The organism is Caballeronia sp. dw_276 (assembly GCF_018449635.1).
Lineage (GTDB): Bacteria > Pseudomonadota > Gammaproteobacteria > Burkholderiales > Burkholderiaceae > Caballeronia.
Genome location: NZ_JAAVUV010000019.1, coordinates 1 through 57671, shown reverse-complemented (window position 1 = coordinate 57671; position 57671 = coordinate 1). Strand labels below are relative to the sequence as shown.

Genomic DNA, 57671 nt, shown 5'->3' with positions numbered 1-57671 from the left:
GTAGTCAGAAAAGAGGAATAACACATCGTGAACATGCATAAGTCTCACCGTTCCGTCCGATCGATCGAGTCACTGCTCGCGGACTTCGAGCCCGATTTCCAGTTCGCCGCTCCGTTGCCACTCCCGCCTGAAGAGTTCGCGGAACGAGTGCGCCGTATCCGGCGTGAGGCTGTACAAGGCGGGCACGACGCGTTGATCGTCCATACCGGGACAGTGGGCTGGTTTCATACGTCGAACGCATATCTTCGCTACATCTGCGACTGGATGCGAGAAGGCTTGCTGATCATTCCCGCAGATAGCGACAAGGAAATGATCCTGCTGTCCTTCTTTACCCAATCGGTCATTCTTCCGCCTGGCGGTGAGCCGGTCGGTGTTGAGCGGATCTGGCAGATCGGCGCAATTGGCCGGGAATATGCAGACCGTCCGGGTTCGTCGATCGACAAAACGGCCGAAGCGGCGGCAAAAATCCTGTCGGAGATCGGGTTGTCGGCCAGCCAGATCGTCCGTCTCGGCGATCGCACCAGCGTATCGCTCTTCGGCTCGCTTAAAGAGCTCATGCCCAAGGCGAAATTCGTCGACGACAATGGGATTATCGATCGCATGCAGCGAGTGCGCTCTCCGCGCGAGATCGACATGTTCCGGGGCGCCGCACAGCTAATTTCCATCGGCACCCAGGCTGCTTATCACGTCACGCGCCCCGGCGTGACGGACGCGGAGATTTACGCTGCGTTCACCTTCGCCCAGCTTGCCCGCGGCGGAGAAACCGGCGACGGTTATCAGATCGGTATCAACCAGTACGGTACGCATTGCGGCAAGCCATACGGCCACGTCGTACGCCCGGGCGACCTTATCAACCTGTACATATCGAACGTGACGTATCAGGGATATACGGCACAGACCGCACGGATGATCGCAGTGGGCGAGATCACCGAACGGCAGGAGAAGGTCCTGGATGCCTGTACCGAAGGCGTCAAGCGTGCAGAAAAGCTGATTCGCCCCGGCGTGCTCATCAGTGAAGTCAACAACGCGGCGTTCAGTTCCTACATCGAACACGGTCTGCTTACGTCGCCACATGCCCGCACCATGCCCTACAACTGGGAGCCGGCTGAGGACGGCGGTCCGCGACTCGTGCCGATGCAGTATGTGCCGGATGCCGATTGGGAAGCGCTCGGGCGCAAGCTGATGCACGTCTATCCTGCCACTTATGGACCTCACAATCCGAATCTCGGGCATTCGGTTGGAATGGCGGGCGGCCAGAATAGCTTTAATGTGTCTTCGCATAATTACGACCGGCTGGAAGAAGGCATGGTGTTCGTGCTCCACACGCAATGGCTGGAAGCACAATCGGCTGGTTGCAACATCGGCGACTGCTATGTCGTAACGGCGGACGGCTTCGAAAATCTTAGTCGCCACACGCCGTTGGAGACATATCGTGTGCCGGGGGAGCAGTGAGCATGCGGGAAAAGTCCGGACATACGTATTTCGACTGCTCGAAGCTAACCGCGCGTGAGCGTTACAAGTTGCTGATCGGAACCGTGATCCCGAGACCGGTCGCGTTGGTTACCACGCTCAGCCGTGACGGGCGTCCCAACGCCGGGCCGTTCAGTTTCTTCAACGTTCTGACCCACGATCCCGCGATTGTTGCTATCGGCGTCGAAAACCATGACGACATGAGTTTCAAGGACACCGCTCGCAACATTCGCGAAACGGGCGAGTTCACGGTGCATATCTGCGACACGGCGCTCACCGATCAGATGGAGATATGCGCGATCAAGTTCGGGTCCGACATCGACGAGCTAGCTGAAGCTCGCCTCGCGACTGTGCCGGGAATGATGGTACGTAGCCCACGGATCGTGGCCGCACCGGCGGCTCTGGAGTGCCGCCGATACATGACGCTCCAGGTTAGCTCGGCACGGGAAATCATCCTCGGTGAGGTGGTGGGGGCATTCGTGCGCAGCGATACGATCGACCCGGAGACTCTCCACATCGATCAGCAAAGGATGGACGCCGTCGGACGATTAGGCGGGCGCAGCTACACCCGCACGCAGGATCAGTTCGAGGTCAGAACATTGACTCCGGATGAGTTTTTCCGGAGCCGGAAGTAACGCGCGTTGGCCGGCCACTGGCCGGCCATGAGAAGGAACATTGAACCATCGGAGCGGGAAGGTTCGATGTTTGTCTTATGGAAGATCAACAGGTTTTTGGGGCATTAACCGATAGCCATTGTTTTTTGGAAATTAGTCCAACTTTTACTTAGGTATCCATATTTACGCCATGACCATGAAGATCACCAGAATGACCTCAATTGCGTCAATCTCGTTCGCGTTTGCTGCGTCCGCTCATGCCCAGAGTTCCGTTACCCTTTACGGAACCCTGGACGACGGCATCGCTTACATTCATAACAGCGGCGGACAAAGCTCGCAATGGAAAATGAATCCAGGAGGCATGTCTGGGAACTCATGGGGAATGACTGGCAGGGAGGATCTCGCGGGCAGCGTCGCCGCGATCTTTAAGCTTGAGAGCAACGACAACCCGAACAACGGCACACTGGGAAACAACGGTCGCATGTTTGGAGCGAAAGCATACGTCGGTCTGACGTCGCCGACGTTGGGCGCGGTGATGCTTGGGCGACAGAATGACCCGCTGTCGATGCTCGTGTCGAACGTTACGGCCGATTCATACTTTGGTACGTTTGCAACACCGGGCGATGTCGACAACTACGACGGCAGCATGAATTTTGACAATGCAGTGGAGTGGGCAAGTCCAAACTGGGGCGGCGTAACGATGCAGTTGATGTACTGTCTGGGCGGCGTCGCTGGAGCAACTGGTTCAGGACAAAGTTACGCTGCAGCAGCCAGATATTCCAATGAGCATTTGAATCTTGCGACCGGATTCATGCACGTGGACAACGGAAACGCGGTGTACTCCGAGCGGGGTACGACCACGGCGGATTCAGTCTTCAACAGCGCGGTCAATTCGGCCTACGAGTCCGCGAGATCGATCAACATTGCTCGCGTAGCCGGCAATTATCTGTTTGGTTCGTTGACGTTGGGTGCCGCATTCAGCTACTCGCAGTATGTACCGGACGCATCGTCGACGTTCTCGGATACTGAGAAATATGCTAATGGTTCGGTATTTGCATCATGGCAGGTAAAGCCTGACTTTTACACCATCGTTGGATACAACTATACGAAATCGAGTGGCGACTCGTCAGCAAAGTACTCGCAGGTCAATGTCGGCATCGACTATCTGTTGAGCAAACGCACGGACGTCTACGCAACCAGCGGCTATCAGCACGCAAGTGGGCAGAATGGCCTGGGGCAAGCGCAGGCCGTAGTTGGCTCGTACGCAGTGAACTCCGGCGCAAGCTCGCAGATTGTGGCGATCGTCGGAATGCGGCACCACTTCTGATACGCTGGTCCGGAGGTGATGAGCGCTTCTCCGATGTAGAGGTCGCGGGAGAAGCGCTAATGATCTCTGCAGGGGGTAATTCGCCACGTGGGTGAAGGTTGACGTTGTTGCGCAATGGACAGGGAATCGTGCAATGTCGACCTTCCAAGAGCGATGAGCAAATGCGCCCGAGGCGTAAAGTTCAATTCGACCGCTCGACGCGACACCTTATAGTGGCCAGAAACGGCGAGAAGCGTTGCATTGAAACCTCGATTGTGTACCCCGAATAGTCGTGGATGCACAGACCGTGCAATGCGCAAGGGTTAGCGATAATGTGTGAACTTGTCAGGTATCGGCCTGCTACCTTCACTAACGGCCTCCTGATAAACGCCGAAGCAGCCAGACAGGTCACCGAGCAACGTTCCCAGTGATCTGCCTGACTGCCTCGATCCTCGTACCGATCTCCCGCAAAAGACCCGCCCGGTCAAATCTACTGCGCTGCGGCTCAGAAGCGTCGCTTGTGCCCGGGCTCGCTAGGCAAACCTGGCCTCTACAGCAGACGGTACGAGCGCAATCCCCCGTGCCTTGCAAATGCTCTCGACGTGGCGAGCAGAGTCCTTGATAAACGACACTGCCTCCGGATATCCGAAAGACTGCTGCTCGTATGTAGGATACCCATACTGGCTCCGTTCATATTCTTCCCAATCCCGGATGCTTCCAGTCGCGACGCGCGCTTCATAGGCGTCGATCATCGCAAAATAGGCGTCCAGTTCAGTGGCCGTCAGATCCGGGTGTCCGGCGCGCCAGACTGGATCGTCGATCTGAATGCACTGGCGCGGGTGGGGCTGGCGCCGGTTATCATGCGTCGACTGGGCGACTTCGAGCGACAGATTCAATGCAGGGTTCGCGGCGGCAAGGATCGGAATGATCGTCTCGAAGTCAACGATCCCTTCGCCGCAGCGACGGGTCTGAAAGTCGAGGCCGCCCGGCGCGCGAGCTACGTAGGCATCCTTAATATGAGTCTGACGAACATAGGGTGCCAGGCGTCGGGCAGCAAAGACCGGGTGCTCTCCACGTTGCAGCACGTTTGCGGTATCGAACACGACGCCAATGCAATCCGCGCCAACTTTCTCGATCAGCCGGACAATTTCGAAAGACGTAATTTCGTCATGAGTCTCGATGTTCAGATGCGTACCGTGTGCGCGAGCGGCGGGGGCCAGCTTGTGCAAGACCTTTTCGATTGCAATTAACTGGTCTTCCCAGGTGACGTCCGTACGAAAGCGGTCAACCGCCAGCCGGCCTCGATAGGCAGGCTTGAAGTTGCCCGGCGAGATCCACAGTTCAAAGCAGCCAATTGCGGCGCTTGCCTCGATCATCCGGATGCATCCCGCGATGATGTCGCCATCGCCGATGCTTCGCAGTTCCGGCGCCTCGGCACTGCAATAGGGATTGATCTTGCCGATGCCAGCTTCAAGATAAAGATCGAGTGCATCCGCCTTCAACCGGATGTCTCTCAGCAGGCCAAGGTCGAGGTTTGGGCTCATATCGAGAATCGTGCTGAAAAATATGCCGCTCAGGTTAAGCTCCTTGACATGATCAAGGCTTCCCAACGGGCCGCGCTTTTTGGCTTCAGGGAGTTTCAATCCGTCGATTCCGAGTTTCATAAAGGATCCTGTTCTGATCAAAGCGCTTCGGTCGCGCTCTGACAATGGTGATTCCACGGGCGCCGTTTTAGGGCTACCGCAGAGGCTAGCGATACTTGGCAAGGAAAGTCTCGGTCCGCTCATGGACCGGAGAAGTCAAAAGCTGGTCCGGTGGCCCGGTTTCGACCACCTTCCCGTTGTCCATGAAAACAAGCGTGTCCGCGACATCGCGGGCAAAGGCAATTTCATGGGTCACGATGATCATCGTGCGCCCCTCCGATGCCAGGTCGTGCATGACTGACAAGACCTCGCCGGTCAGCTCGGGATCCAGAGCCGAGGTGGGCTCGTCAAACAGTAGAAGCTTCGGTTGCATCGCGAGGGTGCGTGCAATAGCGACCCGCTGTTGCTGGCCACCTGATAATTCCGATGGAAATGCATTGGCCTTGTGTCGCAAGCCCACTGTCTCGAGTAGTGAATAGGCGAGTTCATTGGCCTCGGATTTGCTGCATCGTCGATGCAGTAGAGGCGCGGCCGTGATGTTCTTTAGCACGCTAAGGTGCGGAAAAAGGTTGAAGCGCTGGAAGACCATGCCGATATGCTCGCGCTGGGCGGCGAGCGCTTTTGGCTTCAACGCGTACAGCTTGCTGTTCCGTTCAGCGTAACCGACGTAGTGATTATCGACCAGTAGCCGGCCACCATCGATGGTTTCCAGGTGATTGATGCACCTTAAGAAGGTCGACTTGCCCGAGCCCGACGTTCCGATTAGGCAAAACACTTTCCCCTGTGGAACAGTCAGATCGATCCCTCGCAGAACGGAGGTCTTCCCAAAGCTTTTTGTCACCGATTGCGCGACCAGCATAGGGATATTGTCCCGAGACACGCTCATTCTCCACTCCGCTCGACAGATTTGTTGGAGGAGCGGGCATGCCGTACGAGGCGCCGCTCAATGAAGTATTGACCAAGGGATGCCAGTGTCGTGACGGCGAGATACCAGATCGAGGCAACGATCAGCAATTCGATGACGAGGAAATTTTGTGCGTAGATGTGCTGTGCCTGCGTCAGCAGATCCTCCATGCCTATCACCGAGACGATCGCGCTTGCTTTCAGCATGCCGATGGCCTGATTTCCAGTCGGCGGAATAATGACCCGGGCGGCCTGGGGCAATACGATTACGCGTAGCGTTTGACTTCCTGTGAATCCGAGTGAGCGGCCAGCGTCTTGTTGACCTTGATCGACTGAGAGCAGTCCGCCCCGAATGATCTCCGCCATATTCGCCGCTTCATGAAGCGCAAGCGCCAGAAAACCAGCTAGTGAAGGCGTGATGATTTCGTTGATGGAGATCGTGGCGGTGCCAAACCTCAACTGCGGAATGAAAAGCGCAATGTTGAACCAGAAAAAGATCTGGACGATGAGAGGCACGCCACGGAATAACCAGACGAAAGCGGCCGACAGAACTTTGAGAACGAGGTTCCTGCTGATCGCCATGATTGCAACGGCACATCCGACGGCGATTCCGAATAGCATCGCAGCGGCAGTCAATTCGAGCGTCAACAGGACGCCACGGAGAATGGTTGGGTGGAAGAGATAGCGGCCGATTTGTGGCCACTGAATGCTCTGACTTCTGCCCACAACCAGAGCAACGGAAAAGAGAATGAGAATTGCCGCGGCGCCAATGGCTGTTTGTCCCCATTGGATCGGCTTGGCGATGATTGGCGTCGATGTTGCGCCGGCGGTTTGAAAAATGGCTCGTGACATGGCTCAGTTCACCGAAATGTTCTGCGCGCCATTCAGTTTGACGGTGTTCACTGCAAGCGGTGCAAGGCCCCATTTCCTTAATATGGCATCGTACGCCCCGCTTTTCAGCATCTGTTGTAAGGCAGCGATGACTGTGTCGCGGAGCTGCGTATTGTCTTTGGCAATCAGGATGCCGAGATAGCCGACGGCGAGGCGAACGTCCGGTAGCGCCTGAAGTCCTTTGCCATTACCCGTCTGGTGCTGCGTCGTGTAGACGCTCGTCGCATAACCATTGACAGTCGCATTCGCGCGGCCGGTGCGTACCGCCTGAAGGACATCCGGCATTTTGGGAATTGCCATGATGCTGATCGGGGTGGAGCATCGTTTCGACGCCCCTTCGACCAGCCGCTCCTGGAATGTCCCGACGGGGACAGCGACCACTTTCCCGCAGAGGTTGTCCATACTCGTGATACCGAGTGGATTGCCGCTAATCGTCATGATGGTCGTCGCGTCGTACATATAGTCGACCACGTCGAGATGCTTTTCCAACTCCGGATCGTCGTTAATACCAGAGAGCGTCATGTCAAAGCGACGGGAAAGAATGGAAGGCACGATGGCAGCGCCTGCGCCGACATCCGTCATCTGCACATTGACTTGAAGGATGATGCCTAGTGCAGCAGCTATATCCGCATCAATGCCGATCAGTTTGCCTTCTTCGGAATGGAAACTGATGGGCGGTGTGAGATCAGTCGCTACTCGCAAGACTCCTGAAGCCTTGATCGCCGCCGGTAGCGCGTTCGCCAGCCCGGGTGTGGGGACAACACCCGGAAGTTTTGTGATGTCGATTTCAGATGTGGCGGGTCCCGTTTCATTTGCAGAAACGGATGTCGAACCGGCCAGCGCCGCGAGGGAGAAAAACGCACCCACGACGAGTGCTCTCGCCGTTGCCATTGGACAGCTCATCGAAATTTCCTCTTCCAGTTGCCATCGAATTGATTTCGCGAGAGCAGTGCAAGAGGTATGCCATGCGGGGGTGAATATTAACGTAGGCATCTGATTTTTATAGCTATAAAAATTAAGCGCCGATCTAAATCGCTATGTTTCGCATAAAGTTTCGTATAAATATTCGAAAGTAACGACGAAAATATCCGCATGTGGTGCTATTCCGAGCAAATTGGTGCAATTGCGGGTGATTTGCACTTCTTTGGCGCGGCCCGTTACAGTTGCAATCTCACCAATTCAAATCGGACGATCAGAACGCCTGCCGAATAGCAGGCAGTGCTTGGTAGGCCGTCTTTACGGGAGATGCAGGATGTTCGGGTCCCGCTCCTAATTGGCGCTCGTCACATCCTGTTGGCCCAGAGGAATTGGTAGACCAGCGACCAGCTAACGTGTGAGCAACAGATTGACCGCAACCGATATTGCACATGCCTCGTCGCGGTCGAACCTTAGGCCACTGCGCAACTCGTTGCTTGAGCTTCCTTGGCGAAGGGATCGGTTACTCGCCGTGACGGAGCCAGGGTTAATCACCAAGCTTGAGACGACACCTTGTTTGCCGCTTGCGGGATATCTCACTGCCTGGATGGGCTTGGCGACCTGTTCGCAACCGAAGCGACTTCAAGTGCGGTCCAATCGCGTCGCCCCAAATAAGGTTTGGGTTAGCGATGCCAGCAGTAAGGTGATTCGACTGACCTGGCTTGCAGAAGTCGCCAGACGGGCGAGTTCGCCTCAACGTTGGATGAATATATTGCGATAAAGCGAGGGAGTGGTTGGGGTTAAAGCGTGAGCACCGACGCAGCAAGCCCTTCGAAAAACTGTCAAGAGTGCCACGGTCAGCAATTCGCTGTATAGGGGACGCTCGGATGTCTGCATCAAACGCAGGTTCAAGGTCCGGAAATGGCCGGTCAGCGTCCAATTGCCGACCGGCCTCCCGTCGTTAAACGTCGGTCTGCTCGGCCATCTCGAGCGCGTCGTCAACCTCGATGCCGAGATATCGGACGGTACTTTCCAGCTTCGTATGACCAAGCAGCAGCTGAACGGCCCTCAGATTTTTCGTACGTCGGTAAATCAACGACGCTTTTGTGCGACGCATCGTGTGCGTCCCGTAGGCCGTGTCGTCAAGCCCGATCGATTTGATCCATCGATGGACGATGCGCGCGTACTGACGAGTCGAAAGATGCGGCGAAGCATGGATGCGGCCCGGAAACAGAAAATCGGATGGGCACAGGGCTGCCGTTTTGATCCAACTTTCCACGCTGTCGCGGGTCTGCTCGGTGATTTCAAATTGCACCGGTCGCTGAGTTTTTTGCTGCATGACTGTAGCCCGTGGCGCCACCCGGTTGCCCAAGCAGACATCACGCACGCGCAACTTGGTCAGATCGCATGCCCGCAACTTGCTGTCGATTGCGAGATTGAACATCGCAAGATCACGGGTCTTCGCTCCCAGTTGCAGCCGAATCCGAATGGCCCAAATTTCCTTCAGCTTCAGCGGCGCCTTCTGCCCAGTAAGCTTGTCCTTATTCCACGGGACGCGCGTCGGGGCGTTGCTGGCATTTGCTTCCATGACGACTCTCCTTTCAGGTGAAGGGAGAGTTAGTGTGCGCCGACTGTCTTAGGGCGAGACCCGACCCATAAGCGACGGCCGATTTTCCACGGAGCAGCCATTCGGTCCGCAGCGCGCGCTCGCGCGAGGAGCGCACTGACACCACGGAGATCATCCGACGCTATTCAACTGGGGTATGGCCGAGCGACCTCAAGCATCGCGAAGCCTCAGCGAGTGTCACGATCCGAAGCCCCCTAACGCCCGTTATCCAAGGGGCATGAGTGCGCCTGTTGAGGGCGAGACTGCCCTATGATAGGCAGATGGAAACAAATAACCTGCCATATGTCGTTGCAATAGGCGCCTCCGGTTCGGAGGGGCTGAACGACATCGTCGACCTTCTCGGCGCGTGGCCCGATAACCTCCAGGCGATCGTCATGGTCGTCCTGCATCGCTCTAGTGATGCAGTTAGCCATTTGCAGGAGATCCTGAGTCGCGGTGCAGCGCTGCCAGTGATCGTGGCAGTTAATGGGCAGTTACTTTTGCAGGATGTGTGTTACATCGGGGAGCCGGATCAGGCACTTACACTGTCCGCCGACGGTCGAGCGTTGCTCGTTGAGGGTATTGACAATCGCCTGAGGAATCGAACAGTGGACACGCTGTTCGAATCGATTGCTCTTCATGCCGGAAGGCGGTCCGTCGGGATTGTTCTTTCTGGAGCACTCGATGACGGGTCGCGCGGGTTGGCCGCCATTCATGCAGTCGGGGGTCTGACGATGGTGCTCGATCCTGCCCACAAACCAATTGGAATGCAGCAAAATGCCATCGACTTTGATGGCTCGATCGACTTCATTGGAAACGGCTTAGCGATCGCCGCAGCGCTCGAGCACGCCATCGCGCGTATCGGGTCCAGGCCACAAATTGCAGATGTATCGGCCAACGGGATCGCCCGGGAAATCAATGCGAAAGTGATGTGACCGTGAAGCGTCGCCTTGGAACGCTAGCTGACGCTGACGGCAAAGACCGACAAATGTCATGTATTTCGCGGCAGACTCCGCCCGATCGCGTCCAGCAAAGCGTTTAGTGTCACCGGCTTGCCAATGTGTGCGTTAAACCCCGCGTCCATGGCACGAGCAATGTCCTGCTCGCGCCCGAAACCAGTGAGCGCAACAGCTGGCAACCGCGCCGTGCGAGGAGCTTTGCGCAACTCCGCAATCAGTTCGTATCCGTTCATGGTCGGCATCCCAATGTCAGATAGGACAAGATCGAAATCACTTGTTGAGGCGGCCGCCAAGGCCAACTCGGCACTGTCGACCGCATGAACCTGCGCGCCCTCAAGCTCGAGAAGTGTCTGAAATGCTTCCAGCCCATCCAACGCATCATCAACGAGGAGTATCCGCAGTCCGTTCAATATGCGTGGATCGATCGGTTCACTGGAGCGTCTTTCGTAAAACGAGTAAAAATGCTCGGGTAGCCACAGCCGAAATTGCGCGCCCAGCCCGAGTCCAGCCGATTCGGCCTCGATACGGCCACCGTGCATTTCCGCCAATTGCTTGACCAGGGACAGTCCAATCCCAAGTCCGCCCCGGTCACGTCGTCCCCCGCCTTCGGCCTGGCTGAACATATCGAATACCTTTGGCAGAAATTCCGGAGCGATGCCGCGACCGGTGTCAGCGACTTCGACGCAGGCAAACCCATCTTCGCGTGAAAGCGAGACATCCACGCGCCCGCCGCGTGGCGTAAATTTCAGCGCGTTACGCACTACGTTCCACAGCATCTGTTCAAAACGCACTGCATCAGCCTGAACAACCAGCGAGGCGTCGATGCCAGATACCGACAGACTAATACCGTTTGACGTCGCATCTTCGAGACTTGCATCGACCACCGCGCGAAGTACGGCTGCGAGATCAACCGGTTCGAACTGCAGGGCTAGCTTGCCCGTACGCACGCGCGAAAGATCAAGTAGATCATCAATAATTTTCGCCTGCGAAATTACAGATCGCTGAATCGCCTCGGCCGCTTCCTGTACCGGAACGATCTCCTTCGCTATGGGCAGCCGTGTCAAGAGTTCAGCTTTGACGTGAATTAGGTTGAGAGGATTCTTGAGTTCGTGCGATAACACCGCAAAGAACTCATCTTTAAGCCGGTTGGACTCTTCCGCCTGTGTACGAATCGCGCGCTCCAGCGTCAGTTGCAACTGCTGCTGATTCTCTGCTCCCTTTTTGTCGGTATCGTCACGCGCGATCTTCGCGTAGCCTTTAAAGCTGTCGGTATCAATTGGCGTGACCACGCCCCTGCAATAAATTTGCATGCCGTCCTTACGCATGTGCCAGCGATCATCGTCCGCTCGCCCCGCAGCAGTGGCCTGCTGCCGCTCCATCAGTGGAATGCCCGCAGCCCGCTCGTCCGGAATAAAAATGAGATCGATCGGCTGACCGACGGCCTCACTCGCCGAGTACCCAAAAACACGCTCGGCACCTTGGTTCCACGTAACGATCACCCCTTCCGGGTCTTGGACAATAATCGCGTAATCGTTAGTGGCTTGGGCCGCCAACTTCAAGCGGTCCTCGCTTGCGCGTGCCTCGTTTTGGGCCTGCCGAAGGGCGGTAATATCGATGAGAGTCAGCACTGCGCCATCAATGCGGTCGTCAGCGGTCCTGTATGGCAACAGTCGAGCCAATAGCCAACGGCCCTCATTTGTTTGCACCTCCCGCTCAATGAGTTTCAGGTCCTCGAAGGAGCTTGTCGCGTCAGCGGTGAGTTGCGGATATTTGAGGTGGTGAGTCAGGTCTGAAAGCGGCCGCCCGATGTCTGAATCGATGATATTGAACAGCGAAACGACGGATGGCGAGTAGCGCTTGATGCGCATGTCGCGATCGAGAAATATGGTCGCGATCCCAGTGCCCGCAAGCAGATTTTCGAGATCGTCGTTCGCCTTGGTCGTCTCTTCCACTTTTGACAACAACTCACCGTTGACTGTCGTGAGCTCCTCGTTGACGGACTGAAGCTCTTCCTTGCCGGTCTCAAGTTCTTCGCTGGCCGAGCGCATCTCCTCGACGATCGCCTGCAACTCTTCATTGGACGCTTTAAGCTCCTCGTTCGACATACTCGACTGTTCGATGCTGGCCTGGAGTTGTTCCTTGGTCAGGTGTAACTCACCCTCTAGTCGCGTAACCAGAGGATCAAGCGAATCTACGCCGCCATCGGCCGAAGCGAGCGCAGCCGGCTGTTGCGATTCGGTGAGTGTAATGAGCACAACATCCATGTCGTCAGCATTGTTTTGGTAGGGGCGCACTGCAATGTCGACATAGGAATGGGTTTCGCCGCGAGAAAAACGTACGTGTCGGACGTCAACGTTCTGCCCCTGTCGAAGCGCTTGAAACATTGCGGCACGCAACTCGACGCGTAAATCCGGGTTGATTAGCGTAAGTAGGTGTTGCGTCGGTTCACCGCCAACATATCTGAGGAAACGACCCGCCTGATCGGACATGTGAACGATCTGCGCATCCCGATCGACGATTACATATGGCGGGGCGTGATGTTCCAGCACGCGTTGATGAAGCCCTGTTGTCGGTGACCGCGTACGCATGGGGGTAGGCGGTCCGACGCTTAATTGAGCAGTCGAACCAAACTGCGTGACGACGGGAGGCAAGGCCCGCATCGACTGCCTTGTTGTGAGTACCCTCGCTCGGTAGATGCGGTTTTTCTTGTCCACGGATGCAAACAAGTCATCGGCAATCTCAGCCGACTCCGCGCTGCCCAAGAACAGGTAGCCGCCAGGTCGTAGGGAAAAGTGAAACGTCTGCAAAATTTGGCGCTGCACAGTTCGATCGAGATAGATCAGAAGGTTTCGGCACGAGATCAGATCAAGCTGCGAGAACGGCGGATCGCGCAAAATATTGTGGGATGCAAAAAGCACTTTATCTCGCAACGCCTTGGCGATCACATACCGCCCGCGCGTTTTCGCGAAAAACCGATGAAGTCGTGTCGGCGGCACGTCTGTCAGTATCGCCTCCGGGTAAGCCGCTGATCGAGCAAACTGAATCGCTCTTTCATCGATGTCGGTCGCGAAAAGTTGTAGGCCTGGCGTGAACTGAGGGTCGGTAACGCCTTCGCTAAGTATCATGCCCAGGGAATAGACTTCTTCACCCGTTGAGCAGCCCACCACCCAGGCGCGAACTTTTTCTTCGACAGACCGGCTGGTTAGTAGCTTCGGCACGACTTCGCGCTCAAGCGCTTCAAATGCTTCGCGATCCCGAAAGAAATTGGTGACCCCAATCAAAAGATCTTTGAGCAACGCGGTGCTTTCGTCGCGTTGCGTGTCGAGAAAACGCAGATACGTTGGCAGGTCAGCGATTGCGTTGACCTGCAAACGCCGCTCGATACGTCGCAGAATGGTAGCGCGCTTGTAGTGGTGAAAATCGTGTCCGGTGCGGGCCTGCAGTGTTTTGAGAATGCCTGAAAGTGCTTTCTCTGCAGCTTCACTGTGCGCTTGTGCGACGCCAGAAGGTTGTCCATCCCGGGCCTTTGGAATCGCAATGACACTGGCGTTGCGCCAGAGTTCTATCAACTTTTGCGGCATATCAACTACCGGCAAGACGATATCCACCATGCCGGTCGCCAGTGCGCTTCGTGGCATCTCGTCGTATTCGGCGTCCTCCGGGCTTTGCGCGATGGTCACGCCCGCGCATTCCTTAATACGGCTGATCCCAACTGCTCCGTCGCTACCGGTACCCGAGAGAACGATGCTAATCGCTCGCATCCCGTGAGCTTCCGCCAAACTGCGAAAAAACAAGTCGATCGCTTCCGGGCGGCCGTGCGGGCGCTCTGCGTGCGTGACATGAAGCGAGCCGTCGATCATTGATAGATTACTCACGGGCGAAATCAGGTAGACGCAGTTTTTCTCGATTGCCGTGGGTGCGGTGACCTGCATGACGCGCATTTTTGTTACGCGTTGAAGAATCTCATCAGCGCGGCTCTCGAACTTCGGGGATAAATGCAGCACGATTACGAACGCCATACCCACGTCGCACGGCATATTTTCAAACAAGCGAAGTAAAGCCTGTATGCCGCCCGACGATGCGCCAATTCCGACCACCGGAAATCCTAAGGTGGAGGCGCTTTCAGGCGCGGCGCTTCGTAGGTTGGGAAGCCCTTCTGTCGGGCGAGGATCTGTCATAGGGGAGCGCGCGCTCCAGATCGCGCAGACTAGCGGGAACGTCCTAGCTTTTATTGAACTGTTGTTGAGCTTAAGGTCGTCACAGTATCTACTGACCTCACCGCGTAATCTGCTATCGACAATCGGGGTTCCAAAAATTGCACGGCACACCCTATTGTCCCGAGAAAGGATGGCGCAATTTTTATGCCGGGCCCGCCCACCGCTGCAAACAGCAATTCAACTGGTGAACTTAAAGGTCTATAGGGCCAGAAACCTGCCATCGCGCATGCTTGCCCAGAACCGCGGGTGAGATTCGGGCATCGCGGCGAAAGAGAACGCCGATAACTTTCGCGCCCCTGAATTCGGTTGGTTGCGATCTAAGCATGAGCCGCGAAAGGCCGAAAATGGCTGACAGGGACAGCAGTGCGGTAGACCGGCCGATGCAGCATTCATTGGGCGCACGGATGACAAAAAGCCCAAACCCCTGCTGAAACTTCTGCTACAGCAAAACGAAGGATGCCCGATCCAGAGTCGATCTCAAAGATCCGCGCCGGATGCCGTTGCTTTGGATACTGCGAAGGGGCAAGTCAATTGTCGGTTCGGACCAGCTCCTCCAATGGAAACTCCATGGATTAAGCCCGGGACGCTTATTTGCTGCCGGCGACAACACCTATGGCTTCCCAAGACTCCATCTTCGCGATTTGTTGACGGTGAAACCGCATTGCCGACGGTGTTAGCTAAGACTACGATGTCCTATCATGGCCGCATACGGCCCAAGGAGTTTGTCTCCTACAACAGCGCTTAGCGATTGGCGTTCTGCCATCCCGGCGCGTCATCGACGCGATCGCTCGGACCGTTCTCAATGAAATCATCCTCGAAGCTCTGTCCGACTAACCGATCATAGTCCGCCGACTGGCTATCGACGATGGCTCGGAACATTTGAATCAATGCATTGCCGTCCTGTAAATGCGCGACAACAACGCGAGCAGTGCGCAGGGAAACAGATTCACGCACGGGTGGCGCAGCACTTCCGTCGTGAAGTTCGAAAGCAAATCGATGAACCTCTTCATGCCCTTCGGGCAACTGGGAATGGCCCCAAATTGTTGCTTTCATCTTTGTGCATCCAGGATTGTTTGTGAGAAGTGTGCAATGTAGGTGCCGCAAGGCGCTACCGCACGTCGGCGCGCAGTCGCATCGACACGCGGGGGACGTGACGGTCCGATCGTGCAAACCATTTCCGAAGCAACTTTACTGCCACGGTTAAAAATAACCTGATAGTCAGTCCTCGACCCAATGCGGACTTACCGATGGTCATCATGCGAATGATGGCTTCTGGAGGGCGAGCCGCCATTGATGCGAAGGGCCATTGCCAGCTCCCCACCATTGCCGCATCCGGGGATTGCAGGAACCAGCGCTCGGTCGGCCGTGGCTTGGTGACCGGTGATCACTGAAGCCCTTTTGCGATCAATACCCGAACATCGCGGCTTTGCCGCAGCCGTAATTCGAATCGCTTCGGAGCGTCTACGCGGGGAACGTACCGCCGTTATCGTTGCCGAGAACCGTGGCAGGTAACGAACGGCACGCGGCCGCCAAGGGAAGCGTCGGTCGTCAGTGGCGTTCGAATGTGCTGAAAACCGCGATCGGGCTCCGTCAGGAACGGCCTACCGACAGCAATATGGGTAGGGCGCTGGCATTTCCGAGATGAGCGGACACATCACAGGTTTCGCGATTAGATGCCGGTGTAAAAAAACGTCGAGGGGGCCGGTTGCTTGCCCGGCGAGCTGCTAATCTTTGACATCTGAGCGACGGCTACCAAGGGATGGAAGCGTCGGTCATTGGCGATGAAACGTGGATACAGATCGAGGCTTTGCCGCCGCAACGAAACCACGGCGCAAGAAGAATCTACGGCGCCTTCTCGTATCGGATTGGGCGGCGCCAGCCGCAACCAGTTGAAAGGGGAATCGAATGCCGAACAAACGAGGATTCCACACGCGGGCCATCCACGTCGGTTACGAGCCTGATGAAGCGCTCGGCGCATTGACCCCGCCGATTCATATGTCATCGACATTCACTTTTGGCTCCGCAGAGGATGCCTCAGCCACCTTCGCCGGCGATCGAAAGCAGTATGTGTATGGTCGCGTTCACAATCCGACCCAGGCCCTGCTGGAGGCGCGGCTGGCGGACTTGGAGGGCGGCACCTCGGCGCTTGCGACGGCATCAGGCATGGGGGCGATCGGCTGCGTGATATGGTCGATCCTCAAACCCAACGACCGCGTAGTGGTTCATCGCCGCTTGTATGGGAACACTTTTACGCTGTTCCGCCATGAGCTACCTTCGTGGAACGTAGATGTGACGTTCGCCGACCTGAGCGACCCGGCGCAGACCGAGGCGGCGATCCGCCCCGGGACACAGCTCGTTTTTTTCGAAACGCCGGCCAACCCATCTCTCGAGTTGATCGACATCGCGGCAGTGAGTGCAATCGCGCGGCAAGCTGGTGCGCTGACGGTCGTGGACAATACCTTTTGTACGCCTTACCTTCAAAGGCCGCTCGAGCTGGGGGCGGACTTGGTCGTGCACAGCATGACGAAATACCTGTGCGGGCACGGCGACGTAGTGGCCGGCGCGGTGATCGGCGCAGAAGAAATCATCAAAACGGTGCGGATGAATGGACTACGCTTTATTACAGGCGCCACAATCTCGCCGATTGCGGCTTTCCTGGTTCTCCGCGGCCTGAAGACCCTTGGGCTCCGCATGGAGCGCCATTCGCACAGTGCCTTGCGTATCTCACGTCTGCTTGAACGCCACCCAAAGGTCGCGCGCGTCTTTTACCCGGGCCTGCAGTCGCATCCGCAGTTCCAGCTTGCTAAGTCGTCTCTGCCAATGTTCGGCGGTTTGATCTCGCTGGAGTTGAAAGGGGGGGCTGTCAGTGCCAGGCGAATGATGAATAATGTTCGACTGACGCGCATTGCCGTAAGCTTGGGCGATGCGGAGACCCTGATTCAACATCCGGTCAGTATGACCCATTCCGCCTATGGCGCCGAGGATCTGGCTCGGTTCGGCATCTCCTCAGGCCTGGTTCGCATTTCCGTCGGGCTGGAGGACGTCGAAGACATTGAGCAGGACTTGCTGTCTGCTCTGGACGCCGCGTAACGCTCACGAGCCAGGCACGACGCCTACTCTGAGATTTAACTGCCAACTGATGCGCATCCGGTCACCCGAGGTAAGCCAAAGCTTTTGTAGCTCGCTCGCGATCAGGTCCAGCGGCGAATGACCGTGTCTTCTCTGGTAAGAAGCACAAGCGGACCAGCTACCTAAATAGCCCATGAAGCTGACGAGGGGCCACTCTGCGACAATGACGAAATCGGGCGTGATTGTGTCGACAAGCGGAAGTTCGTGAGCAAAAACATCATCGTGCAGCGCCGCCGCTGCCCAATGGCCAGCGAGGACTTCGTCGTGAAACGCATCGATGATGCCGTCGAGCGCCGGCGTTATCCGGCACCTACGATAGTTCCAGACCGCCAGCTTGCCACTCGGCCGCAGCACGCGCGCCACCTCTCGCCCAAACCGGCCCAGATCAAACCAGTGCAGCGCCTCTCCCACAGTGACAAGGTCCACCGACGACGCGGGCAAGAAGCAGCTTTCGGCCGCGCCCACGTGATAGCCGATCTTCGGGTTCGCAAACGCTAACCTGATCTGCTCGGCGCTGATGTCGGTGGCGACCACTTGCTGAAAGTGATCGGCCAGGCCAACCGCAGCCTGCCCGTTTCCCGCGCCGCAATCCCAAGCGCGTTCGTGCGCCGGCGCGACGGATGCCAGATAAGCGAACAACCCTGCCGGATAATGAGGGCGAAATTGTCGATACTGTTGCGCAATCGGCGAAAACCAATCTTGGCTTGGTGTTGTCATTGCTGGTGTCTGCCGTTCGAGCCAGCTACTTCGAGATCGCCGTATCCGCATGCACAGGTTGCAGCAGAATGGTCCGGCGCTTGCACGCGGGGTCGAGAGTTCCCCCGATTGATTTGTGGAAGTAGATATACATGATCTCTTCGTGCAACTCTTCGCCCTTCCACGTCGGGGCGAACGACCTGCCGTCCGGCGATCTTGACATCAGGTCCCGTTTAACGAGCTCGGCGAATACGTTGGCGTAAGGCTCGTCGTTCAACAAGTCGACCCCGAACAGCTCCCTGTATTCATCCAGAATGATCGGCTGGTTTGCCTTGAACGCGAAACTCAATCGCGTGCCGATCGCGACGTTTCCTTCGAGGATGCGCCCGTAGGCTAGTGGCGGCACTGTGGGATTGCCTTCCATGTGCGCAACGTACTTGTTTATGTCGGTGATGTTGTGTGTCTGTAGGAACGAGGGTTGGTTTCCCGACAACCAGCCGTATGCGCCCGGGCCGAAGGCAAGCATCGAATTATATTTCTCCCATTTGTCCTTCGAGACACGCGGAATATTCCCGTCGGGGTAAGTTGTAGCCTTATTCCACCATCCGCACGGGCTGGGGTGGTAGCCGTTGGCGCGCAGTATCCCAGTGGCCGCATCGCGCATCTGATACGTCGCGGAAATCGAAGGAAACATTCCGCTTTCGGTTAAGCGATGCTTGTGTTTTTCCGAGTTCCACACAGATGCGTTACCAATCCCCATTTTCTCGCGCTCGACGTTGCGGAGCCTGTATAGGGTAAGACAAGGGACCCCGAACTCCACAAGCGTGCGGATGTCCCGCTCAAAGCTTTCTGCGGTCTGGTAGGGCAAGCCGAACATCATATCGACACTGAACGGCCTTCCGGTCTTCAACAACACTTGGATTGCACGCAGGGCTTCCTCGGGGGAGTGGCCGCGGTTGGAAAAGGCGTTGACTTCCTGCTGCAGGCTCTGTACGCCGACGCTGAACCGATTGAAGCCGAGCTCGAGCGCAAGCTCGATACTCTCCTCGGTGAAGTTTTCCGGGTTCCCTTCCAGGCTGCGCTCGCAGTCCTCAGTGACATTGAAATTCCCATTGAGATGTGTAATCAACCTGCGAAATGCCAGTTCGTTGTTGAGCAAGAGAGCGCCGGTGCCCCCGCCGATATAGAACGAGCGAATCAGCGCATCGCGGAGCCAAGGCACCTGATCGAGGTAGAGCTGAGTTTCTCGAATGAGTAGGTCGGCCCAATGCATGAGCTCTTCCGCCTTGTTGTTGGCCCGTATTTTACGTTTGACGTAATTGCAGAAATGGCAAATGTAATCGCACAAGGGCAGGTGAAAGTAAAAGTGAGCGTCGCGGCCTGCACCATCGAAGACCCTGTATGCCGCAAACAACTGCTCGGCATCGATGATCGCTCCTTGGTTGGCGGTGACGTTGATGTTGTAGTCGTTGACAGGAATGTTCAGCTCGGGATTTGCTTCGAGCAGTTCGTCCAGCACGGCTTTTCGCGGTGAAGTCATTTTTGCCCCTTTTCATCGGAATCGGCGAACGACCATCGGTTCCTTTCCAGCGTTGGTTAGTAGTAGTTGCGCATGACTTCATGGGTCCAATCCGGCTGCAATACCTCTCCGCGCGGACCGAATTCGGCGAAGTATGGCTTGATGTCAATTAGCGGGGAGTCGTCGATCGCATCCAGTCCTTCTACGGTCAGGATCATTCCCTCGCGGGAAAGAAGCCGGCAGCGCGACAGCCCGATCCGGTTGGGGCGCGCTTTCGGCCGCTGTGCAAAGATGCCGACTTTCGGCAGGAAAGTCAGGTTGCGTGGGTGCCGGGCGCCAACGGGGAGGCTGGAAGGGTCTACCCGGTTCATCACGTAGATCACCTCCAAGTGCGAGAATTCTTCAATTCCCTGCAAGGATTCGGGTAAGTACTGCTCCGAATCGATCACCAGTTGCGAAACTACACCGCGCCAGTGGTCGTCCTGAGGGGACGCGATGGCGTTGTGTACGGTCCCGATTGGCATGAGAATCAATGGCTCCATTTGTCCTCACTCCCATAGCGTACCGCGCACGAACAGTCTGCCTTTAAGGACCGGGTCCACGACAATGTAAATTGAATCGACAGGCACCTCGAGGTGTCCGGCCATCGTTTCCGCCAAACCCTGAATCAGCGAGCGGACTTGGATATCGCTGTAATCGGACTTGCAGCGCACCTTGACGATCGGACCGGCGCGGGCCGGATCGCCTGACCAGTTCGGGCGAAAATGGTGGCTCTGCGCGATGGGATGCCACAGCAACCAGACGCGATCGTCGGGTAACCCGAGGATTTCCCGCACCTGGATTGCAAGCGACGGCAGCAGTCGCGGCGGTGGATCTTTCAGCGGAGAGAAGATGTCGATGATTGGCATGCTGGCGACCATGAAGGCAGACTAAGCGAAACCAGCGACGGGCAGCAGAAAAGATACGAGCGCATTGAGCGGATCGTCGCACCCCGGGTCGACACGGCTCAACGTGTGTCCGCAGCCTTTCAGGATGTGACAGCTCACATGCTGCGAACGACGGACTACCAATCTCTCCCGTGACCGCTGCCCGTACACTACCGGGCGCTGAAATCGGACATATTCGGACTGCGGTTCAAGGTATCCGACGCAATCGTTTTCTCCGTACACGAGGTGAATCTTGCGCACGCTGTCAACAACTATCACAGGCGCTTCCACCACAGTGCCGATCAAGACAACAGTGCCAGGGGCGGGCCGGCCCTCGGGGCCGGCCAATTGCCGCAACATGACCTGACCGCCGAGCGAGAGTGCGACGACCGAATAATCGTAGTGGAATGGCAGGAAGGCGGGCTCGTCCAGCAGGCAGCGAAGGCGCAATAGGCGGTCTTCAACTGCCTTTTCTGTCGAATCGGGTTCACTACGATCTCGCTCGGGCAAATCAATCTCGAACGTTGTGATTCCGCGCTCGCACAAGGCATAGTGCAACGCCTGGTACAGCTTGGATTCATCCTCGTCTTCGTCGAAGCGAGCCACCCGTCCCGAGTTGATCAGGACGCAGGCCGATCCGCGCGAGTTAGCTGGGCGGTAGATACGCAGCCGCGCCTGCTCATCGTTGTGCGCGGCAAGGAAGCAGATTTCTTCGGTCATGGTGACGTCGAGTTCTCGGAACTAGAAGGGGCTCCCGTGCTGGACGAGAGCCCCTTGCCGTCTTACTGCGCGGCCGAAGCGGCCCCTACCATGGCGAGCGACACGCCGTCCGCCGTCGGCTTGAGCACGAGCGAGTGCCGACTATCGGGCTGCTTGAGCGCTGAGGCGGCGCCCACCATGGCCAAGGTCACGCCGTCGCTCGCCAGGTCGAGGTGGATGCGAGTGAACTTGTTCCCCGGCGAGGCCGCCACCTCCAAGCCTTCCAGCGGTATGCTTCCCTTCGAGATGTTGGTTACCATAGCTTCTCCTGTTAAAGTTGAAGAAATCAAAGCACAGCGGCAAATTGACGCTGCTCCGGATTAACGAGCAGTCCTAGCCATTAGCTGCAGCTTGAACCCCTGAGTTTTCCTTGTAGACCAATACTCGTTCGCCCGGAGCATGAAGATCCTCAAATATTCCGTCGCGCCACACTCGTGGGCAGCGCCAGTGACGTTCATCGACAAGGGTGGGCACTTGAACTGGCACCAGATATCGTTCTGGTGCACGGCGCAGGTTTTGCAGCGGTCAAAGTCATCGAAGACAATGTTGCGGAAGTCGGTGAAACCTTCTTCCCATACTTCCTTGAACGAGCGCTCAACGATATTGCCGGCCTTGTAGGCGTTGTTGCTCATGCAGTTGCTGCAAGGGTAGACGTCGCCGCTGCTGTTCACGTATGCCACCGAGCGCCCGCATTTTTCCTGCCCGGTTGCTCGTTCCAGTTGCTGGCAAAATTTGATCGTTTCAACTCCGGCGATAGCCGGGCGGGGGCGGTCGGGCGACTGTGACGCATCGGACCGCTCGTCAACGTCGTTCATACTCTGCTGGTAGCGGTCCATGCAGCGCGTATAGACGGCAAAAACTTCGTCGATTTGGTCGGGCGTCAGCAGGATGTGCGGGTGCAGTAGAGCCCGACCGATCGGGTGCGTTTCGAGCCATTGGGGACGGGGATAGTTGTTATCAATGCACCATCCGAAGATTTCCTCGACGTCGCCGATGTTGTAGCGATGGACCGATACCGCAGTCCGCACGACGTGACCGTGTTGCTTGATCAATTCAAAGCATTTTCTCAGCTTGGGGAAGTCCATCCGGCCGCGGATCGTCCGCTCCGGCACCGCTGTGTCAAAGCTGACGAAAAACGACTGACCGGGCGGGATGCGGCGCAGCTTTTCCTCGGTGATCAGGAGGCCGTTGCTGAATATCTGGGTACTGAAGGGTTTCGTGCGGGCGTACCTAATAATGTCCACGGCATCGTGGTGTGCGAAGAGCTCACCGCCGGTGAGGAAAACCTGTAAAACTCCCATTTCGGCGAACTCGTCCAGGAGCCGCAGGATGCAATTCGTCGACATTTCCGAGTCGCGCCGCTCGCCTGATGATGCATAGCAGTGCGTGCACCTAAGATTGCAGAGATTTGTGGTTTCGATGAAGGCGATCGCTGGGGCCGAGAGGTGGAATTGCCTTAGGTCAACCAGCGGCGAGTCGATTATGAAATCTTCCAGATCGAGCCCTTCAGCCTGGGACAACCTCTGGTTGTATGCATCGATGGCAGGTTTTGCGGCGGGGTGCAGGAAGCGAACGCGACCATCGGGGAGCAGGGCGACCAGGCCGGTGGCGTTTTCCTGATAAGGTACAGCGCGTGACATCATGCGTTCCCTTCATAAGGTGAACTACAAAATGCTGCGACCAGAAACCAGGAACGACTGAACCAGGGCGCGGAAAAATCGGCAGCTCGTCATCTGTTCTATCGACAGGGGCCTTGGCTGCACGTTTGTCACTGCATAGCTACTTTCAGCTAGTCAACTTGCCGTCTTAACAGTGAGGCCGCGGAACCGTACTATGAGCGTTGTCCTAGCGTCACGCCGTAAGGGCACGCAGGAGTTGGGCAGCGTGCATTTGGGTTGGTGTCGGGCCAGTCAAACTAGCTGCAAGGGTTAGAGTAGAAATCGTTAAGCGAAAATTCAAGGAAAGAATGAAAACTTTTTTAAGCGATCGCTCGAAAGCCGATAATAGCATCGCCCCGATACACGACAATCGTCTTCATCATCTCATCAACTTCCCTCGCTCTCCACTGCGACTACGTTCGCGCAGATGGCCGATGCGCGCTGGCGTGAATCACGTCGCAGCGGTAGCGTTCGCTGTTACAGCGAATCAACCGTCGAAATCAGATAATCATCTTACCGTTCGCAACTGGCTTACTCGCAGCCGTCGCGCGACCGACTGCAATGTGTCCGGAGCCTGGGGCGAAGCCGACGTTCAAACGCTCGTGTGAAAGGATGGGCGAACGTCCGTAGGTGGCCGGTCTCTGCCTGACGGCGAATGGCGCTACCCGACCCAAAGCAGACCGTCGCGGTTTCCGATAGCGGCCACTCTACGGCATTCAGCAGAGACAAAACCCAGATTCCGGATGGGCGAAAAGTTGTTCGTCCGAGTTTGCGTGGAGGGTCCTCTGGCATGGTTATACTCGGTGCGCTACGGGCCCGCTGAGCGGTTCACCCATATCCATTCTCCACCCGTGCCACCGAGGAACCACAAAAGCATGCAAGAGACGTCTCTCTCTTTCGTTGGGCGTGTCAGGGGTAGTCTCGCAGACCTTCCGGCCAAAGAGCGCCGTCTCGCCGATTTCGTACTCGACTTTCCGGGCGATCTCGCCAGTTACACGGCCAGTGAACTGGCCGCGCTTGCAGACGTCTCGAATGCAACGGTCAGCCGGTTTATCCGTCGCCTGGGTTATGAGAGCTATGACGAGGCGCGCCGGCACGTGCGTGATGAGAAAGAGGCGGGCTCACCGCTCTTCTTGTCGGCGGCCAACCCGGTCGCTGAAACTACCTCGCTGGACAATCACCTGCGGCAGAGTCAGGCCAATCTGAGCGCGACTTTCGCTGCGATTTCAGGCGAGCAGGTCGCTGAAATTGCTGAAGGCATCGCGGGCGCCCGTCGAGTACTGGTCTTGGGGTATCGAAGCAACCACGCTTTTGCCGCTTACTTTCGCTGGCAGATTATCCAGGTAGCAGAAAACACGCTTGCGATCCCTGGCGCTGGCGAAACCATCGGCGAGTATCTGGCCGGCATCGAGGCAGACGATTTTATCGTTGCATTTGGCGTGCGGCGCCGCGTTCGTCAACTCGCCGACGTCATTTCCTTTGGCGGCAGGACCGGTGCGAAAGTGCTTTATATAACCGACCGCAACTCGCCGGCCCATCCTGATGCTACGTGGACGATTCAATGCGAGACGGCCGGCCCTGGCCCTCTCGACAACCACGTGGCGGTCATGGCGCTGTGCGACGTGCTGGCGTCCCAGGTGATGCATCTGAAGGGACTGGCGGGCCGAAAACGGCTCGCGGCTATCGAGGTTGCACACGACGCGATCGACGAAATGGCCCAACGTCATCGGTGAGCAGTCAGTGAAATATGAAAATCGGTTTTCATTTCTAAACTCGGCGACTCGCAAAAATGCGTAGCGTGTTCGATGCGCTGAAAAGGTGCGTGTAGTTTCACTAACCCGTTGTTTGTGCGACTTTTTCGGGAAATTCAGCACCAGCAGACAGAACGCAGGCACCGCCGGAAGGCATTTTGAAAAAGAAAAAGATTTTTCTTTTCCTTTGAAAAATGAAAAGTTACATTCGTCTCCACTGACGGCGATCCACGGTGGCCCGCCCAGTCTTCCGGGAGCAACGCAATGGCCGGCCCGCACTTTGTCCCAGCATCAAAAAGCCCCCCCCAAACCGCACAGCTAGACGACGCGCTGAACACGATCGGTTTTACCCCGGCGCATCGGACAATCCTGCTGTTGATCATCCTCGGCGGTCTGTTCGATGCCTTCGAACAGAATTCAATCGGCATTGTCGGGCCGATCCTGCGCCAAAGCTGGGGGCTGACTGCAACCCAGATCGGCCTGCTCAACACAGCGACGTTTTCGCTCGCGGCACTCGGCCGGTTGCTGTCGGGACTGATCGGCGACCGGTACGGGCGTCGCGTGATGCTCGTGACCGACCTGATGCTGTTCACGCTTGGCGCGATCATCTGCGCGCTGGCGCCGAACTTCACGGTGTTGATGATCGGCCGGGCAATCGTCGGCTTTGGACTTGGCGGCGAAATCTCGATTGCAGTCACGATGCTGGCGGAGTTCTGCTCCGCACGCTCGCGAGGCACGGTGGTCGGCTTGCTGAATGTCGGCGCAGGCGGGCTGGGTAATTTCCTTGCACCTGCGTTCGGCCTGCTTGTGTTTTCCATCTTCTCAGGCCCGGACAGATGGCGCTGGCTGTTTGCCTGCCTGGTGTTGCCGGCGCTGCTGGGTGTCTTTTATCGGCGCATCGTGCCCGAAACGCCACGCTTCCTGCTCTCGCGCGGCGACGTTGCGCAGACCAATCTGGTCCTCACCAAACTCGCGGCAGGCAAGCTGAGTGGCACGCCCGATGTGATTCATTCCTATGTGTCACCGACCGAGACGCGCGCGCCGCTTCGAAGCCCGTTTCAGTTTGCCGAGATTTTCAGCGCCGCTCTTGTCAAACGCACGACCGTGGCAGCTTTTGCTGTGTGGATGACCTACGGGGCGCAGATCTCGGTGCTGACACTCATGCCGACTATATTGGTCGCACAGGGCTACACGATCACAAAGAGCCTGGCGTTCACGATGGTCATGCAGGGTGGAAGTCTGCTCGGAGCGATCACGGCTTCGATATTTGGCTACAAGCTCCCGCGCAAGACCGTGCTTTTCTTCGGCTCGATCCTCGCATGTGTGGCAGCACTCTCGTTTGGCTTCCTTGCTCACACGGTCTTTTTGATCATGCTGTGCGGTGCCGCGTTCCAGTTCTTCGTGCTGCTGCTCAACACCACCATCTGGATCTACGCTCCGGAACTCTATCCGACGCGGGTCCGGGCTTTTGGTACCGCCTTCATCCTCGCGACCGGAACACTGGCAGGCGCCATCATGCCGCTCGTTTCAGGTCGGCTATTCGATATCTACGGCATTGTCGGCGTGTTTGGCCTGATTGCGGTGATGTACACGATCTTCGCCGTGTGCTCGCTGCTCGGGCCAGAAACCTTCGGCAAGTCGCTCGAGAACGTGAGCACAACCGTAGATGAAGGCCTTCATGCCGGCAGTGCAGCCACGCCGCTGTCCTGACGGGACGCCTGACCTGATCTCCGCTCAACTCATACCGCCGATCCGACATGACCCACATTCTCTTGTTGAACCCAAACACATCGGTCGATACCACCGCGATGATGGTGGATATCGCCCGGTCGTATGTGCCGGAGTACATGGTCGTGATCGGGGTCACCGCTGAGTCCGGCGTCCCGATGATCACGACCGAGGCGGAACTGGACGCTGCGGCGCAGGAGGTCGTCGCGTGCTGGCAGCGTCAGCGCGAGCAGCCGGCGGGGATGATCGTGAGTGCGTTCGGCGACCCTGGGCTCGGCCAGTTGCGAGCGATGACGGACGTGCCCATCGTCGGCCTGTGCGAAGCGGCCATGCTCGAAGCATCGGAGGAAGGACGTCGTTTTGGCGTGGCGACCGTGACACCGGACCTCGTTACGCCTATTGACCAACGTGCATTCAGTCTTCAACTAAGCGATCAGTACACCGGCATTCGACTGACGCTGGGAAACCCGCGAGAACTGGCGAACGATCCACAGAAACTGATCGAAGCGCTGGCCGTCGCGATCGAGCAGTCAATCGCTATTGATGGCGCAGAGGCGGTGATCATTGGCGGCGGCCCGTTGGGTCAGGCGGCATCGGCGCTGACTGGCCGTTTTTCCGTACCCATCATCGCGCCTGTGCCCGCTGCCACCCGGCAGTTGATGCGCCTGCTGTAGATATCTAGCAACCAGCGGTACGACCCGAGGCGGAAATGCATCGCCGGTGGTTTGGCGCGTGCCTTCCAGCTGGACTGGCGAACACCTGTTAGTTCGGCATACGTAGTAATGACCACTCAATTTAATTCTTCATAAACCCGTTCAGGAACGAATAGCCCTCGTTAAACGGATAGCTGACCGGGTTCGATCGCACATCGTCAAATAAAAGGTGAATCATGAAAAAGGCTATTTATGCACTTGCTGTCAGCGTCTTCATTCCCGGTGTCAGCTTTGCGCAGAGCAGCGTAACGTTGTACGGAGCGATCGATAACGGATTTACTTTCGTCAACAACGCGGGCGGAAAATCACTCCTAAAGGCAGCTAGCGGTGCAGATATCGGAAGCCGATGGGGTTTGCTGGGCACTGAAGACCTCGGCGGTGGGCTTAAATCCATATTCCGCCTTGAAAACGGCTTCAACTCGTTCAATGGTGCGCTGGGGCAAGGTGGACTGCTATTTGGGCGCCAGGCTTACGTGGGCCTCTCGTCACCGGATACATGGGGTACCGTCACAGCTGGTCGTCAGTACGATCTGATTGTCGACTATATTGGGCCGGCGACGCTTAACTTGCAAAACTGGGGCGCCTATGCATCGCATGCCAACGATATCGACAATACCAACGACGCATTTCGCGTCAACAACTCGGTCAAGTACAAAAGCCCGACGTATGCCGGCCTGACCTTCAGTGCGATGTATGCGTTCGGCGGAGTCGCTGGTTCTTTCGGGCGCAACAGCACGACCGCTGCGGGTGCGAGTTACATCAACGGCAATCTATATATCGCTGCGGCGTACTTTTTGGCGAAAAATCCTGGCACGCAGTTCACCGATGGCAATTTTGTAGCAAACCATTCGACAAATGCCGGTGTGTTTGGGTACGTCGGCCAGCCCGCGAGCGAGCAGATCGCAGGCGTAGGCGGGACGTACAAGCTGGGCGCGGCGACTCTTGGCCTGAACTTCACAAATACCCGCTTTGATCAGGCAAACGGAACGACCAGTTCAGTCTGGTTCGACAGCTACGAAGCCTGGATGCAATACAACATCACGCCTGCGTTACTGGTGGGCGGAGGCTACAACTTCGTCAATGGGAAGGTGAACTACAGCGGGCAGGAACCGAAATATCACCAGGTCGACGTCGTTGCAAGCTATGCGTTGTCCAAGCGCACGGATATCGCGGCGCAGGCAACGTATCAGCGGGCGGCGGGCGGTGCCTATGCAGACATCGACAGCGCAGTGGTCGGCGCGCAATCAAGCAATCATGGACAGTTGGCGCTGCACGCTGGCCTTCGCGTTAAATTCTAAGGCCGGTGCTGGCGGCAAGCACATCTTCGGACCTGCTTTAGCTTCGGTGGTGCTTCCGTTTATGCGGCGAGAGTATCGATGGTCGCGGCGACGGGAACATCATCGTTTCGTCGCCGCAAAACTGGCGCGCAAACACAATTGACGACAATCTGTCCGGTAGCCTCGAATGACCGCTTGTGGCCGAAAAGAGCCGGTGGCAAGCGGCGCAAAATAGGCCGTATACGTCCACGTAGACGCGCACCACGCCAAAAAGAAACGAATCTCCGGTCGAACGGCGCATGGCTCGACTATCTCGGTAGACCCAAAAAAGCCCCGCTTGCGCGAGGCCTAAAGATCCTGGCCGAGGGGCGCAGAACCTGAGCGAAGCTCAGGCTAGCATTGATTGCCCACTCGAATGGAGCTGGAATCCGACACTTCTCGATCTAAAACCGTCCAATGTCGTTCAACGACCTACGCTCAACTCATCGCCCACGCAGTCAAATAGTAGGTGCGGACGGATCCGGAAGCTCTCGGTCGGATTCCAAAATGGGCGCGGGCCCGGACAGAGGACGAACCGCAGGGATTGGCTTGCCAGGCGTCGGTCGAGGCGGAGTAGCGCGCAAGCGTGAACAATCTTGGGCTCGTGTCTCGACCGCTGTCGCACGATCGGCTATCAGCTCGACCCGTCGGGCTTGCATAATGTCGTTAAGAGATCTCTCCGAGAACTCGACGTACAAGCCCGCTTCAGCCGCGACAATTGCGGCTTCCCGTTGCATGCGCGCCGGGCCTTGCAGCCTAAGCACGGGGCCAAATTTGGCTTGCGCGAGGCGCAGCGCTGCTTCAATCGCGGTACGATCCGTTTGGAGCACACGTACCGCGCGACCGTGATCGCGGACAACGCTGCGTCCATCGTGCCGGTAGGTCACATTCCCATCTCGATGCACTTCATAGCTCAGCTGCGGTACCCGATAGATGATCTGGTTGCCGAAGCCCGATTTGCTCGAATCCGCTTCGCCGACTTCGCGGGGTTTGTCGTCTGCTGCATCCGCATTTCGTCTCAAGTTCAATGGCTCGGAGTCAGCCGGCATGATCCAGTTCTCTTCGGGTTTCGGCTCGTCCGGTGTCGTCGGCCGCATCCTGCGCAACTCAACCAGGGCGCGGGCGTCGCCGGCTTGCGCGCGTGCCTGCAAGAATTCGCCGAACGACGCGCCGTGCCCCTGACCGTATTTGGCTTTCAATGCATGGCGCTCGAGGAGGATTTGAGCACGAAGGGTCTGCTCCGCGTCGGCTTTCGTCATTCGCGCGATCGACACCAAGGCGCGCTGGCCTGACGGGCGCAGCCCGGGATGAGCGCGTGCCATGTCGCGAGCGACAATGAACGTTTGCTTGATGTCAGCGCGTCGCGATCGTTCGCTTATCTGCTGCGTTGCCACTGCGTCCTGGCGCGTGCTCCTTAGAGCGTCACGCTCGGTCGTGTACTCACGCCAGAGTTCGGCGCGGGGAAGCTCGCGGGACACGGGGAGGGCAGCGCCCGAGATCTGGCGCTGATACGAACTACGGAGGATTGCGGATGCGTCGCGCCAAGGTAGATGCAGTTCCTTGGTCAAAAAATCAGAGACATTTAAGTGCCGTGCGCCGGCGCGGATCCGGCTCGCGCCATCGCGGCCAATCGCGATCGCGTATTTCTCTGGCTGCACGCCATGGGAGTGCGAGAGCTCGGCGAGCAATCGACACGGATCCAGGTGCGCACGAATCACCGAATACTCGTCGCCGAAGGAACGCTGCTCGCGGCGTTCGCGCTCGTCGTGCATGCGCTGCGAAAGTACGCTGTCGGCACGACGGCCGGTCGCACTTATGCCTGCTCGCTCGCGATGGCGATTCCGTCGCACGCTATCCGGTGATACGGCGCGTTCGTGCTCCAGCTCGTGAAGTGCATGATTCGGCACCAGCACTGCACGTCGTGGGGCGAAGCGGTCCACAGGGACGCCGGACATACCTCGCATACTGTTGCCGGCCGGGGACGGCGCTCTTTGGGAATCTGGGAGAGCGCCATGCTGCCGGCGTTCGGAAGCAGCGCCGCCGGGTCCGCTTGGGATGTCGCGCCCGGCATCGGGCGGGAGGCCGCCTTGGCTTCCTTGCCCGGGTCCGCGTGGGTATCGGGGTTCGAGCCCGGGATGGAACCCGGGTTGGAATCGGCTACCGAACCGGGGATCGAGCCAAGCATCGACTCGTGACCCAACTCCGGCTCGATTGTCGAATTCATGTAGTCGTCCATCGCCGCGAACACGTCCGTCTCTGGCGCCGGCCTCTCCGAGCCCTCTCGCGTTGTCTGGTGTGTCTCCTCTAGATGCCCCGTTTCGCGAGGTGCCTGAGTGTCCGATTGATGGTCGTGCTGATCCTGACTCATGATGGTTCTCTAAGTGTTTTAAATAGAAAGCGTCGCGTCGTGCATGAAGCTCGGCTATACGTTCGTTGAGGGATGCGGCTTGGTACGCGGGGAAGCTTTTGGTGTTGCCGTTATTCAGGTACTTCACTTCGAGCGCCCGGGTTTGCTCCCATTGCGCCAAAGCGTCGAGATAGCGTGCGTGCGTCTCGCGAGGCTTGCCGACCGCGTCATAGGTCACGGAAACGTCGGCCGAGAGCTGGAGCAGTTTTTCCCGCGTGGGCAGTTCGACGAACGCGCGCGAAAATACCTGCTCCTTGAGGTTTACGCCCTTGGGCGCATCGTGCGGCTTTAAGTTTGCGTATTCGTTGTCACGCCCTCCGTTACGAAGCCGTGCCTCGCCATGCTCGGCCAGCAGCGCCAAAAAAGCGTCATAGCGCTCGATCTTCCGATCAAGCAGGGCATTCAGCACTGTCTCTTTGATATCGCGACTTGCTGGCTTAAAAAGATCGCCCTTGTACCGACTGATCATTTCAGACTCACTGGTGAACCCCGCACGCCGATGGTCCTTGGGACTAGCTAAACCGTACTTTGCGTTCACGTGTTCCTGAAACGCCTCGATAAACTGGATGTTCGATTTGTAGAAGCCAAGCGGCTCAAGGTGGCCGCCCGAGATCAAATTAAGCTTTGGAATCACGATATGAATGTGCGGCTTGCGTTCGACCAACTTGCCGGCATCATCGAGGTAGCTCTTAACCTTTGGAAGGTGCGCTTCCGCGTAGAAATTGAATTCTTCGGGAAGATACGCGACGCCAACAAACTTCCGAAAATCCTCCGTGATCGCCTCGAGCGGTTCGCGGCTCACTGAATCTTCCTTAAAACTCATCGTGATCGACAAATACCGATCGACGTGGGGCGCGACGTCGATGGACTGGATGATCGAATTCGTGAGTTCCAGGTCGCCCGCAAGGATCACACGCTCGTCCAGCTCGTCGCGCTCCAGATCGCGCCCGAGCTTGCGGCCTTTCTCGAGGTATTCCTTTACACCGTCGTGCCGTCCTTTCGCTCTAAGCAACATTTTGGAGGTGTGCCTTCAAGAGCAATTCGATACTTTCCAACGCGTCCAACGCGGCGAGATAGGTGCTTTCTGTCGCACTGTTATCCAAACGGGCTGCATTCAAGACGTGTGCGATCTGATTAAGGTTGTTGCCCGCTTTGTTTACGACAAACGTCACGCGCTTACGGTCGACGTTCGTCGTCTGGCGAGCGACGACACGGGTCCTGTTGGTCAACACACATTCGCGGAAGAATGCGGCCTGCGTAAGGCCCGATTGGCGGACCTTCTCAAGGAATGCTTCGCGGTCAGCGCGCGCTAACCTAAAGGCGATCGGCTTATCGAACTTCGATTCCTTGGCCGGTCGGCCACGTCTGGAAGCAGAAAGTTTTTCTTCTGGCATCAGACCCTCCCCATATTCACTTCGCGAATTCCCTTGGCATCGCGCCGCGCGATTGCAGCGAGGTTCATCCATTCGCGCAGTGCCTCCACATCCGGTATGCCGCGCAATGTCCATCGCGGATGATTCACATCACTGCTTTCGACAATGAGCGTGCCGAAACCCAGCAGCCGCTCCCACCAACGGCTCAGGCACTCGACGTTCTGTACCCGGTACAACTCAACGCTCGCCACACGCCGACTTACAATGCCGTACCGCATGGTCATGCGAACGGTATCAATCACGATCTGTGTTTGCGCTGTGCTGGCCGCACGCATCCCAACAGCGATCGCTATTCCAACAGTTCCCGCGATCATCGTAAAAAGCGGAACGAGCGTGGACCACGCTGCGAACCTCCATACGATTCCCAAACCCACGATCAGGGCCAATGTGCACTTCAAATAGAATGGCAGATTAATGGCCCAGCTTGGCGAGCCATGAAACTGGACCACGACGGGCTGATCTGTAGATGAAGGGTTCGCAACGGCGCGAACCTTTGAGGCAGCAACCTTTTCGGTTCTATCGATCATCTGTCAGGTTCTAATTTTTTAATCGGCGTTTTCGATGCCTGACAATCCGCGCCTGGATTCCAGTGGTTTAGTCAGTAATCAAGGGATTGCGTCGAGAGCGCAAGGCGATCCCAGACGCAGCTTGAAACACCTTGCGCGAGCGCAGTGATCGGGATTGCTACACATGCGGCCACTGCACCAACGCTATGATGTCGATTTTTCATTTTGATGGCACTTGCGAGGCCTCCGCTTCATCGTATGCACGCATCCACTCATCATCACCGGCTTGCGGCGGAGCGCCGGCATCAGGGTTGCCTTCGGGTTGTGCGTAGCCGCGAGGCGCGCCGATCATCTCAAGCGCTTCGACCACGACTTCTGTTGTATAGCGATCCAAGCCATTGCTCGTCCACTTGCGGGTGCGAAGACGACCATCTATATAGATGCGCGAACCTTTGGCGAGAAAGTCCCGCGCGATCTCTGCATGTCGCCCAAAGAAAACGAGACGATGCCACTCTGTCGCCTCTTTGAGGTTGCCGGTCGCCCGGTCTTTGTAATAATCAGTTGTCGCAAGCCGACAGTTGGCCACGACACCTGCGCTCAAATCCTTCACGTCCGGGTCGGCGCCCAGGTGGCCAGTTAGCGTCACTCGATTCACCATGATTTACTCCTTGTTGAACAGGTATGTAAAACTACTTTTGTGTGAGGGAAATGTCTTTTTCACGCGGTACTACGGAATCCGGATTGGCCCACTGTGGTAATGGATCGTGGGACGTCCAGGGCTTCGATTTGGCATATGCGCTGAACTGCTTGCGATTTAAGGGAAACGTCCAGAAATCAAGGTCCGGGCGCAATTGCCGTATGTAGAGGTACGTCAGGAACCATCCGTCTCCCGCTCGCGCCATGTCCGCCCAGCGGCTCGCATGGATATCCGATGAGTACGCTTCCCAGGCCACGCCCACCGCATCTGCGGGCCACGTCTCAATTTCTCTGTAAAACGCCTGGAGCGTTGCGATTGTGGCGCGCTGTGCGATTGACCACGCGTGACCGGAGAGCGCCTGCTCGTCGAACTCGAATCCCTCCCGTGTCGCGTCAAATTTGAATGTCATTGCCGTTTGGTCTTAATGGATCAACGCCCAGACGCCTGCGAGGGTCGCCGCCCCGGCAAGCGCCGCACTTGCGAGTGCGACCGCAAATAGCTCGATGAGCCGGCGAGTAGTGCTTTCGCGCACAGTCCCGCCAATCGAGGCGAGCGTGAGGTCCACTTTGGCGAGCGTCCCCCCGAGTGAGTCCGCAATACGCCGTTGGGTAGCGATGCTTGCTTGGGCAGACAGCTCGGCGATTGCGCCCTCGCGCGCATTAGCGAACTCACGTGACGCCTTAAGAAGCTCAGCGATACGGCCGCTCAAGCGTTCGTCGGATGTCTGGATGATTGCCGCAAGATCGCTCACCGACTTGTGCAGCGTATGAACGTCACCTAATATCTCCGCCATAACTTCATCGCGAACGTGCGGCGATAGCGGATCTCGACGTACGCGAGCGTTCGGCTCGCCGGTCTCACTCATCGCGCGCATCAGCAACCACCGCCACGGCCGGACGAACGATTGCCTCAAATACCGCGTCGAGCTCGGCGTTCACACGTGAGGCCAAGCGACGAAGACCTAACAGCGCAACAAGCCGGTTTTTCTCGGTGCCGGCCGGTGTCTTTGCAATTGCAGATTTGTAGTCAGTCGGATCCGTTAGCACGTCGTGCATGCTGCGGCCAGCGTCAGCGGCGTATTTGTAGACGTCGCTCTGATAGAGAACTGCGTCGCGATCTAGGCGGAACGAACGGTACCGATCATAGAAGCCAAAAATCGAACCAAATTGGTTTTCCTGAAATCCGAGCACCCGATCGACTTGATTAAAAATTACAACTATGCGTTCCGGGCTGATACCCATATCCGCAAGATTCAGGAGGGTAGCGACAGTGTCGCGTTGCTGTTTTTCCGCGCTGACAACGGGCACCACGAACAAATCGAAATCGTCATGTGAGCCGTCGAATTCACTCATCAAGGCGACGAAGGACTCGACATTGGAAGCGCCGACGTCGATTACCACGTTATCGCCCGACAATAAACGCGATTGCAGCTCTGAGAACTGCCGGCCGCGCAGCTTTTCGTCAGTCTCCTGTGCGCCATCGTCAGCATTGATTGATTCGATGGCGATAAGCTTGGCATCGCGAATGCGCGGTGCGAGGAGATGCCGCGCGATCGTGCTCTTGCCAACGTTGCCCGAAAAATTGATGACAGCGATATTCATAAAGGTTCCTTATATTAAGTTCGACACAGGCACCATGGGTAGGCCTCGTAAGCGCGCGCTATGAGTGCATGCCCGCAAACGGCTTGGTGTGGCGCGGCACGACATGGCTTAGCGCGCGACGCTCGGTGCGCTCTGTTTGGCAACTTCGCGCTCGGGGTTGCGCTGTGATTTCGGCGCTTGCGCGATGGCTTGCCGGGCTTCGCGGTCAATATCGACTTGCGCCAAGCGCGTAACGATCGCCGGCTTCAGATCCTGTGCGCGCGAAGCTACCTTTTGATGCTCCGTCTGCACTGCAATTCCGGCCTGAAGACGCTCGGCCAAGCGATCCATCACCTCACGCACGACGTTATCGGGCTGCCCGGCGAGTGCCTTCTCAACCTGCTCACGTATTCCCGCAACACTCATCGCAGCAGAAGTCGAATCCTGAGCGCCTGGAGCTTGCTTTTCCTGCTTGTGGATCTCCCAGACGTTCAAGCGGGTGTCGATTTGCTCGACTCCGACCACCTTGCCTTCAGCATCTTTGATGGATCGATTGACGGTGACCGGGCGAGAGCCGAGGTTTTCAAGCGTGAGTGCGTCGCCCGGCTGCACGCCCGAATCCCGGATCGCGCGTTCCAGATCTTTGCCCCATACCGTTTTGGTGGCGCCGTCGGATTCCCTGTACGAGACGAAGTAGCTATCGGCGTTGTCCTTGTTGTTTTTGTACGGCGCGGCGCCATGCTCCAAGAGTATGTTTTGCGTGAGCTCCGCCGGTGCAGGATGGGGTTTAGAAATAACCTGCTCGCCCGACGCTGAAACACCCTGCGACGTAGCCGGCGTGGCAGACGCAATCGGAACTGCTCGCACAACTGCAGCAGTGGGTGTGCGTACGCCGGGCGCGGCCATATCGGAGCTCGCTGAGCGCTCATGCACCTGCTTGGATGCCTGCGCAGGCGTGGAAGCGGAGAGTGGCCGCGAGGCCTCAGGGGAGTGTCTACCCGCGGTGATGGTCAAGGAGTCGCGCTCGCGACGTGCCGCTTCGAGCAACGCGCGGTCTACCTCTTTCGGCTCATATCCTTGTGTTTTGATTCCCGCAAGCTGAGTTTCCACCCAAGCGTTGCGGCGAAAAGCTTCGCTGCCCTTGAGCGTGACCTGTTGCCAGCCCTTCGCTTGCGCAACGGTAACCATGTCTGCTGCCGTGCCGCGATCGTCTTCACGTGTTGCCAGGCGCGGGCCTTTGTCGGTGAACTTCGGCTCATGCTTATCGGCGTTGCCTGGATCCTTCTCATCAAAGCGCCAGAAATCGCCATCGCGCACGACGTAGCGGGACGCGATGGCCTCAGGCACGGCGTAGCCGTCCTTTGTCATGACCGCCGGTGACGAAATTTCGTTTTCGCTGCCCCCGCGCTCACGGCCGACAAGAGATCGAGTGAAAGCGTCCAGCAGACGCGCACCGGCATTGCGGCGTGGGACCTTCTCTTCGGCTTCGCGGCGCTTCTCGGCATCCGTGACCTGATCCGTTGGCACCTCGCGCTTGGGTGTCTGTATCGCTTCAATCGCATTCTCTTCCGCCGGTGTAACGGGAGCTACCCGCTCATCAAGCGTTGGGGTTTCACTGGTGGGCTCATCCGTCAAGGGTGACTCTGCCGCGTCGTTTATCGCCGGTGTCGGTCCATCGACCCGAGCTTCGCCGCGTGCGTTCAGCGCCCGCAGCGCTTCTCGCTCGAGACCATAATCGACGAGCGATAGTGCCTCGCGGTACTCCGGCATCCGGATGTTGTCGACAATCGTTTCGAACGCGGTGTCGCGCGCCTGAGGATCAGTGATTGCCTTTAAATCCTCCGAGTCCGCTGTGGCCCAGACGCGATAGGCTCGCTCGCCTCCCAGGTCCGACAGCACCCCGACTGCCAACAAGCCCTCGCCGCTATGGCGAGACGCGATCCGATCGGCAGGGGAGGTGACGGCCAATGAGATATCGCCTGAAGTTCCGCCGGCGCTTTCACGATTCGGTCCCGCCGGACGCGATGGCGCAGCCGCAGCCGCTTCTGCAGCGACATACGGCGCTTCCATCGAAGCAGCATCCGGCGCCGCATGACCGTCCCGAGCACGCGCAAAGAACGCCTCGCGAGCAATCCTGACTGCGGCCATCTCGGGCGTCTCGGGCGTTGTGGGAACGTCCTTAAAGGCGCCGTTACCTTGACTCGACGAATCAACGGGATCGACGGGATCGTTTTTGGGGGTTTCAGCCATGGGTCATTTCCTCTTGAATAGGCGAACGGATGTCATCAGGCGCGTCGGCCTGGCTCGGGGTGTTCGCAAAGTTGAATCGCTTGCCGGTCAGTTCCAGCAAGTCGGCATACACGCCTTCAGCGAGCGCGGCCGCGAGCGCGACCGACACATCAGCATCCCGCATCGCAACGAGATCCGTCGCCCGCGCGACGCGCGTTCCGTCCTCACGCCGTACTGCGGTCGCGGCCCGACGCTTTGCCTGCCATTTGATCGGATCAATAACTGGCACATCGCTCGTGCAGAGCTCGTTTGCGCCAGCGGCTTGCTTGAGCTGCGCCTCAGTCGGCAGTTCCTCGCCCAACGCACTTAACGACGGGCTCATTTCCTTGAGTCGGTCCACAAACACCGGATCGTTGTAATAGAACGCTTTCTTGCAGCGAATCGGTTTGCCAAAGCCGAGCAGGATTTCTTCGTCCTGTCCCATCTCTTCAAGCTCTTGCGGCATCATCAGCGCGCGCTTCTGATCCGAATGGTTCTCACCGCGCGGCTTTCCGGGCGTCCTGCTTTTCGAGACCGACGTCTCGGTGAAATAGCCCAGTGCGTCAGACAGATCCTTCGCTTCCTGGTGATCCTTAGGCGGATAAACCACCTTGGCCCCGTGGTTCACGACGAGCGTGCGCGTGCCTTCCTTGCCATACAAGGACGGCCGTTCCATCTGGGACACTGCCTGGATAATGGTCAGCAAGCGCAGGTCATAGCCCGCAATGAAGGCATTCGACGTATCGATGATGTTCACTCGGCCAATGGCCGTGAACTCGTCAAGGACTAGCGTGCATTGATATTTGAGCGACGCGTCGTGCTCGGGCAGCACCGATGTGTTCAGATCGATCAACTGCGAGAAGAACAGGTTCACGAGGAGCGCTGCGTCCTCGAGCCGATTCGGCTGAATACCGATGTAAATCGTCATGCGCTGACAGCGCACCTCGTTGATATCGAACGACGAATGGCTGGTCGCGGCGTCGACGATCGGGTTATCAAAAATCAGCAGCGGCGCATTGAAGGTTGACAGGATCGAAGACAGCACCTCGTCGCCGGACGCCAGGAAACGGTTCAATGCACCGGTGCACGCCTCAGACAAACCTTTGGTGGCCCGCAGCTGCGTGATGTGCTCCTTGATCGGCTTTCCCATGCCGGACGACTGACGGAAGATCTCGCCAAGCGTGCAATAGCGCTCTTTGGTTGCGGTCTCCATGAGATAGAGGCTCAGACCGACGAACAGATTGCGCGCCAGGTCATTCCAGAACTTGGTCTTGGCCTCGACGTTGGTTGGATAGAACTTAAGGCCAATCGCCTGTACGTCGCCAATGCGAAGATGCTCTGGCCGATCAGCAATCGAGTCGAACACGTTCCACCCGTGCGACTTGCCGTCTTCCGCAAAGGGCGCCCACAGGAACACCTTCTGCCCGTACTTTTGCCGGTAGGCGGACGTGTACTTATAGTTCTCCAGCTTCAAGTCAAGGACGACCATCGAATCCGGATAGGTGAGGAGATTCGGGATCGCTACGGCCACGCCTTTTCCCGATCGCGTAGGCGCGGCGAGCATGACAAATTGCTGGCCCGGAAAAGTCAGATATTTGCCTCGATACTTGCCGACGATCAGCGCGGGCTTGCCGTCTTCGCCATCGAGTAATCCGGTCTTGCGGATTTCATGCGCCTTCGCGAACCGCGCACTGCCATGAAGCTCGCGTTTGGCCGTACCGAACGCAGCAAAGCAAGCAGCCGTGATTGCACCAACGGGAATGGCCATCGACACAAACGTACATGCGGCCAGCGCTTTCTTGACGGCAGGTACATCGCCATAGGCATGCCAGTAGTCGCGCAACGTAAAGATGCCAACCACCGACGACGGCAAGTGCTGCATTTTCGCGAAGAGCGCAGCGCCCGCGTACTGCCCGCCCACAGCAACGGCCGCAAGGCCTGCGGCTGCAAGTGCGCTCACGAGGATTTTTGATTGAATCGTCATGTCCGTGACCTAAACGCAGCTGACAGCATCGCCGGGACTAAACATCCGAGTGGTCCAGTCACCGGCTGCGACCAACCCGGACGCAGCGTCAATTGGAAACAAGGGCCTATCGCATCGGTCATTTATGCGAGCCCCCGCAAAAGCTTCCACTTCTCAACCGGGTCGTAATGGATCTGGGTCAGGCGCTTCTTTTCCATGAAGAGCACCAGGTCGATCGTGGTCTTCACCTCGTGCAGGATGTAGCTCCAGTCCAGCGTCTGGCCAACCTGGCTTGCCTTGACCAGTGTCGCGATCCGCGAGAAGGCAGACGCACAATCGTTCGCATGCACGGAAGTCATTCCGCCATCGGTACCGGTATTGAGCAGCGTAAGGTAATCCCACGTTTCATCGCCGCGCAGCTCGGTCAAGAACACGCGGTCGAATTTCATGCGCAGCGTCGAGCGGACGATTTCTTTCGCCGGCAAGCTGTCGCTAAAGAACATGTGGACGTGGTTGGGATGGTTCGGCAACGACAGTTCGTGCGTGTCTTCGATCGTGCCAATGCGCGTGGTGGGTGGCACGAGATCGGCCAACATTTTCATGAGGGTCGTCTTGCCGGACCCGACACCACCGACCGTCACGATGTTGAGCTTGTGCTTGATCGCAAGCTCGAATAGCCGCGGAACGTTGCGCGTTGCTTTCGCCGCAAGCATCTCCAGCTCGAAGGGCGCAAGCGTGACGCCGGCCGGCACGAATTCGATGGGTGCAGCATCCCGAACACCGTCATCCAACAAGCCAGGCATACGCCGTACCGCGGCCGATGCCGCCAGCACCGACGGAGATACATCCACAAACCCTGTTAGCGTGCCCGCCCGAACATAATCGTCTTTGGAAAAGCGAACCGTGCTCGGAACCCGGATGGTCATCGAGACGGTTCCCGGCTCGCACGCGGGCGCAGTCATGACCTGGCCGCGTTCGCCGTCGGGCAAGCGCACCGGCTTGATCGGCGCGAGGGCTGACAGAGGCGGGGTCGCCTTGTTGTAGATCGTCACCGCGTCCGCCAGCTTCTTACAAAGATCGAACGACAGCGCGGGCGCTGCATGTTGCTGCCATCCGTCGACCGTCTCGGTCCAGATCTCGTGAGGGCGGTTGATCGTCACTTCGGTGACACCGGGTGTCACCATTTTTTCGGCAATGCCCGTTGACCCGAGATAGCTGCGGACCGTTTTGCTCGAATCAAAATGGGTCGACCCCACATGACTACTGGTGTTCGAGGTCATAGACGCTCCTGAAGTCCACATCGCGTGCCACGAAAATGTTCAACGCGGAACCCTGATTCGAGTACGCGGTCGGCGGGATATCGACGGTGTTTTTGAGGGTGTCGTCGGCCAGACTCTGGCCCGCAGACGAGGTATTAGAAAATTGGATTTGATTGTTGCCACTGCCGAGCGACCGATTGCTCGCGGCCTGTCCGAAGTCGCCAATGAGGCTCACCATGATGGCGCCGCCGAAACGGTCCCAGAAATGATTGTCGACATAGGCTTCGAGGCCGCTTGCGCCAAGGGAGTCGGAACCAGGCGAGTCGAGCGGGATCGTGACGCCGTTGGGCATATCGATGCGCGACCACAGGACGAAGATCCGCGCCTGGCCCTGCATGAGGGCGGTGCGCTGCTCGCCAGTGGCCTCACTGCCACGCTCGACCAAGAGTGTCCGACCGTCAGCGGAATACACGTCCTGAGTGACGATGCACGAGGTCATGCCTGAATAGGTCGTGACGATCTTGGTTTTCTGGGCACAAGAAATGATGATGCCGCGCTTGAGGAGATAGTCCAGATCAGGCAGGAAGCTCGCCTTGACGCTGGGCAAGGCCGAAGGGGTGAGACGGTCATCCAGTCCGCCGGCGACACCGCGCGCGACGACAGGGACAAGTCTTGCGCTCTTTCCATCGCTATTTCTGGTGCCATTCGTAGCGCCACTACCGCCTTTGTCGTCGCCGTTGTTCAGCAACACGTCTCCATCGAGACGGCGCTCCGCAACGGTCTCGATGTGTGGCGCGCTTTGGGCGGCCGCCTCCGCATGACCGCCGACGCTTGTCACGGCGGCAGCGCTTGCCGGTGCACCGCTTGGCACGGGCATTGACGCGCCTGACTGGGCGGCTGAGATCGATGCCTGTTCGGCGGCCGCTGCCTTCTCGCGCTTCAAGCGGTCTGCATCTACCGAAAAATCATGCCCCGTGTCGGCGCCCATTTCTTTCGGCGCCGTTCGCGCATCGGCCTTGGCCTGGTTGTGCTGGTCCTGCAAGCGCTTGGCGAACATCGCACCGCCTAGTGTCACCGTAGCAAGCGCGATTACGGCGATCGCGACGGCCGTCAATTTGTTGACATTCGCTTTCTTGCGCGTTTGCTTGAGGTTCGGCATTCCGCGGTCGCCGGCCATGTTCGCTGCGCCGGCCGCACCCGCCTCATTAGATATCGACGACATGCCCGATGCATTGCCTTCGCCATCGTTGCCGTGGCCATCATGCCCCGCGCTAGATTCGATTCCGTTCATTACTCATGCTCCTTCGTGATCCGCACGGTGCCGGGAACCGCGGTGCCGGTCGTATTGAACTGACCATCAGGCGTATAGCCGTTGTTGCGAACCCCCAGCACCGACTTCCCCAGCCGCAACATGAATTTGGCCGCCGTTTGGTGCACCACGACCGTGTCACCATCGACATGCGAATTAACCAACGCTTCCGATCCGTCCGGCAGCACACGGTTGATGTCGGGCAGGTCGCGGGTGGTGGCATATCGGAAATACGTGAAACGACCGTCATCCCACATCAAGGTGGGCGCGAGCACTGTGTCGCCCTGCATGTCGTAGTTTTCGTTCGCGTGAAGGGAGGTCGCCGCGCTGCTGCGTGCACGATCAGCAGCCAGCGCCTGTTTCCTGGCTGCTGCTTGTGCCTCGCGCGAGCGCGTGTCCGGATACGTGAAGTTCAACGACCACACGGCGGCTTCGCCTCGATCAGCACTCACGAGCTCGATTGCATAGCGCCGGCGGTCTGTGACCACAATCAGATTGGTATCCGCATGCGCCTCAGTAGGCTTGAACAAGATCCAGTTGCTCTTTGCGCCCACCTTCCAGGCTTTCGAATCGCCCATGCCCATTCCGGACGCGGGACCGTCGATCACTTCGCCCGGCTCCAGCTGTATAAGCGTTGCGGTACCGGCCCGAAATGGCACCCGGTAGACTTCGCTCGAATCAAACACGGCGCATCGGATATGAGCGTCGGCGCCGCAGGGCCCAGGCGTCGTCAACGCATGGGCGGGGAGGGCGCACAGGGCGGCCGCAATGACCGAGGATGCGGCCAGCGCGTTCGCGCGAAAGCGGCATTTCGATTCGCGCGATTGCAATCTGCTGGTCATTGCGCAGTACCTCGCAGACCATTGGCCGCCGCGGTGCCGGCGGCTACCGGGGACACAGGATGCAGGCCGGTTGGAGCGGGTAGCACAGGGGCAGGGGCGTCAGACGCTCGCGTCCAGTCGCGGTCGACTACGTAGCTGGTTACACGAAAACCTGTCGGATCCATTTCAAGCTCACTCGCCTTTTCCGGAAGATGGTCGTGCCGGTACGCAATGGTCGCAACCCAGTACTCCGTCTTGGGCGGCATGGTGCCGCTCAGCGACATCAGCTTGCGCGAGAAGAACACCTGAGCGGTGCTCCCGACGAACGTGATTGCACCCACGCGCGCGATGACGCGGTACTGGTCTTTGAGCACTTTCTGCGGGGCGTTAGCCAACGCGTACATGGAGATGAACTGGTCACGCTCCTTGTCGGCCGACATGAGCTTGACGGCATCGAACATGTCCTGAATCGTTTCCCAGTCGTAGCTTTCGCGCATCTCGACATAGCGGCGCAAATCAGCTCGATCGTTCTTCTCGGTGAAGATCTCCCGGGTGTTCGGTGTCACGTTCAACACGTCGACAACACCCGTCGTATCGTTCATGCGCAACACGGCAGGTGGATTAGGCCTCTTTAGTTGTACTAAAGCTACCGAGCCAATAATAGATACGACAGCGATTGCACCCATGCCGATCGCAACACGCCACGCAAGTTTGGTTTGCTTGGCTTGTTGCTCCTGCTTAGACGTTTCGAACTTCAACGCCTGCTGCAAGTACCAACGCCCGGTTGCGATCGCAGGTCCGTTCTTGTCGCTCGTCGGAGCTTCCCCGGCGTCGGGTGCGGCAACGGCAGCGCTGCTCATCACAAGCTCGGAACCAGGCGAGTGCTTGCGTTTTGAAAACATGGTCATACTCCCTTGGGCGCGGTCGACAATGGCACTGAGGATGACGGCGGCGACGACGGCGGATGATTGACGGGCACCCATGCACCCGACGGTTGAGGTGGCTGGGGCGGAGAGCACCCTGCTAGGAACGCGACGACGAGTGCGCTGATCGATAAGGCTTTCATAGGTCCAAAACTCCATGGGTGAGCGGAACGAATTTACGGCGACCGGCGGGGGCTAACGAAGTCATCCCCGCCGACCAAGCGCTTATTTCGACGTGTGCTCCAGCTCCTCGCCAGGGCGAATCAGATGACCATTGGTCTTATCGATAATGAATCGCTCAGTGCTATAGCCCCGGTTTGCAACCAGTACATCGCCGTCCATCTCACCCGCATACGTCGGGTATTCACCGGTCAGCGCCTGCACAGATTCCTTAATGACAAAGACGTTGTCGTGCTTGAGGATCGACAGATCCGGGCCATTTCCCGACACCTTTGTCCAGGTTCCAACGTACTGATCACCGGATTGCTTACAGCCGGCGAGCACCAGAGGCAGGGCGACGACAAGTGAAAGAAGAATTTTTGTTTTCATGGTGATTGAGTCCAATGTATTAAATATTGAGCACGCGAGCCATCGCTGCTTATGGGGTAGGCGCGGCGTCGCCCATCATTTGCGATCGAAACGTTTCGGCGGCCTGCTTTTGCGCAAGCGTGGTCTCAACGTCCTGAAGGTGCGATGCGAGGTTTAGCCGGGTTTGCTCGTTCTGAATCATCGCGTTTTCGGATTGCAGCCGATTTTGTAGATCCGCTTTTGCCGCTGGGTCTTGCGTTAGATCGGACTGCTGCATCAGGTTTTGGATGTTCTGTAAGCGGTCTGCCGACGACTGATATGCCTGCATCGTGATCGCCTTGTTCGTGGCCAATACGTCGTTGTAGCGTTGCTGAGTCGGAGAACTCGCCGTCATTCCTTCCTGATTTTCGACCTGCTGCGCGGCACTGGTTAACCCCTGCAATTGCCCTGACTTAACCTGCGTATAGACCGATTGCCATTGCGACGGTAGGTAGCTGGTCAGCGACGGATTGTTGAGGATCTGACCCAGACCGCGATTTCCCACGAGCGAGGTGTACTGGCTTTGCATCGTGACAAGCTGTGACTGGAGGCTCTTCGCCATCACGAGGTCCTGCGCTAACTCGCTCACGCTAATAACAGGGATGCCTTGCGCAAATGACGGTGCGCCGTGGAGTGCGACCACACACCCCGTCAAAAGCGCGATTTGACGAGCATGTCTAACGCTTTTCCAAAGGTTTCGCTTCATATCCATTTCCTCTGTCGTTCAGTACTTGATTCGGTTAGCCATCGATTGAACCGCCGCTCCCGCGGCCGGCTCGCATCTTTGCGGCTTGAAATGCCTTCCCGATGCCTTTACCCGCGAGCTTCGCAAACGGCCCAGAATGCTGCGCCATTGCGGATATACCGACACCGCCCGCGAGTGCGGATGCAAGTGCGGGCAGATTCATCGAAACGATCCAGAAGACGATGCCCATCATCGCCATCTTGGCCGTGGTGAGAAGGTCACTGAACGACCCAACGGGCAGGTTGTTGAGCGCAAAATTCACCTCGATCGCGCCGGCCGCAGCGAAGAGCGCAGTCAGGATTGCGTAGTTCAGACACTGCGCTGTCCACGCCTCGAAGAACTTACGCGTGCCAGGAAATAGCGCCGAGGCGATGAACATGGGCCCGATCGCGAGAAGAAGCCCCAAGGCAAATTTCGCAAGGATGATGTACGCCGCAGCAATGGCAAGGAATGGCATACCCACCAGCAAAATCACGAGTGCCATAATGGTGGCGGTGATGTACCCGCCGATATCACTCCAGGTCAACGCGCCGAACATGGTCTTGATCGCGGTGAGGTATGCGTTCAGCACCGTATCCAACGCCGTGCCCGACGTAGGACTGTTCGTAATCGCTTGCGCGACGTCGTCGCCAAGGCCATTGAAAAACGGTACGACATACTCGGTGTAGTACTGGATGTTCAAGCCGGCGGTGATGATGAGTCCCCACGCGGCAAAGCGCATGAAAAAATCCAACACCGGCTGGTCGGTTGCACCCCGCCAATATGACGTCATGATCAGCAACATATAGACCCCGAGCCCTGCCGCGACTAAGGGGCTGATCAGCGAGATCAGGTTTGCAGATCCCGTCACGATGGTTTGATTTACCGTGTTGTCGAACATGGTGATCAACGGCTGAAAGACAACGACATTGGTCGGAATGACACTCATGATGTCGCGCCTTCCTCGATGCCGACAGCGTGCGCAGGTACCTGCGAATCAGCCATCGCGTGCCGATCGAACTTGGCCGCGTTCTTCTTGCCCTTGCGCCGCGTCTGAAAAACCGCCATGCACTTGTCGATGTCAGGGCCGTATTCGGTCCACACCTCGTCCCAGATCGGAATGTTGTCGGTCGTCCCTGAGAGAACCGCGAGAGCGTCCGACATTCCAAACAGATCGAGCGTCGCAAACACCGACTGGTTGCTCTGCTTGATAAGAAACGTACGAGATTCCTTGTCGAGGCTCTTGAGCACGTCGAACTCTTTGCGGTTCATGTTGCACGCTTCGTATGCTTCGAATCGCGCGTCAGGGTTCGGCAGGTAGATTTTTGTGGCCGTCTGCTGTTGGATCGCGGCAAAGATCGGGCAATTAATAGCGTCTTCAGGCGACTGCGACACAAGCAGCACAAACTCTTCAATCTTTCGACCGGTCTTGAGTGATTTCAAAATCAGGTCTTGCGTCACGGGGTACTGCGCCGGTAGCCAGAATTCCTCGACGATCGTCACCAGCAAGCCGCCGTTCTCCTGCATGAGCTTCTTGAGATAGAACAAGTAGGCAAGGACCGGCTCGGTCGGCTGATAGTTTTTTTGCAAGAAGTCGGTCACATCGAAACCGATGCGATGCTGCTTCGTGACGTCGATCATCGCGTTCGGAACGTTGTCGAGCGCCCAAGCGAATTCACCGTCGGCTGCATGGCACCACTTCGATAGCCGCGTCCAAAGGGAATTGGTTGTGCCGTCATCCGCGATGTTTTCGAGAAGGCGCGAGAATACGCGATCTTCAACGCGCTCGATCGCATAGATCGCGTCGACCGCGTTCTTCACCTTGATCGCGTCGGCGTCCGCAATCTGGCCCGCAGAGTCGCGGCCGCACGAGCGCACGAGGCTGTACAGAAATTGCAAATTTGCTTCTGTTGGCGGCAGTTCGAACGGCGCGAGCCCGGTATCGACGCCGGCCCTAAGTGGCAGGTACACACCGCCCAGGTTTCGGATGAAAATTTCCATCCCGCGGTCAAGATCAAGGGCGAAGATCTTGGGGTCAAAACGCTCCAGAAAGCCAACGAGCGATAGCTGCAGCGTGGTCTTTCCTGTACCGGTCGCGCCAAGGATCAGGGTATGTCCTGCGAACTTCTCGCCGGTGTTGTCCTGGTCGGGCAGCGAGGCGTGAAAGTTAAAGTCAAAGCGCCCTTTGCCGACGGTCGACAGTGGCATGACCGCGGTGCCGTCGCCGATTGGATTGCCCCTCGCTTTGCCAGTCGAGTAGTTGTGCATGGAGGACGTCGACGCCAGCGTGCGGGTGGACCGAGGACTCGGGCGCGGCTTCTTTGTCGCGCCTGGCACCTGACTGAAATAGGTCACTGGCGCCGACAAGGTCGCAGGCATCCAGCTCACACCGCATTCATTGAGCGACTGCGCAGCAACGTAAGTCCCGTTTTCGATTGCCTTCTGCGCACTCGATCCGTATACCACGAGCGCACCGTGGTAATCACCGAACGCAAGCTCACGCGCAGCGAGTAGGGCCTGCGCGTGACTCAGGTCATCAATTTGATGAACGGCCTTGTCTTGCACCGACGTAAGCTTGCCAATCTGTGTTTCGATCTTCGCGTTCGCCTGATGCGTGCCCAGAAATCCGAACGATTGCGTCAAGGTGAACTCGACTGGCACGGTCAGCAGCGAATTCATCTGGCCCCAGCCGCTCTTCGGCAAATCCTTCAAGTCATAGCAAACTGCGTATTTGGTGTTGTTGTCGGAGCGCACTTCCAAAACGTCGTAGCCGAAGTGCATCCACGCGTTCGGTATCGCCTGGTAGCCTGGCATCTCGGTCACCGGCACCCGACGCTCGACGCCATTGATCAGCTCCCCGATGAATTCAAAGGTTTCGGAAAACATCACGCCATTGCGCTCGTAAGCGCACAAGATCTCCGGGTCGTACGCGTTCAGGGCCTTTACGATGGTCTGCAAGAGCTCTTCCATCTCGGCCACGCCTTCCGCGAGATCGTCGTGCTTAAGCACCACGCTCAAAAAGTAAGTGTTTTCGAAATAGTCGGTTTTTTTGAAACGCGCGAGATACTGTTCGCTGAAGTCCTTCATAAACGACGAGCGAAACCCGTACGTCTGGTCGTGTGCCATACGCCGGCGCTTGAGCGTCGTGGTGATCGACAGTCGATTGCCTTTGGTTGCGCCGAGAGACGACAAGAAGCGATTGAAGGAGTCGAAGCGGCTTTCCAGAATGGAGTCCGTCGCCGACTCAAACGGGATGCCCGGCAGACGAATGACGCCCAAAGTTCGATCGTTTCCGCAGCTCGTTACGTGCTCAGACACCGCATGGCCGACCTTGGGCATCGTGTCTTCGACTGCCGGTTGACGTTTCATTTTTTCGTAAATGGACATCAGTTTTCCTTGCGCTGTGAGAACGCGACGCGAAACTGCTCATGGGCCACCAGCGAAGGCGTGCGCTCAAATACCGCTCTGAACGTGTCGAGCCGATAGCCGTACTTCATCGGGCTGAGCGTGAAGGTATTGCCAAACATCCGGGCATTTGTGCGTCCAAGAAAGCAACGCACTTCAAGCAACAAGATGTTCAGCGCCTGGTCGTCGGTTGCACACACCTGCTTGATGAACATCACCGGTGCAAGGCAGGGGACGAACAGGAGAAAGCCCGCCGGGCCGAAGGCGAGGCCGCCCACCATGGCAATCGCGACGCTGATCCCGAAGAGCACCAAGCCCGCCATGAGGGGAACGCCCTTAATCATGGCAACGCGGCCAAGGCCCGCATACGACGAATACAGGGCTTTTTCGCTCATGATCCGAAAACGGTCCAGGCCCATGCTGCAAGAACCGGAACGGAGCCTACGGCCGCAACCTTGGCAATGGCGCCACCAAAATCATGCACCCAGTCGGCCTTGTTGCTCCAGCACTGAATCCCGACCCAGAGCAGGTAGCAAATCGCGAGAATTCCGCAAATCGTAAAGAACCAAACTTCAAAATTGGTGATCGCGCTGGTCCCGGCTGTCAGGCCGCCTGCATGCGCGCTTGCGCTTACCAGGGATACTGCAAAGCCAAGCAACGGCGGTACAAGCAGGGATAATAGTTTGGTACGTTTCATAGTTGTCCTGATAACAAGTTAGTGATTTGGTTGCGAAGAAAGAGAGTGCTGGATCAAAGGTTCAAAAATCTCCGAATGTGTCCCAGGATGGGTGGGTATGTTCGGGCTGCGCACGCCGGGATGTCGAAGGCGTTCCAATCGCTGCCGGTGCCCCTGTATCAGGGTCGAGTCGCGGCACGGTTTGCCGCACGGTCTCGGGCGTAGCGACTGGCACGACAGCAATGGGCCGAACGTCTCCCTTAGCCGTTTCCGGGTCTGTCGACGCTACGAAGGAAACAATGCGCTGGACGTAGCTCGATGTTCCCAAATCGCGAACAAATCCACGCTTAAAATTCCCGCTGTAGTAGCAGCTGAACGCCGCGCGCAATGCGTCCTGGCCAGCACCCATACGGGCTGACGCCCGGCTATAACAGTCCGACAAGATCGCCGCGCCAGCGCGCAGGTTCGTGCAAGGATCAAATGCAGCATTCGCATCCATGCCATATCTCGAGAGGTTGTAGCGATTGACCTGGCTTAAGCCCATGCTGTAGTTCCAGCCGGCCGCGTCGAGCGCCTTAACTGTCGCCACCGCTTCATCGCGATTCTGCGGCTGACGCACCAGGCGACCTCCTACGACACCGATCGCAAATGGGTTGAAACCCGACTCTGTGCGAACAACCGCCTGCAAAGTCGTCGGATGTACTGCAGGCGCGCATTGCTGCGCGAGCGTGTTGAAATCGACGGGCGTCATTGCGCGGGTTCGCACTCAGCGTCCGGATCCGTTTCCGACTGAGCTGCTTCTGGACTCAGAAACGCTTTCAAAAATGTCGTTTTCCCGCAGCTGGTCGCGCCCAAGATCAACGTATGTCCAGTTGCTTGCTTATCATCATCTAACGGCAAGTACGCTTCTGTCGCAAAATCCCATATCCGGTCTTGTTTGGGTTGTTTGGACATCACATCGCCCCCACTTTCTTGAATCCAAGGCCCTTACTCTTGGGCTTTAGTTTCGGTGTGAAATCCGGTGCACCGTCACGGTCCGGATAGGACGCGGAGCACTTGGGTTCCGCCTTGAAATGCGAACAACCCCAAAAATGGCCGTCATTGCCAGTGATGCGACGCAAGCGGCCTGATGCGCACTTCGGACACGTCGGCGCGGGCGCCATGGGCAAATTCATCGCCGAGCCTCGCAAGCCGGCGATCACCTTGGTGACGAAGGCGACGTTGCGTTCGATGAACTGGTCGTACGTGACTTGCCCGCTTGCCACCGCGTCGAGCGCGATTTTGAACATGCCGGCCATCGTCGGATCCTTGACTGGACCAGGAAGCGCGTTGAGCAACCCACGGCCGCTCGCACTACACGTCAGCCTGTTTTTTGTGCCCTTTGCGATCACGAGGAATTCACGCTCGCGCAGATCCTTGATGATTCCGGCGCGCGTGGCGCTGGTGCCGATGCCTTTGCCCTCTTTCAGACGCGCCTTGGCGGCCGGGTCGGTCGTGAATTTATGAAGGTCGATCATCGCCGTGAGCAACGAGGCTTCATCAAAGCGGGCAGGGGGCTTCGTCGATCGGCTCGTGGTGTCACACGCTACGCACTTTGCGGGGTCGCCCTGCGCCACGTCCGGGAGTGTCTGTTTGCCGTCATCCGTTTCGCCGTCGACTGGCGTTTGCGGGGCTGCGTCCTCGTGCGGCGCATAGACCTCACGCCAGCCGGCCGACACCGGCGTCTTGCCGGTTGCGGTGAGGCGCTCGCCCGCACATGAAACCTCAATGCGGGTTTGCATGAAGACGGCGTGCTCGAAGAACTGGGCAAGGTAGCTGCGCACGACCAGGTCGTACACGTTGCGCTCGATCTCCGTCAGTGCGGACAAGTCCGTAACGCATACGGTCGGCACAATGCCATGGTGCGCCTGGCCGTCCATCTTCTTATCGTCAAATGCGGCCGACCTGTGCGTCGTGTCGGCGCGGCCGATCAACGAGCCGAGTCCGGGAACGTTCTGGCTAACCGACTCCAGCACCGACTGCGCTTCATCGTGCTGCGCCTCCGACAGATAACGGTTCTCAGTGCGCGGGTAGCTCGTGACTTTGTAACGCTCATACAGTACTTGCGCCGCAGCCAACACTTCGTCACCGGTGTGGCCGAACTTGCCGCACGCGGCCACCGTCAATTCGTTGAGCGACAAAGGCAACGGCGGCGCTTCACGCTTGGACGACTTGTCGTATGCGGAAATCTCGGCTGGTTGGTTATGCAAACGGGTGACAAGGGCACGCGCAAGGGGTTCGTCGATCAAGCGGCCGGCATCGTCCAAACTGGCTTGGTCCTCGCCTGCCTTCCAGTTGGCGACAAACAGTCCGTTCTCATGCTGCACCTTCGCCGCGATGGTGAAATAGGCGGTCGGCTTGAACATCTCGATAGCGCGGTCGCGTCCGTACACGATCATGAGAGTAGGGGTTTGGACGCTCCCGACGGTCAACACGCCGTCGAATCCGAGCTCACAAGCGCGTAACGTCGCAGCACGCGTCAAGTTCAGACCTAAGAGCCAGTCATAGCGCGATCGCGCGAGTGCCCACGAGAACCATGCGCGAAACTGCGGCTCTTCATTGCTGTGCATCGAGTCAAGTGCCTGACGGACTTTGGCCGGGTTGTAATCGTTGACCAGCAGCCGTAGCACGGGCTTGGTGTTGCCGAGATAGATCAGAACCTCATCCACCAGAAGCTGGCCTTCTTCATCAGGGTCGCCCAGATGCACGACCTGATCGACCTCCGACAATAGTTTTTCAACCGCGCGGACGTTGCGCTCCAAATCACCACGTGGCGCCATTAACCAGTCAGTCGGCACGATCGGGAGATCCTCATACCGCCAAATCTTGGAACCGTTTTTGGTACGCGGTACGTCGTCAGCAAGATATTCATCTGGCATCGCCTGTTCGAGTGCGTGACCGGCGAGCGGCACGAACGCATCGTCACCGATATAGGTCACCACACCGTCACGACGGGACGTGCCTGGCAAGACTGCCACCACGGCTTGAACAAGACTTGACTTCTCGCCAACGAACAATCGCCGCATCTTTTTATCCTATTAGCAGTACTAATGGAGTATGGAAAAACGTGAAAATGAATAATGTAATGCTGAGGTTCATCAACCCTGACGACCTGATTCAAGTGCCGTTGACGGCTTTGTTCAGTGATTACCGCCTCCGCCATCACCATGTGTTCCTGCATCGGTTTGCGGGATATCGGATTGGCCTTGAGAAAGGAACTGCTGGGCGGACGTAGCCGGGTCGTAAGGAGTCGTCGTTGAGCCCTGACCATAAAATTCTGTGGTTGATGTTCTTCCGTTGACGCCCCACCAAACCCTTGTGAACAAAGTGTTATCGATGGTGACGTTGATGGCGCCCCGTGCACTGCAAGTCAAGGTGCTTTGATCCGGCGGCCCCCAATAGAGTAAATTTGGGCTGCAATAGTTTAAGCCGGCGCCGACGTTTTGGGCATCGGTCCCCTGCCCAGCCGAAAGCGCACTAGCCGGAAGCTGCGACTTTACGTCGGGAGGCAAATCAGCGGCGCTGCTGTTGAGATCGCAAGTAGGAAAAGGCTTTCCGTGTTCAAGCGCGTCCCACAGCTTTTCGATGGGAGGCTTGCATGCGGCCTCTGCTTCTGGGCCTCGTGGGTCTGCTAGGCATAACAGAACTTGGCAGCCCCAGGCGTCTGCGAACGCATGGGAGGGCGTCGTGAGAGCAGGAATGACGCCGCAGATGAAGATGAGAGGTTGGTATCGGCCGTTTTTCAAGGGACGAGCTTTCCCACCTATAATGGAGTTAGCCATTTGGGTCTCGACAATTCCGGTCATGGTTAGGTTGATGCCGGTGTTAGTAGCACCGGCATCAACCGCTTTAGCTTTTGTGGACTTCTTTCGTGGTCTCTTTGTGAAGGAGGACGTGCACTTGGCTGACCCGCGGGCAAGTCTCCTTGATGAACTCGACGGCAATATCAAGGCGCTTCCAGAGCTTCGTGCGTCCCAGCGCGGTTTGGACGACGTAGATCTTTGACTCGCTAGGTATCTTCACATTCATCAGCCACCATCCATCACGCTCGTCATCCTCTAATTTTTCGGCTGTCTCAACCAAGAACACTTCGTATTCCGGTTGGGCTCCGTCAAGGACAGCGAGATCTCTCTTGGTCAAAGTCAACATTTCATTCCTTGCTGTCGTTCGAACAGCAAGGAGTAATGCCACGAGAGTTCTCAGTTTTCCACCTTTCGGTCCTACATTCTCATGAATAACATGAATCATTTAACGTTTGATACGATTCATGAGACATGAGAACACGATTGTTAGGTTGATTCAACTGATTTAATCTTCACGCGTGTATCAATCTGTAACATGCCGGGGGCTGTGGTGAAAGACGCGAGGACGTCGCTGCGTCCGTACGCCATGGAGCCCCAGGCGTTCGAATCGGGGCAGCGTAACGCGCTTCAAATGCTAAAGTGGTCCCGGCATGCGTTGGATACATGGTAGCTCGACTGCCGTTAGTAACGGTGCGGGTCCGTTTAGTATTGACTTAATTACGTTGCTATGGTGATGGGATCAACTATGTATGACCTGGAGACATTGAAGACTTTCGACTTGATCATCGACGCCCGAAGCCCGCGGGAGTTTAAGGAGGATCACGTACCGGGAGCGATCAATCTTCCTGTGGTGTTCGACGACGAATATGCAGAGGTTGGAACGACCCATCGAACCGATCCAATGCGCGCGTACCAAATCGGGGTCGCTTATTCACTCAGGAATATAGCTAGGCATTTGGAGCTTCCGTTTTTCCGAACTAGCAAGCGTGCCACGATCCTTGTCTATTGCTTTCGCGGCGGCAAGCGCAGCAAGCTGTGGACAGACGCTCTGGAGACAATTGGCTACAAGGTCCAACGACTGCCGACAGGGTGGAAGGGGTACCGGAATTGGGTAAGAGCGACACTCGAAGATGTTCCGACCAAGTTGCGCTTCAATGTTCTTTCGGGGCCGACGGGATGCGGAAAGACGCGATTGCTTCATGCGCTGCGTCAAGCTGGGGCGCAAATACTCGATCTCGAGGCGCTAGCCTCGCACCGTGGCTCTATCATCGGCGGCATCCCTGGGCATCCTCAACCCAGTCAAAAGTATTTCGACACACTTTTGTTGGAAGAGATAAGCCGACTCGATTCTGCCAAACCTGTTTGGATCGAAAGCGAAAGCAAGAAAATCGGCCAAGTGCAACTTCCTACTTCATTGTTCGAGGCGATGCATCATTCACGTCTATTCTCGGTGCACACATCAATGGCAGAGCGCGTCTCGATGTGGCATCGAGAATATCCGCACTTCGGAAAAGATCCGGTCGCCCTGGTTGAAAAGCTGAGCTATCTCAAACCACTGGTCGGTGGTACTACGGTAACAACTTGGAAGGAGCTGGCTGAACGCGGCAATATCGACGCGCTTTTCGAGAGCATTATGGTTGACCATTACGATCCTGCGTACGCCCGATCCACCAACAAGAACTACGGCAAGTTGGGAGAGGTCACTGACATTTACCTGGATACCCTGGAATCAACTTACCTCGCCGGGGTAGCGGCGAAGCTGATCTTGGAGACCGACATGCTGCCTGCGCCGTCGCTTGGATAGCACTCGGACGCGTCTGTCCATCACTGAGAACCATAGTGGAGGCACGAGACTTAGCCAGAGCATGTGAAAGTAGCCACCAGGTAGCGTGGCAATTGTTGGAGCGAGCTGCGAGTAGGGCGTATTTCCGTCGTCGTGGTGGATCCCGTGGTATCCGTTGTTGATGAGCAGGCAATTTGATAACCAGAAATCAACGTCCCAGGAATGAATGGCGTCGCTTTGACTCTGGTCAGCAAACCCGTAGTGCTGCATATATCCGACGGTCTCAACGATAAAGGCGCTGATTAACGCGTATCCGAGCATGAATATCGCCACCTGCCACGCACCCAGAACGAGCGGGGCCATCAAAAGCAGCAGCATGACAAAGAAATGCATCAACAAACGGCGAGGGACAGTCCGACTTTTGTAGGAAGAGGGATCGAGTGATGCCTTCAGCGCAAGGATGTAGGACCTCCCCGCGTGATACCAAGACGACGTGCCAATAGATGCGGTCGAACCAAAGCGAGGGTTGCCAAGGTGACTGTGGTGCAGCTCGTGTGCATAGCGGTAATGGGGATAGCCAGCTACTGTGAACGCCAGATCGCTAAACGCGCGCCAAGGCACCGCAGACCGATGCGCTAGCTCGTGCAGATGCGCCATCGCGGTTGCACTCAGCACGCCGCAAGCAATCACCAATCCGATGAATTGTAGCGGCGGGGCTGTGATTGATTTGTAAGCGGCGATGCCGAGCGCAGCCGCCCAAGATAGGGCGAACCAGCAAGGGATTTGTCGGTCAGTCGAACGTTCAAGTTGCGCGCCAAGCATAGGTGAACCGCGTCCTGCAAAAGCGTCGAGCACAGGGATGACGAGCAGTGTAGTTGCAACGAATGTCCAGGCGTGCCCCGTGGCGGAGAGTAGGGCGCAGGTCAAAGGAAGGCTTAGCGACAGCCAGAAGCTTTTCCCAGACCTATACAAGCAAACCATTGACTTCCGCAAACTTCACCACCTCTGAAATATGGGACACGCCTACTTTGTCCTTAATCTTTTTATAGATGCCGTAAACCGTTTGTACCGACACGTCCATCTCTTTTGCGATATCTTCGGCGGTGAAACCATTTTTTAAGAGGGTAACGATTCGAACGTCTTTGGTCGTTATCGAATGCGAAAGCAGGACCTCATTCTTTGCTGCATTGATCGACCAGTCTAGTAATTCCATTGCAAGTGATCGGAAGTACATCCGATTTGCGGTGAATATCCGCTCTCCTTCGGCCTCGGACTTTTCCGATCCAAGGTAGAGCACCCCGATGCGTTCTTTGTCACTGGTATGAACCGGAACGACAAACCCGCTGCGAAACCCGTTTTCGTGAGCCGAGACCAGCATATCTTTTTGCCCTGGTGTACTCGCTTCAATCTGAGAGCCGCAAACGGGTTCAGTGTTGTTCATCGAATAGTCCAAAAACGGGTCCGTCATGAACCATTTGTTGGCGTTGTAAAGCTGGCACCATTCCGGCCGGCATCCAATGAGGAAGCGGTGTGACGAACGACTCGCCGGAGATTCGGCAGGATTCATCGAAACAAAAACGTACGATTCAGCGCCAAGCGCAGAAACGATTGCCCGAACATAATGAGCTACGTCTGATTCGTCTTCCGCAGTGAGCAAATGATCGAAGAGTTCATGAACTGCAAGCGCTGTTTTCGCTGATTCCATAAGGCAAATATCTCCTTCGATAGTGGATCAATCCGCAAAACCTCCATTGATCAGCCGATGGCGTATCTCGCTATATAACGACGCCATCTGGCTCTGGTAGGGGTCCGCGTTTTCGAATCGATTCAAGTCCTCGAGACTACTTATGAGCAAAATCTGTACTGATGCCGCATCGTCGACTTCGACTATGCGGCGTTCAAGCGCATATCCGCGCGATGCCTTGAAAAGCTTCAACGCTACGTATTCGCCGCCGACATCTAGCGTGCGTTCATAAAAAAGCGTCTTCGCCATCACCGCCCCCGTCGCGGTAGTTTGAATGTCCACACTTCGAGCAGATCACGTTCTTGGGATCAAGATCGGTCAAGCTAGTGACGAACTCATCGGACGCACACGCTTCACATTCAACGATCAGGGCATTGAAATTGACGTGACACGCCTGGCACTTGATGCGGTGGATCTCTCCCTCGGCCAGGAGTTCCCAGCCGTCCTCCATCGGAATGCTGCATCTAGGGCATACAAATTCGGCGAGTTTGGTGTCGGTCATAATTGAAAGCTAATGTTCATATTCAGTGGGCGCTGATTCAGTGTCTTGTCTGGGGAATATGTTAGCGCGAGAATGGTTTGCGCGTCGGAGGGACTATTTTGAACGGGATCGGCGGCGTGGGATCCCCATGGATCTCGGCCGCAACGCAGCGTATTGGGAGCAGACGGTCGTTGCACATTCGCCGAGGATCGATCGGTTACGTATCTACCTGTGACCGGCACATCTCGCAGCATCGACGTCGAAATTTACTAGATCACCTTTACAGGTGTAAGTCTGCGCGTTGTGCTTGCCGACCATCGCGCAAGTAAGGCGATGCGACCACGCGGGGCCGTCAAATTAAAAAAGATGCCGGGGGGCAAAACGTACACCTGGGCCTCAGGATCGACACCGATATTTAGGATCCCTTATTAAAACTCGCTAATTCTTTTTATGTTAAATTAAGTAATGTTGAAACGGTGACGTGAAGTGCTTGCTGCCTGTGACAAACAACTGTGCAACCGCGCGTGGCCAAAGATGAAGATGAAGCAAGTGATTGTGATAAGA

50 protein-coding genes are annotated in these 57671 nt (G+C 57.2%); 11 read left to right on the top strand and 39 right to left on the bottom strand.

The window, feature by feature from the left end:
- Window positions 1–33 precede the first annotated feature (33 nt).
- From HB633_RS29200 to HB633_RS29190, 3 genes are all read left to right on the top strand, one after another.
- Window positions 34–1452 carry a Xaa-Pro peptidase family protein gene (locus tag HB633_RS29200; protein ID WP_255581273.1) on the top strand — a complete coding sequence of 473 codons (1419 nt, stop codon included), beginning with the start codon at window positions 34–36 and terminating at the stop codon, window positions 1450–1452.
- Window positions 1453–1454: 2 nt separating this feature from the next.
- Window positions 1455–2105: a flavin reductase family protein gene (locus HB633_RS29195; RefSeq protein WP_213781602.1), complete on the top strand. Its 651-nt coding sequence runs from the start codon at window positions 1455–1457 to the stop codon at window positions 2103–2105.
- 169 nt (window positions 2106–2274) lie between these two features.
- Window positions 2275–3411, top strand: a complete 1137-nt coding sequence (locus tag HB633_RS29190; RefSeq protein ID WP_346730387.1) for a porin — start codon at window positions 2275–2277, stop codon at window positions 3409–3411.
- A 512-nt stretch (window positions 3412–3923) separates the two neighbouring features.
- Here HB633_RS29190 and HB633_RS31060 read toward each other — a convergent pair.
- The 5 genes from HB633_RS31060 to HB633_RS29160 form a co-directional block, all read right to left on the bottom strand.
- The gene (locus HB633_RS31060) at window positions 3924–5054 is read right to left on the bottom strand and encodes a sugar phosphate isomerase/epimerase family protein (RefSeq protein WP_255581268.1); all 1131 of its coding nucleotides are present in this window, start codon (window positions 5052–5054) and stop codon (window positions 3924–3926) included.
- Between the two features lie 85 nt (window positions 5055–5139).
- Window positions 5140–5919, bottom strand: a complete 780-nt coding sequence (locus HB633_RS29175; protein ID WP_276572791.1) for an amino acid ABC transporter ATP-binding protein — start codon at window positions 5917–5919, stop codon at window positions 5140–5142.
- Entirely contained in the window at window positions 5916–6788 is an 873-nt protein-coding gene (locus HB633_RS29170) for an amino acid ABC transporter permease (RefSeq protein WP_213781601.1), read from the bottom strand. The genes HB633_RS29175 and HB633_RS29170 overlap by 4 nt, the downstream gene beginning before the upstream one ends.
- Before the next feature lie 3 nt (window positions 6789–6791).
- The gene (locus tag HB633_RS29165; RefSeq protein ID WP_213781600.1) at window positions 6792–7718 is read right to left on the bottom strand and encodes an ABC transporter substrate-binding protein; all 927 of its coding nucleotides are present in this window, start codon (window positions 7716–7718) and stop codon (window positions 6792–6794) included.
- A 985-nt stretch (window positions 7719–8703) separates the two neighbouring features.
- Window positions 8704–9330: a tyrosine-type recombinase/integrase gene (locus HB633_RS29160; protein ID WP_213781599.1), complete on the bottom strand. Its 627-nt coding sequence runs from the start codon at window positions 9328–9330 to the stop codon at window positions 8704–8706.
- A 299-nt stretch (window positions 9331–9629) separates the two neighbouring features.
- Between HB633_RS29160 and HB633_RS29155 the strand changes: the two genes are divergently transcribed.
- Complete coding sequence (locus HB633_RS29155) at window positions 9630–10283, top strand: chemotaxis protein CheB (protein ID WP_213781598.1); 654 nt, start codon at window positions 9630–9632, stop codon at window positions 10281–10283.
- Between the two features lie 56 nt (window positions 10284–10339).
- Here the strand turns inward: HB633_RS29155 and HB633_RS29150 are convergent, their stop codons facing one another.
- Window positions 10340–14485 carry a CheR family methyltransferase gene (locus HB633_RS29150; protein WP_213781597.1) on the bottom strand — a complete coding sequence of 1382 codons (4146 nt, stop codon included), beginning with the start codon at window positions 14483–14485 and terminating at the stop codon, window positions 10340–10342.
- Window positions 14486–15265: 780 nt separating this feature from the next.
- Window positions 15266–15577, bottom strand: coding sequence for a hypothetical protein (locus HB633_RS29145; RefSeq protein ID WP_213781596.1), 312 nt, complete (start codon window positions 15575–15577; stop codon window positions 15266–15268).
- A gap of 852 nt (window positions 15578–16429) precedes the next feature.
- Between HB633_RS29145 and HB633_RS29140 the strand changes: the two genes are divergently transcribed.
- Window positions 16430–17614 carry an aminotransferase class I/II-fold pyridoxal phosphate-dependent enzyme gene (locus HB633_RS29140; protein ID WP_213781595.1) on the top strand — a complete coding sequence of 395 codons (1185 nt, stop codon included), beginning with the start codon at window positions 16430–16432 and terminating at the stop codon, window positions 17612–17614.
- Window positions 17615–17617: 3 nt separating this feature from the next.
- On the opposite strand, the gene HB633_RS29135 is transcribed toward HB633_RS29140, so the two are convergent.
- The 7 genes from HB633_RS29135 to HB633_RS29105 form a co-directional block, all read right to left on the bottom strand.
- Window positions 17618–18370: a class I SAM-dependent methyltransferase gene (locus HB633_RS29135; RefSeq protein ID WP_213781594.1), complete on the bottom strand. Its 753-nt coding sequence runs from the start codon at window positions 18368–18370 to the stop codon at window positions 17618–17620.
- 25 nt (window positions 18371–18395) lie between these two features.
- Window positions 18396–19889 (bottom strand): radical SAM protein, encoded by a 1494-nt coding sequence (locus tag HB633_RS29130; RefSeq protein ID WP_213781593.1) that lies wholly within the window; start codon window positions 19887–19889, stop codon window positions 18396–18398.
- A gap of 56 nt (window positions 19890–19945) precedes the next feature.
- Complete coding sequence (locus HB633_RS29125) at window positions 19946–20410, bottom strand: SAM-dependent methyltransferase (RefSeq protein WP_255581267.1); 465 nt, start codon at window positions 20408–20410, stop codon at window positions 19946–19948.
- A gap of 6 nt (window positions 20411–20416) precedes the next feature.
- Window positions 20417–20776: a hypothetical protein gene (locus HB633_RS29120; protein ID WP_213781592.1), complete on the bottom strand. Its 360-nt coding sequence runs from the start codon at window positions 20774–20776 to the stop codon at window positions 20417–20419.
- A 21-nt stretch (window positions 20777–20797) separates the two neighbouring features.
- Window positions 20798–21514: a hypothetical protein gene (locus HB633_RS29115; RefSeq protein WP_213781591.1), complete on the bottom strand. Its 717-nt coding sequence runs from the start codon at window positions 21512–21514 to the stop codon at window positions 20798–20800.
- A 62-nt stretch (window positions 21515–21576) separates the two neighbouring features.
- A complete protein-coding gene (locus HB633_RS29110; RefSeq protein ID WP_213781590.1) occupies window positions 21577–21813 on the bottom strand; it encodes a hypothetical protein in 237 nt (78 codons plus the stop codon).
- A 60-nt stretch (window positions 21814–21873) separates the two neighbouring features.
- On the bottom strand, window positions 21874–23196 hold the full coding sequence (locus HB633_RS29105) for a radical SAM protein (protein WP_213781589.1): 1323 nt from the start codon (window positions 23194–23196) through the stop codon (window positions 21874–21876).
- 890 nt (window positions 23197–24086) lie between these two features.
- On the opposite strand from HB633_RS29105, the gene HB633_RS29100 reads away from it, so the two are divergent.
- The 4 genes from HB633_RS29100 to HB633_RS29085 all read left to right on the top strand — a co-directional run bounded on the left by HB633_RS29100 (window position 24087) and on the right by HB633_RS29085 (window position 28701).
- The gene (locus HB633_RS29100) at window positions 24087–24944 is read left to right on the top strand and encodes a MurR/RpiR family transcriptional regulator (protein ID WP_213781634.1); all 858 of its coding nucleotides are present in this window, start codon (window positions 24087–24089) and stop codon (window positions 24942–24944) included.
- Between the two features lie 282 nt (window positions 24945–25226).
- A complete protein-coding gene (locus tag HB633_RS29095; protein WP_213781588.1) occupies window positions 25227–26672 on the top strand; it encodes an MFS transporter in 1446 nt (481 codons plus the stop codon).
- 47 nt (window positions 26673–26719) lie between these two features.
- Window positions 26720–27364, top strand: a complete 645-nt coding sequence (locus tag HB633_RS29090) for an aspartate/glutamate racemase family protein (protein ID WP_213781587.1) — start codon at window positions 26720–26722, stop codon at window positions 27362–27364.
- Window positions 27365–27579: 215 nt separating this feature from the next.
- Complete coding sequence (locus tag HB633_RS29085; RefSeq protein WP_213781586.1) at window positions 27580–28701, top strand: porin; 1122 nt, start codon at window positions 27580–27582, stop codon at window positions 28699–28701.
- Between the two features lie 476 nt (window positions 28702–29177).
- On the opposite strand, the gene HB633_RS29080 is transcribed toward HB633_RS29085, so the two are convergent.
- From HB633_RS29080 to HB633_RS28975, 22 genes are all read right to left on the bottom strand, one after another.
- Complete coding sequence (locus HB633_RS29080; protein ID WP_213781585.1) at window positions 29178–32141, bottom strand: LPD7 domain-containing protein; 2964 nt, start codon at window positions 32139–32141, stop codon at window positions 29178–29180.
- Entirely contained in the window at window positions 32131–32520 is a 390-nt protein-coding gene (gene mobC, locus HB633_RS29075; protein ID WP_213781584.1) for a plasmid mobilization relaxosome protein MobC, read from the bottom strand. The genes HB633_RS29080 and mobC overlap by 11 nt, the downstream gene beginning before the upstream one ends.
- Entirely contained in the window at window positions 32520–33086 is a 567-nt protein-coding gene (locus HB633_RS29070; protein WP_213781583.1) for a PH domain-containing protein, read from the bottom strand. Before HB633_RS29070 ends, mobC begins: the two co-directional genes overlap by 1 nt.
- Window positions 33087–33285: 199 nt before the next feature.
- The gene (gene ssb / locus HB633_RS29065; protein WP_213781582.1) at window positions 33286–33723 is read right to left on the bottom strand and encodes a single-stranded DNA-binding protein; all 438 of its coding nucleotides are present in this window, start codon (window positions 33721–33723) and stop codon (window positions 33286–33288) included.
- A 31-nt stretch (window positions 33724–33754) separates the two neighbouring features.
- Window positions 33755–34171 carry a hypothetical protein gene (locus HB633_RS29060; protein WP_213781581.1) on the bottom strand — a complete coding sequence of 139 codons (417 nt, stop codon included), beginning with the start codon at window positions 34169–34171 and terminating at the stop codon, window positions 33755–33757.
- A 12-nt stretch (window positions 34172–34183) separates the two neighbouring features.
- Window positions 34184–34555, bottom strand: a complete 372-nt coding sequence (locus HB633_RS29055) for a hypothetical protein (RefSeq protein WP_213781580.1) — start codon at window positions 34553–34555, stop codon at window positions 34184–34186.
- A gap of 64 nt (window positions 34556–34619) precedes the next feature.
- Window positions 34620–35363 carry a StbB family protein gene (gene stbB / locus HB633_RS29050; RefSeq protein ID WP_213781579.1) on the bottom strand — a complete coding sequence of 248 codons (744 nt, stop codon included), beginning with the start codon at window positions 35361–35363 and terminating at the stop codon, window positions 34620–34622.
- 108 nt (window positions 35364–35471) lie between these two features.
- Window positions 35472–37592, bottom strand: coding sequence for an LPD7 domain-containing protein (locus HB633_RS29045; protein ID WP_213781578.1), 2121 nt, complete (start codon window positions 37590–37592; stop codon window positions 35472–35474).
- A complete protein-coding gene (locus HB633_RS29040) occupies window positions 37585–39594 on the bottom strand; it encodes a type IV secretory system conjugative DNA transfer family protein (protein WP_213781577.1) in 2010 nt (669 codons plus the stop codon). Before HB633_RS29040 ends, HB633_RS29045 begins: the two co-directional genes overlap by 8 nt.
- Window positions 39595–39716: 122 nt before the next feature.
- Entirely contained in the window at window positions 39717–40853 is a 1137-nt protein-coding gene (locus tag HB633_RS29035) for an ATPase, T2SS/T4P/T4SS family (protein ID WP_213781576.1), read from the bottom strand.
- Window positions 40834–42123: a type IV secretion system protein VirB10 gene (gene virB10, locus HB633_RS29030; protein ID WP_213781575.1), complete on the bottom strand. Its 1290-nt coding sequence runs from the start codon at window positions 42121–42123 to the stop codon at window positions 40834–40836. Before virB10 ends, HB633_RS29035 begins: the two co-directional genes overlap by 20 nt.
- A complete protein-coding gene (locus HB633_RS29025) occupies window positions 42123–42983 on the bottom strand; it encodes a TrbG/VirB9 family P-type conjugative transfer protein (RefSeq protein ID WP_213781574.1) in 861 nt (286 codons plus the stop codon). The genes virB10 and HB633_RS29025 overlap by 1 nt, the downstream gene beginning before the upstream one ends.
- The gene (locus HB633_RS29020; RefSeq protein WP_213781573.1) at window positions 42980–43945 is read right to left on the bottom strand and encodes a type IV secretion system protein; all 966 of its coding nucleotides are present in this window, start codon (window positions 43943–43945) and stop codon (window positions 42980–42982) included. The genes HB633_RS29025 and HB633_RS29020 overlap by 4 nt, the downstream gene beginning before the upstream one ends.
- Before the next feature lie 165 nt (window positions 43946–44110).
- A complete protein-coding gene (locus tag HB633_RS29015; RefSeq protein WP_075358535.1) occupies window positions 44111–44434 on the bottom strand; it encodes a hypothetical protein in 324 nt (107 codons plus the stop codon).
- Window positions 44435–44483: 49 nt separating this feature from the next.
- Window positions 44484–45158, bottom strand: coding sequence for a type IV secretion system protein (locus HB633_RS29010; RefSeq protein ID WP_213781572.1), 675 nt, complete (start codon window positions 45156–45158; stop codon window positions 44484–44486).
- 34 nt (window positions 45159–45192) lie between these two features.
- Window positions 45193–46125, bottom strand: coding sequence for a type IV secretion system protein (locus tag HB633_RS29005; RefSeq protein ID WP_213781571.1), 933 nt, complete (start codon window positions 46123–46125; stop codon window positions 45193–45195).
- A complete protein-coding gene (locus HB633_RS29000; protein ID WP_213781570.1) occupies window positions 46122–48563 on the bottom strand; it encodes a transporter in 2442 nt (813 codons plus the stop codon). Before HB633_RS29000 ends, HB633_RS29005 begins: the two co-directional genes overlap by 4 nt.
- Window positions 48563–48976, bottom strand: a complete 414-nt coding sequence (locus HB633_RS28995) for a VirB3 family type IV secretion system protein (RefSeq protein ID WP_213781569.1) — start codon at window positions 48974–48976, stop codon at window positions 48563–48565. The genes HB633_RS29000 and HB633_RS28995 overlap by 1 nt, the downstream gene beginning before the upstream one ends.
- Window positions 48973–49278, bottom strand: coding sequence for a hypothetical protein (locus tag HB633_RS28990; RefSeq protein WP_213781568.1), 306 nt, complete (start codon window positions 49276–49278; stop codon window positions 48973–48975). Before HB633_RS28990 ends, HB633_RS28995 begins: the two co-directional genes overlap by 4 nt.
- Window positions 49279–49339: 61 nt before the next feature.
- Window positions 49340–50008: a lytic transglycosylase domain-containing protein gene (locus HB633_RS28985; RefSeq protein WP_213781567.1), complete on the bottom strand. Its 669-nt coding sequence runs from the start codon at window positions 50006–50008 to the stop codon at window positions 49340–49342.
- A gap of 202 nt (window positions 50009–50210) precedes the next feature.
- A complete protein-coding gene (locus HB633_RS28980) occupies window positions 50211–52322 on the bottom strand; it encodes a DNA topoisomerase (protein ID WP_213781566.1) in 2112 nt (703 codons plus the stop codon).
- Window positions 52323–53145: 823 nt separating this feature from the next.
- Window positions 53146–53445 carry a hypothetical protein gene (locus tag HB633_RS28975; protein WP_213781565.1) on the bottom strand — a complete coding sequence of 100 codons (300 nt, stop codon included), beginning with the start codon at window positions 53443–53445 and terminating at the stop codon, window positions 53146–53148.
- 399 nt (window positions 53446–53844) lie between these two features.
- Here HB633_RS28975 and mnmH point away from each other — a divergent pair, with 399 nt between their 5' ends.
- Window positions 53845–54903 (top strand): tRNA 2-selenouridine(34) synthase MnmH, encoded by a 1059-nt coding sequence (gene mnmH, locus HB633_RS28970; RefSeq protein ID WP_213781564.1) that lies wholly within the window; start codon window positions 53845–53847, stop codon window positions 54901–54903.
- Here mnmH and HB633_RS28965 read toward each other — a convergent pair.
- The 3 genes from HB633_RS28965 to HB633_RS28955 all read right to left on the bottom strand — a co-directional run bounded on the left by HB633_RS28965 (window position 54829) and on the right by HB633_RS28955 (window position 56875).
- Window positions 54829–55704: a fatty acid desaturase gene (locus HB633_RS28965; RefSeq protein ID WP_213781563.1), complete on the bottom strand. Its 876-nt coding sequence runs from the start codon at window positions 55702–55704 to the stop codon at window positions 54829–54831. The two genes, mnmH and HB633_RS28965, sit on opposite strands and share 75 nt — an antisense overlap.
- A 142-nt stretch (window positions 55705–55846) precedes the next feature.
- Complete coding sequence (locus tag HB633_RS28960; RefSeq protein ID WP_213781562.1) at window positions 55847–56587, bottom strand: autoinducer binding domain-containing protein; 741 nt, start codon at window positions 56585–56587, stop codon at window positions 55847–55849.
- 27 nt (window positions 56588–56614) lie between these two features.
- Window positions 56615–56875 carry a hypothetical protein gene (locus HB633_RS28955; RefSeq protein ID WP_213781561.1) on the bottom strand — a complete coding sequence of 87 codons (261 nt, stop codon included), beginning with the start codon at window positions 56873–56875 and terminating at the stop codon, window positions 56615–56617.
- Between the two features lie 25 nt (window positions 56876–56900).
- On the opposite strand from HB633_RS28955, the gene HB633_RS28950 reads away from it, so the two are divergent.
- The gene (locus tag HB633_RS28950) at window positions 56901–57134 is read left to right on the top strand and encodes a hypothetical protein (RefSeq protein WP_213781560.1); all 234 of its coding nucleotides are present in this window, start codon (window positions 56901–56903) and stop codon (window positions 57132–57134) included.
- The last annotated feature ends 537 nt before the right edge of the window (window positions 57135–57671 follow it).

Coding starts and splice junctions, on each gene's coding strand:
- HB633_RS29200 (WP_255581273.1), top strand. CDS start 34: ATGCATAAGTCTCACCGTTCCGTCCGATCGATCGAGTCACTGCTCGCG.
- HB633_RS29195 (WP_213781602.1), top strand. CDS start 1,455: ATGCGGGAAAAGTCCGGACATACGTATTTCGACTGCTCGAAGCTAACC.
- HB633_RS29190 (WP_346730387.1), top strand. CDS start 2,275: ATGACCATGAAGATCACCAGAATGACCTCAATTGCGTCAATCTCGTTC.
- HB633_RS31060 (WP_255581268.1), bottom strand. CDS start 5,054: ATGAAACTCGGAATCGACGGATTGAAACTCCCTGAAGCCAAAAAGCGC.
- HB633_RS29175 (WP_276572791.1), bottom strand. CDS start 5,919: ATGAGCGTGTCTCGGGACAATATCCCTATGCTGGTCGCGCAATCGGTG.
- HB633_RS29170 (WP_213781601.1), bottom strand. CDS start 6,788: ATGTCACGAGCCATTTTTCAAACCGCCGGCGCAACATCGACGCCAATC.
- HB633_RS29165 (WP_213781600.1), bottom strand. CDS start 7,718: ATGGCAACGGCGAGAGCACTCGTCGTGGGTGCGTTTTTCTCCCTCGCG.
- HB633_RS29160 (WP_213781599.1), bottom strand. CDS start 9,330: ATGGAAGCAAATGCCAGCAACGCCCCGACGCGCGTCCCGTGGAATAAG.
- HB633_RS29155 (WP_213781598.1), top strand. CDS start 9,630: ATGGAAACAAATAACCTGCCATATGTCGTTGCAATAGGCGCCTCCGGT.
- HB633_RS29150 (WP_213781597.1), bottom strand. CDS start 14,485: ATGACAGATCCTCGCCCGACAGAAGGGCTTCCCAACCTACGAAGCGCC.
- HB633_RS29145 (WP_213781596.1), bottom strand. CDS start 15,577: ATGAAAGCAACAATTTGGGGCCATTCCCAGTTGCCCGAAGGGCATGAA.
- HB633_RS29140 (WP_213781595.1), top strand. CDS start 16,430: ATGCCGAACAAACGAGGATTCCACACGCGGGCCATCCACGTCGGTTAC.
- HB633_RS29135 (WP_213781594.1), bottom strand. CDS start 18,370: ATGACAACACCAAGCCAAGATTGGTTTTCGCCGATTGCGCAACAGTAT.
- HB633_RS29130 (WP_213781593.1), bottom strand. CDS start 19,889: ATGACTTCACCGCGAAAAGCCGTGCTGGACGAACTGCTCGAAGCAAAT.
- HB633_RS29125 (WP_255581267.1), bottom strand. CDS start 20,410: ATGGAGCCATTGATTCTCATGCCAATCGGGACCGTACACAACGCCATC.
- HB633_RS29120 (WP_213781592.1), bottom strand. CDS start 20,776: ATGCCAATCATCGACATCTTCTCTCCGCTGAAAGATCCACCGCCGCGA.
- HB633_RS29115 (WP_213781591.1), bottom strand. CDS start 21,514: ATGACCGAAGAAATCTGCTTCCTTGCCGCGCACAACGATGAGCAGGCG.
- HB633_RS29110 (WP_213781590.1), bottom strand. CDS start 21,813: ATGGTAACCAACATCTCGAAGGGAAGCATACCGCTGGAAGGCTTGGAG.
- HB633_RS29105 (WP_213781589.1), bottom strand. CDS start 23,196: ATGATGTCACGCGCTGTACCTTATCAGGAAAACGCCACCGGCCTGGTC.
- HB633_RS29100 (WP_213781634.1), top strand. CDS start 24,087: ATGCAAGAGACGTCTCTCTCTTTCGTTGGGCGTGTCAGGGGTAGTCTC.
- HB633_RS29095 (WP_213781588.1), top strand. CDS start 25,227: ATGGCCGGCCCGCACTTTGTCCCAGCATCAAAAAGCCCCCCCCAAACC.
- HB633_RS29090 (WP_213781587.1), top strand. CDS start 26,720: ATGACCCACATTCTCTTGTTGAACCCAAACACATCGGTCGATACCACC.
- HB633_RS29085 (WP_213781586.1), top strand. CDS start 27,580: ATGAAAAAGGCTATTTATGCACTTGCTGTCAGCGTCTTCATTCCCGGT.
- HB633_RS29080 (WP_213781585.1), bottom strand. CDS start 32,141: ATGTTGCTTAGAGCGAAAGGACGGCACGACGGTGTAAAGGAATACCTC.
- mobC (WP_213781584.1), bottom strand. CDS start 32,520: ATGCCAGAAGAAAAACTTTCTGCTTCCAGACGTGGCCGACCGGCCAAG.
- HB633_RS29070 (WP_213781583.1), bottom strand. CDS start 33,086: ATGATCGATAGAACCGAAAAGGTTGCTGCCTCAAAGGTTCGCGCCGTT.
- ssb (WP_213781582.1), bottom strand. CDS start 33,723: ATGGTGAATCGAGTGACGCTAACTGGCCACCTGGGCGCCGACCCGGAC.
- HB633_RS29060 (WP_213781581.1), bottom strand. CDS start 34,171: ATGACATTCAAATTTGACGCGACACGGGAGGGATTCGAGTTCGACGAG.
- HB633_RS29055 (WP_213781580.1), bottom strand. CDS start 34,555: ATGGCGGAGATATTAGGTGACGTTCATACGCTGCACAAGTCGGTGAGC.
- stbB (WP_213781579.1), bottom strand. CDS start 35,363: ATGAATATCGCTGTCATCAATTTTTCGGGCAACGTTGGCAAGAGCACG.
- HB633_RS29045 (WP_213781578.1), bottom strand. CDS start 37,592: ATGGCTGAAACCCCCAAAAACGATCCCGTCGATCCCGTTGATTCGTCG.
- HB633_RS29040 (WP_213781577.1), bottom strand. CDS start 39,594: ATGACGATTCAATCAAAAATCCTCGTGAGCGCACTTGCAGCCGCAGGC.
- HB633_RS29035 (WP_213781576.1), bottom strand. CDS start 40,853: ATGACCTCGAACACCAGTAGTCATGTGGGGTCGACCCATTTTGATTCG.
- virB10 (WP_213781575.1), bottom strand. CDS start 42,123: ATGAACGGAATCGAATCTAGCGCGGGGCATGATGGCCACGGCAACGAT.
- HB633_RS29025 (WP_213781574.1), bottom strand. CDS start 42,983: ATGACCAGCAGATTGCAATCGCGCGAATCGAAATGCCGCTTTCGCGCG.
- HB633_RS29020 (WP_213781573.1), bottom strand. CDS start 43,945: ATGGGTGCCCGTCAATCATCCGCCGTCGTCGCCGCCGTCATCCTCAGT.
- HB633_RS29015 (WP_075358535.1), bottom strand. CDS start 44,434: ATGAAAACAAAAATTCTTCTTTCACTTGTCGTCGCCCTGCCTCTGGTG.
- HB633_RS29010 (WP_213781572.1), bottom strand. CDS start 45,158: ATGAAGCGAAACCTTTGGAAAAGCGTTAGACATGCTCGTCAAATCGCG.
- HB633_RS29005 (WP_213781571.1), bottom strand. CDS start 46,125: ATGAGTGTCATTCCGACCAATGTCGTTGTCTTTCAGCCGTTGATCACC.
- HB633_RS29000 (WP_213781570.1), bottom strand. CDS start 48,563: ATGTCCATTTACGAAAAAATGAAACGTCAACCGGCAGTCGAAGACACG.
- HB633_RS28995 (WP_213781569.1), bottom strand. CDS start 48,976: ATGAGCGAAAAAGCCCTGTATTCGTCGTATGCGGGCCTTGGCCGCGTT.
- HB633_RS28990 (WP_213781568.1), bottom strand. CDS start 49,278: ATGAAACGTACCAAACTATTATCCCTGCTTGTACCGCCGTTGCTTGGC.
- HB633_RS28985 (WP_213781567.1), bottom strand. CDS start 50,008: ATGACGCCCGTCGATTTCAACACGCTCGCGCAGCAATGCGCGCCTGCA.
- HB633_RS28980 (WP_213781566.1), bottom strand. CDS start 52,322: ATGCGGCGATTGTTCGTTGGCGAGAAGTCAAGTCTTGTTCAAGCCGTG.
- HB633_RS28975 (WP_213781565.1), bottom strand. CDS start 53,445: ATGTTGACTTTGACCAAGAGAGATCTCGCTGTCCTTGACGGAGCCCAA.
- mnmH (WP_213781564.1), top strand. CDS start 53,845: ATGTATGACCTGGAGACATTGAAGACTTTCGACTTGATCATCGACGCC.
- HB633_RS28965 (WP_213781563.1), bottom strand. CDS start 55,704: ATGCTTGGCGCGCAACTTGAACGTTCGACTGACCGACAAATCCCTTGC.
- HB633_RS28960 (WP_213781562.1), bottom strand. CDS start 56,587: ATGGAATCAGCGAAAACAGCGCTTGCAGTTCATGAACTCTTCGATCAT.
- HB633_RS28955 (WP_213781561.1), bottom strand. CDS start 56,875: ATGGCGAAGACGCTTTTTTATGAACGCACGCTAGATGTCGGCGGCGAA.
- HB633_RS28950 (WP_213781560.1), top strand. CDS start 56,901: ATGTCCACACTTCGAGCAGATCACGTTCTTGGGATCAAGATCGGTCAA.